The organism is Streptomyces kunmingensis, from assembly GCF_039533535.1.
GTDB lineage: Bacteria > Actinomycetota > Actinomycetes > Streptomycetales > Streptomycetaceae > Streptomyces > Streptomyces kunmingensis.
In genome coordinates this window covers 131320-188990 of sequence record NZ_BAAATS010000017.1, presented here as the reverse complement: position 1 = coordinate 188990, position 57671 = coordinate 131320, and the positions used below count along the sequence as shown (strand labels likewise).

Sequence of the window (57671 nt, the reverse complement as noted above, 5' to 3'; positions counted from 1 at the left end):
TGCTCCGCTGACCTCTGTCGACGGCAGCGGCCAGGACGTCCTCGACCCGGAGGTCCAGGCCAAGCAGGCCGAGGCGGAGGCCAACCCGGAAGACACCCGCTGACCGCTGAGCCCGCCCCGCGCTGCACAGCCCCACGTATGACGAAGCCCCTCCGGCCAGGGAAAACCTGGCTGAAGGGGCTTCGGGCTGTGGAGCCTAGGGGAGTCGAACCCCTGACATCTGCCATGCAAAGACAGCGCTCTACCAACTGAGCTAAGGCCCCGAAAACGGTGCGTCCCACCAGAGGATCAATTCCTCGGGTGAGCACCGCGGACCAGACTACCGGGTCTCCCCCCGGATCTCGCAAAAGGATTGGGGGTCCCGGCGGGCGACCACTCTCCGTAAGATGCCCCACGTGCTTCGCGGCAGCGAAGGACCGTATTGGGGAAGCGATGGGGAGACGCAATGGACGCCGCACAGCAGGAAGCTACCGCAAGAGCCCGGGAGCTCCAGCGCAGCTGGTACGGAGAGCCGCTGGGGGCGCTCTTCCGTCGGCTGATCGAGGATCTCGGACTCAACCAGGCCCGCCTGGCAGGCGTCCTCGGACTGTCCGCGCCCATGCTCTCCCAGTTGATGAGCGGTCAGCGCGCCAAGATCGGAAACCCGGCGGTGGTGCAGCGCGTGCAGCTGCTGCAGGACCTCGCGGGTCAGGTCGCCGACGGCAGTGTCAGCGCCGCCGAGGCCACCGAGCGTATGGACGAGATCCGAAAGTCGCAGGGCGGCTCGGTACTCACCAACACCGGCCAGACGGCATCCGGTTCGGGTGCCCCGACCGTGAAGCGCGTGGTGCGTGAGATCCAGTCGCTGCTGCGCTCCGTCTCGGCGGCCGGCGACATCATCGAGGCCGCGGACTCCCTCGCCCCCACCCACCCGGAACTGGCAGAGTTCCTCCGGGTGTACGGCGCGGGGCGCACCTCCGACGCGGTCGCCCACTACCAGGCGCACCAGAGCTGACCCCGGGCGGGCGCAGCACCGGGTCCGGCTCCGTGACCGCCACCGTCGGCGGTCTCGGGGCGGACCGGACGTCCTTGCGTGGTGTTCGTGGGGGCCTTCCGCATCGCGGGCCGAGGAGGGGAGCGTCGCACAACCATGGGTGAGGTCTTCGCCGGCCGGTACGAACTGGCCGACCCGATCGGCCGCGGGGGAGTGGGCGCGGTGTGGCGGGCCTGGGATCACCGGCGCCGCCGCTATGTCGCGGCCAAGGTCCTGCAGCAGAGCGATGCCCATACGCTGCTGCGCTTCGTGCGCGAGCAGGCGCTGCGCATCGACCATCCGCATGTCCTGGCCCCGGCGAGCTGGGCCGCGGACGACGACAAGGTCCTGTTCACCATGGATCTGGTCGCGGGCGGGTCGCTGGCCCACCTGATCGGTGACTACGGGCCTCTGCCGCCGCCGTTCGTCTGCGTGCTGCTCGATCAGCTCCTCTCCGGGCTGTCGGCGGTGCACGCCGAGGGTGTCGTACACCGCGACATCAAGCCTGCCAACATCCTTCTCGAGGCCACCGGTACCGGTCTGCCGCATCTGCGCGTCTCCGATTTCGGTATCGCGATGCGCAAGGGCGAGCCGCGTCTCACGGAGACCAACTATGTGGTGGGGACACCCGGTTACTTCGCGCCCGAGCAGGCGATGGGCGCCGAGCCGGACTTCCCCGCGGACCTTTTCGCGGCGGGCCTGGTCGCGCTCTATCTCCTCGAAGGCGCCAAGCCGGACGCCAAGGCCCTGATCGAGCACTTCGCGGAACATGGCACACCCAGTGCCCCCGTAGGCGTCCCCGGCCCGCTGTGGGGCGTCCTCGCCGGTCTGCTGCAACCGGATCCCGAGGCCCGCTTCCGTACCGCGACAGGGGCACGCAAGGCGCTTCTCGCCGCCGCGGAGCTGCTGCCGGAGCCGGGCCCCGAAGATGATCTGATCGAAGTCTTCGACCAACTCGGTCCGCTGCCGCCGGGATTCGGCCCGAGCGGCCCCGCCGTCCGGGGCCGCAGGGCCCGCCCGCTGCATGCCACGGGGACCACTCCGGTCATGCCCATGCCTCCCCATGTCCCCGCGTACGAGCGCGAGACTGCGGGCGAATCCCAGTCCCGTGCCGAGCCTTACTCCGGGCCGCAGCCCGGGCCGCACTCCGAGCGCGTACCCGGGCCCGAGCCGGCTGCGCCGTTCGAGCCTCCACCCAAGCCTGCGGCCGCGCCCGGACCCATGCGGGAGCCCGAACCCAACGCGACCCCCAGTCACGCGACCCCCAGTCACGCCGCCCCCAGTAACGCCACTCCCAGTCACCCGACCCCCAGCCATCCCACTGCCGGTTACCCCACCGCCGGTCGCCCCGCCCCCCCACCGACCGCGGAACCCTCGTCGGAGTCGACGCCCGAACCGTCCCTCACCTCGATGTCGGAGACGGGAAGCTTCCACCTCCCGCCCCCGGCCCCGGCCCCCACTGAGGAGCGGCTTCCGCCTCCACCGGCGATGCCCCCGATGCCGTCGGGCCAGCCCAGCACCGCTGTCCCGCTGCCCGAGCCGCCCCGGCATCAGCCCCCGGCCGCCCAGCCACGCCCCGAGCCCGCGCGCGAACCACTGCCTGCGCCTCCCGCCCCCGTTTCCCATGACCCCTCCCCGCCCCCTCGCCCGGCTCAAGCGATGACCACCGTGGTCCCGTACGGGCAGGACCGTCACTCTGTGTACGCATCTCGCAGCCGTGAGGTTCCCCATAGAGCCCGAGAACTTTCCGCGCGACGCGCACGCCGGCCAGGACCGCCCGCGAAAGTGACGATCCCGGTGCTGTTCATCGCCGTGCTCTGCTTCGCCGTGGGCGTCTGGGCGCTGACGCAGGCCTGAGGCATCGGACCGAGCCGGGGCCCCTCGGCCCGGCCTCCTTCAGTCCCTCACCCCCGTACCCTCCGCACCGCCACCACCTTCCACACCCCCAGCCACAGCACCAACGCTGTCCCCGTCCCGATCCCGGCCACCCCCAGCAACACCATCCGCCCGTCCACCGGCGGCGTGGACGAGGCGGCAGAAGCAGGGGAAGGTGACGAGCCCGAAGCACCCTCCTCGGAACCGGAGTTGTCCCCTCCGTCACTCGCGCCCCCGGACGAGTCGGCGCCGGAACCTCCCCCGGCATCGCCGTGGCCCGTGCCCGACCCCTTCCAGACGGCGCCGCCCTCCCCCTGCTCCGCCGCCTCCCGGTCCTTGGCCGTGACCTGGAACTCCCCCGGGTCCCGCACATAGTCGGGCTGCTGCCCCTCCTCGCCGTCGACCGTCACGCGCAGCGTCAGCCCGGACTCCTTGTCCCCGAACTTGCCCGCCATCGCCGGATTCAGGGTGACCTTGAGGTAGTACCAGCCGGCCATCCGCATCGCCGCCTGGTCGTCGCGCATCAGATAGCGGTTCTCGTACGCCACGGGCGGCAGCGGATCGAACGTGGCGGACGCCGGAGAGCCCGCGTACGACGCCTCCTTCGCCACGACCGCCGCCCGCGCCGGGTTGTACAGCTCCATGTCGAGCGCCCCGGTCACGATCCCCCGACGCGACCCGTCCCCCGCGGAACTGCCCAGCTCGGCGTCCAGGAAGAGCTGCTGCCCCCAGTCCACCGGCACTCGGTAGAAGTGGCTGTCGCCGGGCCGGATGCCGTCCTTCCACACCCCGCCCCGCAGGGCGACCGCGTCGTTGAAGCCGGTCCCGCCCGTGCGGCGTACGGCCTTGCCCGTCGGCGGCTGCACAGTGGCTGACGGCCAGGCCTTGGGCCCCTCGGTGCGTGTCGCGGACACCAGCCCCGGTTCAGTGGCCACCTTCAGTTCGAGCCCCCACGCCTCCTGGGTGGACGCGGCGTCCGCCTTCCGCTCCACTACTACGTAGTAGGTCCCCGCCGCCTGACAGCGCAGCCCTCCTGGCCGTACGAGACGCTGGGCGGCGGCCGCGACGGGCCGCGGGTAGGCCCCGGAGCGGAACGTGGCACGTTCGGAGTCGCAGCGGTTCCCGTTGCGATCCTGAAGCCGCACGGTGATCCCGTCCGAGTAGGTCGCCTTCACCTCGGGCCCCAACGGCGGCACGGCGACCACCGACACGTAGGCGCTGGCGGCTCCGTCCAGCTCGACGCGGTAGTACGCGGCACCGTCCGTCCCGGTACCGATCGAACTGCGATACGTCTCGCCCGTCCTGATCCGCGGCGCGTCAGTGCTGTTCTGCGCCCCGGGTACTTTTCGGGCGTCCTCGGCGTAGACGTACGGATCGGTCTCGCCGGCCGCCACCGCCACCGTCGCCCCGGGCAGCGCAAGTACCGCGCACAGCCCCGCGCCGACGGCGGCCGCCGACACCGTTCGACCGCGCCATTCCTCCACCAACCGCCTCATGAGTCTCCCCATGGGGGGTCATCCTGCCGTTCCGGGGCGCGTTACGTCCGCCGTGCGCCGGAATCCCGCCACTCATTCGCTGCTGTATGAAGTGACGTCGCTTACGTGGATAGCGTCGCTCTGTGCCGCTCGCAAGGCGGGGCGTACGGGTCCGGACAGCACAAAGCCCCGGCCGCTGTTGCGACCGGGGCCTGCGAAGAGACTGTTGTCGATACTCACGAACCCGTGGGCACGGAGTCAGTCGCCTCCGTCCACAGATCCTGCTCGGCGCGATCCGCCTGGATCTGGCGGTACACGAGGAGCCCGCCGATGGCGGCCAGTGCGACCAGGAGAAGCTTCTTCACCGCGCGACCTCGTCTTTCCTTGGCGTAGGGGACTTCTGCCGCCCGACTATACACACCGACCGATACCGATCGGTGACCTGGATCCGCACCTCAACTCCGGCCCAGAACAGAGCAGTAGAACCGGATGATCACACTCCACGGACGACCACCCACCACCACGCAGAACGGTACTTACTTCACATCAGCGGCGATTTATCCCCCTTGCGCCCATCCGAGTGGTGTTGATCTGAAGATCGACGCGCCACGAGCGTCGGTCCTTCACTCCTGGCGCTGCATACACATCATGAGGAAAGTACGCAAATCGCCCAACCTGAAAGTGAGGGACCATGACCAAGAACCGGGTCATGACGCTGTGGACAGTCGTCATCTCTGCCTTCATCGCGCTCTTCTCCGCGCTCGGCCTCGTCTCCCCGGCCGCCGCGGCCACTCCCGTACAGCAGACGGAGGAAGCCCGCAGCGCGGCGGTGAGCGCCCCCGCCGCCACGTCGGCCCGGCCCTTCTGGACCTTCAAGCGGTCCCTGCCACCGACGATGAAGCAGCGGATCCGCGCCGAGGCCCACGGTTCCTCCCCGAGCTGCCGCCACCGCCCGCCGGCCGACAGCGAGCAGTCCGAGGGCGACGCGGGACTGCAGGCCGAAGCGCTCACGGCGTAGCCGCAGCCGTAGCAGAACCATCCGTCCGGCTCACGAAGCGGGACACCCAGGAAGAACAGCAAGAACAGTAGGAACGCAGGAACAGTAGGAACGCAGGAACAGTAGGAACGCAGGAACCGCAGGAACGCAGGAACCGCAGGAACGCAGGAACGCAGGAACCGCAGGAACGCAGGAACCGCAGGGACGCAGGACCGTCGGAACGCAAGACCGCAGGACCGTCAGAACGCGAGAACGCAGGACGCAAGACCAGCAGAAGCACCACGAGGCACAACGGGGCCTACGAGCCCCTGGCGCGGCCATAGAGGGCGGCTTCTCATACGCCGCCTACGTACGAAGCCGCGTGCAGGTACAACAGCAGACACACAGAGCCCTATCGAGGCCCCAGCCATCTCCTTCGGCTGAGCGGGCTCTTTCGGCATGTCCGGGACGGACGAACAAGCAAAGACCCCCAGTCGATATCGACTGAGGGTCTTGTCAAATGTGGGGCTAACAGGATTTGAACCTGTGGCCTCATCCTTATCAGGGATGCGCTCTAACCAACTGAGCTATAGCCCCGCCGCGCTCTGCGGTGTGTGTCCCGCGCGCTGACCTCTGAAGATTAGCGCACCAGGGGGCCAGTCCCAAAATCGATAGTCCTGGCCCGCCCACCAGCGGCTCTTCCGAGCCTGTGGGACCGCTTACTCGTCCTCGGCGAGGGTGAGCTCGACACCGCCGACGAAGCCCGCGGAGAGGTTGTAGATGAACGCGCCGAGCGTCGCGAGAGCCGTCGCCAGGACGACGTCGATGACCGCGATGACCGTCGTGAACATCAGCACGCGCGGCAGCGAGAGGAACGACTGCAGGTCGAAGCCGTTGGACTCGTTGGAGCCCGTGGCCTCGGAAAGCGTGCCGCCGACCGTGGAGAAGACGCCCATGGCGTCCATGACCATCCACAGCACCGCGGCCGCGATGATTGTGCAGATGCCGAGCGCGATGGACAGCAGGAAGCTGACCTTCATCACCGACCACGGGTCCGCCTTGGCCACGCGCAGGCGTGCCTTGCGGGTGCGCGGGGTGGTGCGCGCCCCGGTGCGCGGCCTGCGCACCGCTCCGGCCGGCGCATTCTGATACGCCTGCGGCGGGTGGTACGGCTGCGCCGACTGCTGCGGCTGCTGCCTTTCCCCGGGCAGGGCGCCGCCACCGTCCATGTACGGCTGGGCCTGCGAACCTCGGGTGTCCGTCACAGTTCCCCCCTGGGATCCATGAGACTCGTGCGAGTCCTTCGAGTCATGAGAGGAGCCACGGCCGCCCTCGGTTTCCGTACCGGTGGGTACACCGGCAGAACCTGCGCCCGTGGCTCCGCTCACGATGACTCTCTCCTCGCGCTACTCGGCCGAGGACTGCTCGCCCTCGTCCGTTCCGACGACCGTCTCGTCCTGGGCCGCTTCGTCGGTCACAGGGCCGTCCGCGTCCGCGGCGACAGCCTCGACCTCCTCGGCCTCACGACCGGCCTCGGCGTTACGAGCGATACCGACCACGGCATCGCGCTTGCCCAGGTTGATCAGTTGAACGCCCATGGTGTCACGGCCGGTCTCCCTGACCTCGTTGACTCGCGTACGAATCACACCGCCCGACAGCGTGATGGCAAGGATCTCATCGGTCTCCTCGACCACCAGCGCGCCGACCAGCGAACCACGGTCCTCCACGATCTTGGCGGCCTTGATGCCGAGGCCACCGCGACCCTGGACGCGGTACTCGTCGACGTTGGTCCGCTTGGCGTACCCACCGTCGGTGGCGGTGAAGACGAACGTACCTGGCCGGACGACATTCATCGAGAGCAGTTCGTCGCTCTCGCGGAAACTCATGCCCTTGACACCCGAAGTGGCACGGCCCATCGGACGCAGTGCGTCGTCCGTGGCGGTGAACCGGATCGACTGCGCCTTCTTACTGATGAGCAGCAGATCGTCCTCGGCCGAGACCAGTTCGGCGCCGATCAGCTCGTCGTCCGAACCGTCCGCCGTCTCACGGAGGTTGATGGCGATGACACCGCCGGACCGGGGCGAGTCGTAGTCCTTCAGGGACGTCTTCTTGACGAGGCCCGCCTTTGTGGCGAGAACCAGATAAGGCGCCGCATCGTAGTCGCGGATCGCGAGGATCTCCGCGATCGCCTCATCGGGCTGGAAGGCGAGCAGGTTCGCCACGTGCTGCCCACGTGCGTCACGGCCGGCGTCCGGGAGCTCGTACGCCTTGGCGCGGTACACGCGGCCCTTGTTGGTGAAGAACAGCAGCCAGTGGTGCGTCGTCGACACGAAGAAGTGGTCGACGATGTCGTCTTCCTTGAGCTTCGTGCCGCGCACGCCCTTGCCGCCGCGCTTCTGCGAGCGGTAGTCGACCGTCTTCGTGCGCTTGACGTACCCGCCACGCGTGATGGTGACGACGATGTCCTCTTCGGCGATCAGGTCCTCCATGGACATGTCGCCGTCGAAGGGCACCAGCTTGGAGCGCCGGTCCTCGCCGAACTTGTCGACGATCGCCTGCAGTTCCTCGCTGATGATCTGGCGCTGCCGCTCGGGCGAGGCCAGGATCGCGTTGTACTCGTTGATCTTCTGCTGGAGTTCGTCGTGCTCCGCGACGATCTTCTGGCGCTCCAGGGCGGCGAGCCGGCGCAGCTGCATCTCGAGGATGGCGTTGGCCTGGATCTCGTCGATCTCCAGAAGGCCCATGAGGCCCTCTCGCGCGATCTCTACGGTGTCACTGCGCCGGATGAGGGCGATGACCTCGTCGATGGCGTCCAGGGCCTTCAGGAGGCCACGCAGGATGTGCGCGCGCTCCTCGGCCTTGCGCAGCCGGAACTTGGTGCGCCGGACGATGACCTCGACCTGGTGGCTCACCCAGTGGCGGATGAACGCGTCCAGCGACAGCGTGCGCGGTACGCCGTCGACCAGCGCCAGCATGTTGGCGCCGAAGTTCGTCTGCAGGTCGGTGTGCTTGTACAGGTTGTTCAGCACGACCTTGGCGACGGCGTCCCGCTTCAGGACGATGACCAGGCGCTGACCGGTACGCGAGCTCGTCTCGTCGCGGACGTCGGCGATACCGCCGACCTTGCCGTCCTTCACGAGGTCGGCGATCTTCTGCGCGAGGTTGTCCGGATTGACCTGGTAGGGGAGTTCGGTGACCACCAGGCACTGGCGGTTCTGGATCTCCTCGACCTCGACGACCGCGCGCATCGTGATGGAGCCACGGCCGGTGCGGTACGCCTCCTCGATGCCCTTGCGGCCCACTACAAGGGCGCCGGTCGGGAAGTCGGGGCCCTTGATGCGCTCGATGAGGGCGTCCAGGAGCTCCTCGTGCGAGGCCTCCGGGTTCTCCAGGCACCACTGGGCGCCGGCCGCGACCTCGCGCAGGTTGTGCGGCGGGATGTTGGTCGCCATGCCGACCGCGATGCCGGCCGAGCCGTTGATCAGCAGGTTCGGGAAGCGGGCCGGGAGGACGGTCGGCTCCTGGGAGCGGCCGTCGTAGTTGTCCGTGAAGTCGACGGTCTCCTCGTCGATGTCACGGACCATCTCCATGGACAGCGGCGCCATCTTGCACTCGGTGTACCGCATGGCGGCCGCGGGGTCGTTGCCCGGGGAGCCGAAGTTGCCGTTGGAGTCCACCAGCGGCATGCGCATCGACCACGGCTGCGCCAGGCGGACCAGGGCGTCGTAGATCGAGGAGTCGCCGTGCGGGTGGTAGTTGCCCATGACGTCACCGACGACGCGGGCGCACTTGTAGAAGCCCTTCTCGGGCCGGTAGCCGCCGTCGTACATGGCGTACAGGACACGGCGGTGGACGGGCTTGAGTCCGTCACGTACGTCGGGCAGCGCGCGGGACACGATGACGGACATCGCGTAGTCGAGGTAGGAGCGCTGCATCTCCGTCTCGAGCCCGACGGGCTCGATCCGCATCGCGATGTCGGTGCCCTCCTCGGAGGGAACCGGAGTGTTCTCGTCGGCCATTGCTAGTGAAGATCCTTTCTGCGGCGGTCAGCTGAGACCGACTCAGATGTCGAGGAAGCGGACGTCCTTGGCGTTGCGCTGGATGAACGAGCGGCGTGCCTCCACGTCCTCGCCCATGAGGACGGAGAACAGGTCGTCGGCCTGGGCGGCGTCGTCCAGGGTGACCTGGCCGAGCACCCGGTGCTCCTGGTCCATCGTGGTGATGCGCAGCTCCTCGGCGTTCATCTCACCGAGACCCTTGAATCGCTGGACCGAGTCGTCGCGGATGCGCTTGCCGGCCTGCCTGCCCAGCTCGATCAGGGCGTCGCGCTCGCGGTCCGAGTACGCGTACTCGAAGTCCTCACGACCCCACTTGATCTTGTACAGGGGCGGCCGCGAGAGGAACACGTGGCCGGCCTCGACCAGGGGCCGCATGAAGCGGAAGAGGAAGGTCAGCAGCAGGGTGTTGATGTGCTGACCGTCGACGTCGGCGTCCGCCATCAAGATGATCTTGTGGTAGCGGAGCTTCTCGATGTCGAAGTCCTCGTGGACCCCGGTACCGAAGGCGGAGATCAGCGCCTGGATCTCCTGGTTCTGCAGGATCTTGTCGATCCGCGCCTTCTCGACGTTGAGGATCTTGCCTCGGATCGGGAGGATCGCCTGGTACTGCGGGTTACGGCCGGACTTGGCCGAACCACCGGCGGAGTCACCCTCGACGATGAAGATCTCGCACTTGGTGGGGTCGTTCGACTGGCAGTCGGAAAGCTTGCCCGGCAGGGACGCGGACTCGAGCAGGCCCTTGCGCCGGGTCAGGTCGCGCGCCTTGCGGGCCGCCACGCGCGCGGTGGCCGCCTGGATGGACTTGCGGATGATGTCCGAGGCCTCGACCGGGTTCCGGTCCAGCCAGTCCGTGAGGTGCTCGTGCACGACCTTCTGGACGAACGTTTTGGCCTCGGTGTTGCCCAGCTTGGTCTTGGTCTGGCCCTCGAACTGCGGCTCGCCCAGCTTGACCGAGAGGATGGCGGTCAGACCCTCGCGGATGTCGTCACCCGTGAGGTTGTCGTCCTTCTCGCGCAGCAGCTTCTTGTCGCGCGCGTACCGGTTGATGAGACCGGTCAGCGCGGCGCGGAAGCCCTCCTCGTGCGTGCCGCCCTCGTGCGTGTGGATCGTGTTCGCGAAGGAGTAGACGCCCTCGCTGTAGCTGGTGTTCCACTGCATCGCGACCTCGACGGAAAGGAGCTTCTCCTTGTCCTCGGCCTCAATGTCGATCACGGTGGGGTGGACGACCTCGCCCTTACGGGAGTTGAGGTACTTCACGAAGTCGACGATGCCGCCTTCGTAGTGGTACGTCACCGAGCGCGCTTCGCCGTCCTCAGGGGCGTCGGCGGTGTCGGCGCCCACGACGGCCTTGGCCGAGTCGCGCTCGTCCGTGAGCTTGATCGTCAGGCCCTTGTTGAGGAAGGCCATCTCCTGGAAGCGCCGCGACAGCGTTTCGAAGGAGTACTCAGTGGTCTCGAAGATGTCGCCGTCGGCCCAGAAGGTGACCGTGGTGCCGGTCTCCTCGGTGGCCTCGTGCTTGGCGAGCGGCGCGGTCGGCACGCCCGCCTTGTAGTCCTGCGTCCAGCGGTGTCCCTCGGTCCTGATGTCGACGGAGACCTTGGTGGACAGCGCGTTCACCACGGAGACGCCCACGCCGTGCAGACCACCGGAGACGGCGTAGCCGCCGCCGCCGAACTTGCCGCCCGCGTGCAGGACGGTCAGCACGACCTCGACGGCCGGCTTGCCCTCGGAAGGGATGATGCCGACGGGGATGCCGCGGCCGTTGTCGATGACGCGGACGCCGCCGTCGGGAAGGATCGTGACGTCGATCGTGTCCGCGTGGCCCGCCAGGGCCTCGTCGACGGAGTTGTCCACAACCTCCTGCACCATGTGGTGCAGGCCACGCTCACCGGTCGAGCCGATGTACATGCCGGGTCGCTTGCGGACCGCGTCCAGCCCTTCGAGGACGGTGATCGCACTCGCGTCGTAGGAGGCTTCTGTCGCCCCCACGTGCGCGTGCGCGCCTGCGCCAGCGCCTGCGTCTACGTGCGCCTGCGCGTCTGCGTCGGTGGACGGGATGTTCTCGTTGGGGTTGCCGGAATCGGCCACGAAGCGCCCTTTCTGGCACAGCACAAGCCAAGCTCCCGGTTGGTGGCCGGTGCGGCTGCGGCGTGTTGGTTCGGTAAGCCCTAGTCAGCGTTGCTCGGTGCGTCCCACAAGTGGGGCGGGATTAGCTTCCAGTCTACCGGTAGCGCCGACAGTGATGGGGGTTTGGCGGTACCTGAGTCCGCATGTGCCGCCCTCAACCGGTCTCGGCCGACTCCCCATATGCGGAGCGGGGCTCCAGGAGGCTCACAGCGGCACTCAGCGCTTCGGGGTGTCAACCCCCCGCAACCGTGGCCGCGGTCTCACCCGTAGGTGTCGTCGTGACCAGTGCTTCCAGGGGCACGCAAGGGGCCGTAGCGGCGGGGGCCACCACCGGGATTCCTGATGTCGATACGGCGTACCGTGCCGTGCCCGAGGTCCTCGTTGAGGCGCTTGACGAGCTGCACGGCCAGCATCCGTACCTGGGTCGCCCATGCCGTCGAGTCGCACTGCACCACCAGGACACGCTCGTCCTCGTCGTACTTCTGCGGCACGCAGTGCCTGGCCAGTTCCTCACCGACGATCTCCGGCCAGCGGCCCATGACGCCGCCGACCGCGGCCGGCGTCTCCCAGCCGCGCTCGGTGATCAACCGGTTGATTGCCGGGCCGAGCCCCATCGGATCGCGTCCGTCGGCCCGCGCTCCCGATCTCAGGCCGCCGCCGCGCCGGACGTGCTTCTTCTGCTGCGCCGCGGCGCCACGCGCGCGTGCGGCCTCTTTCGCCGCACGGAGAGCGACACGGGCGAGATCGACACCAGAAGGCTCGGGAACCGCCTTCGGTTCCTGCGGATTCCCGGAGGCTCCGGACCCTCCGGCCCCCGCTCCCTCTCCACCGGGTACGCGATCGCTCACTGCCGCTCCACCGTCCCCTCGGAGACGACGTACCGCGTGCCGGTCAGCACACCGGGTACGTCGTCGTCGACCGCCGCCGTCACCAGGACCTGTTCCCCGGACGCCACAAGCTCCGCCAGACGCTCCCTGCGGCGCGCGTCCAGCTCCGCGAAGACGTCGTCGAGGACGAGCACCGGCTCGTTCCCCTCGGCCTTCAGAAGGTCGTACGAGGCCAGGCGCAGCGCCAGCGCGTACGACCAGGACTCGCCGTGGCTCGCGTACCCCTTGGCGGGCAGCTGGCCCAGCTTGAGGAGCATCTCGTCGCGGTGCGGGCCGACCAGGGTGACGCCGCGCTCGATCTCCTGCTTGCGCGCGCCTTCAAGGGCGGCGAGAAGCTGCTCGTAGAGCTCCTCGCGCGCGTGCCCGACAATCTCCGGCGAGGACGGCTTGTAGTCGAGGGCGACCGGCCCGCCGCCGGGCGCGAGCTGTTCGTACGCCTTGTCGGCCAGGGGCTGAAGTGACGCGATCAGGTCGAGCCGCTGGGCGAGCAGCTCCGCGCCCGCGCGCGCGAGGTGCTGGTCCCACACGTCGAGCGTGGAGAGGTCCATGGAACGGCCGCCGTGCCGACGGGCCAGCGCCGCGGACTTCAGGAGCGTATTGCGCTGCTTCAGGACACGGTCGTAGTCGGAGCGCACACCGGCCATGCGGGGGGAGCGGGCGGTGATCAGCTCGTCGAGGAAGCGGCGGCGCTCACCGGGGTCCCCCTTGATCAGCGCGAGATCCTCGGGAGCGAACAGCACGGTACGCACGATGCCCAGCACGTCACGCGGCTTGACCTGCGACGACCTGTTGATCCGGGCACGGTTGGCCTTACCGGGGTTCAGTTCGAGCTCGACGAGCTGCTGGCGCTCTCCCTGGCGCACCTGGGCCCGGATGACGGCGCGCTCGGCGCCCATTCTGACGAGCGGGGCGTCCGAGGAGACGCGGTGGCTGCCCAGCGAGGCGAGGTAGCCGACGGCCTCGACGAGGTTGGTCTTTCCCTGCCCGTTCGGGCCCACGAACGCGGTGACGCCCGGGTCGAGTGCGACCTCCGCCCGGGCGTACGAGCGGAAGTCGGCCAGCGACAGATGCGTGACGTGCATGGTCGTGGGCCGACCTCCCCCAGAATTCGCTGACTGCTGTGGACCAGCTGTTGGATCAGTTTCGGTTCAGCTCGTAAACCGGCTGTGTCTCAGGCCTTCTCGACGGCGTGGCCGCCGAACTGATTGCGCAGCGCGGCGATCATCTTCATCTGCGGCGAGTCGTCCTGCCGCGAGGCGAAGCGCGCGAAGAGCGACGCGGTGATCGCCGGCAGCGGGACGGCGTTGTCGATGGCGGCTTCCACGGTCCAGCGGCCTTCACCGGAGTCCTGTGCGTAACCGCGCAGCTTGTGCAGGTGCTCGTCCTCGTCGAGGGCGTTGACCGCCAGGTCGAGCAGCCAGGAACGGATGACCGTGCCCTCCTGCCAGGAGCGGAAGACCTCGCGCACGTCGGTCACCGAGTCCACGGCTTCCAGGAGCTCCCAGCCCTCGGCGTAGGCCTGCATCATCGCGTACTCGATGCCGTTGTGGACCATCTTGGCGCAGTGGCCGGCGCCGACCTTGCCCGCGTGCACGGACCCGAAGTCGCCCTCGGGCTTGAGGGCGTCGAAGACCGGCTGGACCTTCGCCACGTCCTCGGCCGTGCCGCCGTACATCAGCGCGTAGCCGTTCTCCAGGCCCCAGACGCCGCCGGAGACGCCGCAGTCGACGAAGCCGATGCCCTTGACGCTCAGCTCGGCCGCGTGCTTCTCGTCGTCCGTCCACCGCGAGTTGCCACCGTCGACGACGACGTCGCCCTCGGAGAGCAGTTCCTTCAGCTCGTCGACGGTCGACTGGGTCGCGGCACCGGCGGGCACCATCACCCACACCACACGCGGGCCCTTCAGACTGCCCACAAGCTCTTCGAGGCTATGGACATCCGCGAGGTCCGCGTTGCGGTCATAGCCGATGACGGTGTGGCCTGCGCGGCGGATGCGCTCACGCATGTTGCCGCCCATCTTGCCGAGGCCGACGAGACCGAGCTCCATCAGTGGTTCCTTACGTTGCGACAGGGCGTGAGGCGGTGCGGGACGACACGTAGCCGTGCGCTCGTACCTGTGTCCGAGCCTAAACCGGGCGGTACCCCCCACGCCTTTCGGGCGAGGGGCGGCTCACGCACACCCTGTGGACGAACGGGTCGCTCGGGCGGGCCCGAGCGACCTGGTCCTCCGGCGACTCAGCCCGACAGCCGCACCGGCATGATCAGGTACTTGTACGCGTCGTCCGCCTCGGCGTCCACGGCCGGCTTGCCGCTGAGCAGCGCGGGCTTGGTGGACGTCGTGAACGACAGCTGGGCGACCGGGGAGTCGATCGCGCTCAGGCCGTCCAGCAGGAACGTCGGGTTGAAGGCGATCGAGATGTCGTCGCCCTCCAGGTTCGCGTCGACCCTCTCCACAGCCTGTGCGTCGTCGCTGGAGCCTGCCTCCAGGATGAGCACACCCTGCTCGAAGCTGAGCCGCACCGGAGTGTTGCGCTCGGCGACCAGGGCCACACGCTTGACGGCCTCCACGAAGGGGGCGGTCTCGATGACGGCCACGGAGTTGAACTCCGTCGGGAACAGCGTGCGGTACTTCGGGAGGTCGCCTTCCAGGAGGCGCGTGGTGGTGCGGCGGCCCGCGCCCTCGAAGCCGATGAGGCCCTCGCCCGCACCAGAGCCGGACAGGGCCAGGGTGACCGTGTCGCCGCTCGTGAGCGCCTTGGCGGTGTCCAGGAGCGTCTTGGCGGGCACCAGGGCGACTGCGGACGCCTCGGGGTCCTCCGGCTTCCACAGGAACTCGCGGACCGCGAAGCGGTAGCGGTCGGTGGAGGCCAGCGTCACCGTGTCGCCCTCGATCTCGATGCGCACACCGGTGAGGACGGGCAGCGTGTCGTCCCGGCCGGCGGCGATGGCCACCTGCTGCGCGGCCGAGGCGAAGACCTCACCGGGGACGGTGCCCGTGGCGGTCGGCATCTGCGGCAGCGCCGGGTATTCCTCCACAGGGAGGGTGTGGAGTGTGAACCGCGACGAGCCACAGACCACCGTGGCTCGTACACCGTCAGTGGAGATCTCCACCGGACGGTTGGGCAGGGCGCGGCAGATGTCGGCAAGAAGGCGGCCGGAGACGAGCACCGTGCCTTCTTCGTCGATCTCCGCGTCCACAGAGACGCGTGCCGAGACCTCGTAGTCGAAGCTCGACAGGCTGAGTGCGCCCTCCTCGGCCTTCAGGAGAAGGCCAGCGAGGACAGGCGCAGGCGGTCGTGCCGGGAGGCTGCGAGCCGCCCAGGCCACTGCCTCCGCGAGTACGTCGCGTTCCACCCGGATCTTCACCGTAAGCCGCCTCCTGCTTATTGCTGGCTGCTCTCGCCCTGCGTTGGTCATCGGTCTCGTCGTCAGACGTGGTGTCGCTCGGCCCACCGATGGGGAGAACACCGGGGACCAGTCTGACGCACCGCACTGACAGTCGGTGCCTGTCGGGGTCAAGTCGCACCGAGCGGTAGCCGAGCCGCCGGGAGCAAGTTGTGCACAGCCCCCACTTCGAAACGGATTCCCAGCTCTCTCTAGTTGTCAGTAGTAGTAGGGGCTGTGGAAACCGTGGATAACCGTGAGTTCGCAGGTCAGAGGCGGTTTTTTGTCCACCGGGCCTGTGGGCCGAGGCGGTGGACAACTGCCCTCTTCTGTGGACGGCGAAAAGTTCTGCACATTCGATGCACAGGCCGGGCCTACTTCTCCCCAGCGCCGTCCCCAGCTTTACCCGCGTTCCCCACAGGCCAACCGACCCCCTCGGTGTGACGCCTTTCACTCGCGGAGGTGACGAGGCGCGTCGCGTTGCCGAACAGTGGACAGCGGTGTGGAGAAGCGCCTGATCGCTGTGCACAACAGCTGACATCCTGTGGGTCGGCGGTGGACAACGAACCCCACAGCCTGTGGAAGAAAAATCTGTCCACAGCCTGTGGAGATCTTTTTTCCACCGATCCACAACCACTTGACCTGGGCTGATGGCATGTCACCAGCCGTCGCTGTGGACGCAGTCTGGACAACTTCCCAGTCCCCAGGCTGTGGAGCGAAAAAATCCGGCACATCTGTGGAGAACACCCGTAACGCGGCCAGTAATCGAACAGCGGCGCAGTGCGGACTCGTACGGATCAGCGGGCGCGAGCGTGCGCGCATACGAAGAAGGGCGCTCCGGGAGTCGATCCCGAAGCGCCCTGCGAGGACGTGACCGGTCTGCTGTCAGCCGTTCTTGATGCGGTTGGTGAGCTCGGTGACCTGGTTGTAGATCGAGCGCCGCTCGGCCATCAGAGCCCGGATCTTGCGGTCGGCGTGCATCACCGTCGTGTGGTCGCGGCCGCCGAACTGAGCGCCGATCTTCGGCAGCGAGAGGTCGGTCAGCTCACGGCACAGGTACATGGCGATCTGGCGGGCCGTGACCAGGACACGGCTGCGGGAGGAGCCGCAGAGGTCCTCCACCGTCAGCCCGAAGTAGTCGGCCGTCGCCGCCATGATGGCCGGCGCCGTGATCTCCGGAGAGGCGTCCTCGCCGCCGGGGATCAGGTCCTTGAGGACGATCTCCGTCAGTCCCAGGTCCACAGGCTGTCGATTGAGCGACGCGAAGGCCGTGACCCGGATCAACGCCCCTTCGAGCTCACGGATGTTGCGCGAGATACGGGACGCGATGAACTCGAGCACCTCCGGCGGCGCGTTCAGCTGCTCCTGTACCGCCTTCTTACGAAGGATCGCGATACGGGTCTCCAGCTCGGGCGGCTGGACGTCCGTGATCAGGCCCCACTCGAACCGGTTGCGCAGCCGGTCCTCCAGCGTCACCAGCTGCTTGGGCGGCCGGTCGCTGGACAGCACGATCTGCTTGTTGGCGTTGTGGAGCGTGTTGAAGGTGTGGAAGAACTCCTCCTGCGTCGACTCCTTGTCCGCGAGGAACTGGATGTCGTCGACAAGAAGGATGTCCATCTCGCGGTAGCGCTTGCGGAAGCTGTCGCCCTTGCCGTCGCGGATGGAGTTGATGAACTCGTTGGTGAACTCCTCCGAGCTCACGTACCGCACCCTGGTGCCCGGATAGAGACTACGGGCGTAGTGCCCGATGGCGTGCAAGAGGTGCGTCTTGCCGAGCCCCGACTCCCCGTAGATGAACAAGGGGTTGTACGCCTTGGCCGGCGCTTCGGCGACAGCGACCGCGGCCGCGTGCGCGAACCGGTTCGAGGCGCCGATGACGAAGGTGTCGAAGAGGTACTTGGGGTTCAGGCGAGCGGTGGGCTCGCCGGGGCCCGTCGCGGGCGCGGGCTGCGCGGCCAGCGGGCCGGGAGCGCCACTGGGCACTCCACGTCCGCCGGGGCCGGGACCCGAGGGACCGCCGTCCTGGGCATGCCGGCCACCCCTCGACAACTCGCCCGGATCACGCCGCTGTTGGCGCTCGCGCGGGGATTCGTACGAACCGCGCTCTTCGTAAGAAGGCCGCTCGTCATAGGAGGGACGCTCTTCATAAGAGGAGCGCTCCCCCTGCTTCTGCTCGTAAGGGGAGCGTTCCGGCTGCTGGTTGTAGCGGCCGCGTTCGGACTCGTACGGCTGCTGCTCGTAGGGCGAACGTTCTTGCTGCCGGTAGTCGTGCTGCTGCGGAGGGGACGCATAGGGGTCCCGCTCCGGGAAACCGAGGCGCGGCTGCTGCCAGCTGTACTCGTCCTGCTGCGGCCGCGGCCAGGCACCGGGCTCAGGGCGCTGATAGTCCGGGTAGGCGGGCCGGGCGGTCGGAAGCTGGTCGGCGCGCGGAGTCTGCTGCTGCTCGCCGCGCGGGCCCTGGCCGTGCTCGTCCGGACCGCGTCGCTCGTAACCGTCGTAGCTGTCGCGGCTCTCGTACGAGTCCCGGGCCTGGCCGGGAGCGGCAGGCGGTTCGGTGTCCTCGTAGCGCTGCTGCTGGACCGGGGGGGCGGGCGGTGCGGGCGCCTCGCCCATGGAGTCGTCGACCGTGATCGCGATCCGGATGGGGCGCCCGCACTCGCGGCTCAGCGTGGCGCTGACGACCGGGGCGAGGCGGCCTTCGAGTACGCCCTTCGCGAATTCGTTGGGCACAGCGAGGAGCGCAGTGTCGGCGACCAGGGCCAGGGGCTGGCAGCGCCGGATCCAGTGTTCGTCCTTCGTCTCGACGCCCTGCCCGCGACCTTCCCCGAGGAGTTTCTCCAGAACTTGTGGCCACACTGCGGCAAGATCGGCAGGTACGTCAGCCACAGGGCACGCTCTCTCGCTGGTCCCACGAACGTTTGATTCCTGGGACGGGTTGGGTGGGAGGCTCGAAGCCGGATCGAGAAGTAAATCGGGTGGGGCGGTGAGAAGGGAACGAATCGGAGTTCAGCCACGGTAGTCAGCGCGACCGCTGCGGTTCAAGTTGTTGTCCCCAGCCTGTGGACAGTGTCTCGCGCGTGAGGCCGGTTTGACCGGATGGCGTAGCCGCGCGTAACGTGACCGAGTCGAGTTGTCGATGGCTGCTGCCGCCTGCCTCCGATGGGCAAGATGGCGGCCCCTAGTTATCCAGGGCCGTATAGCGGTGCACTCGGGCGTATTGCGAGCTACTCGTGGGCGCACGGTGACAGCCAGGCGATGTCCCGCCACCACACGATTTTCTGGAGCCCCCGAGTGAGCAAGCGCACCTTCCAGCCGAACAACCGTCGTCGCGCCAAGACCCACGGTTTCCGCCTTCGCATGCGGACCCGCGCCGGTCGTGCGATTCTCGCCAACCGTCGTGGCAAGGGTCGCGCCAGCCTGTCCGCCTGATCTCGTAATCAGGTCATGACGTGCTGCCTACCGAGCATCGGCTGAGGCGGCGCGAGGACTTCGCGACCGCGGTACGCCGAGGACGCCGGGCCGGCCGCCCGCTACTCGTCGTCCATCTACGCAGCGGTTCAACGGACCCGCACGCGCTTGGGGAGAGCGTTTCCCCATCGCGTGCGGGTTTCGTCGTGAGCAAAGCCGTGGGCGTAGCCGTAGTACGGAACACGGTCAAGCGCAGACTTCGCCACCTCATGCGCGACCGAATGGCCTTGTTGCCCCCAGGTAGCCTGGTAGTCGTACGCGCGTTGCCCTCAGCGGGTGACGCCACCCACGCACAGCTGGCCCGAGACCTGGACGCCGCCCTTCAGCGGCTGCTGGGAGGGGGCGCGCGATGAAGTACCCACTGCTCGCTTTGATCAAGATCTACCAGTGGACCATCAGTCCGCTGCTCGGTCCGGTGTGCAAGTACTACCCGTCGTGTTCCCACTACGGCTTCACCGCCATCGACCGGCACGGTGCGATCAAGGGAACAGCCCTCACCGCCTGGCGCATCCTTCGGTGCAACCCATGGTCGCCCGGCGGTGTCGACCACGTTCCACCACGCAAGCGTCCGCGCTGGCACGAGATGCTCCGCGACGCCTTGCGCGGGGACAAGAAAGCGGCCCCCGTCGTTGAGGGCGACAGCCCCTCTGCCCAGGACAGCCCGTCCGCAGCGACTTCGCCCAATGCCCAAGGAGCCTGATCAGGGACATGATTTCCGATATCGTCAACGCGATTTCCGGTGTCTTCGCGTTTCTCACGACCCCGGTGTCCTGGGTCATCGTCCAGTTCCACAAGGTCTTCGGGGCCATCTTCGGCCCTGACACTGGATGGGCCTGGGGTCTGTCGATCGTGTCCCTGGTGGTGCTGATCCGGATCTGCCTGATCCCGCTCTTCGTGAAGCAGATCAAGGCGACCCGGAACATGCAGCTGCTCCAGCCGCAGATGAAGGCGATCCAGGAGCGCTACAAGAACGACAAGCAGCGTCAGTCCGAAGAGATGATGAAGCTGTACAAGGAGACGGGTACCAACCCGCTCTCCTCGTGCCTTCCCATCCTGGTGCAGTCCCCGTTCTTCTTCGCGCTGTACCACACGCTCTCTGGCATCGCCGACAACAAGAAGATCGGCGTCATCGACCAGTCGCTGCTCGACAGCGCGCAGAAGGCGCACATCTTCGGTGCTCCGCTGGCCGCCAAGTTCACGGACAGCGCCAGCGAGCTCGCCAAGATGGGCGCCTCGCTGACTGACGTCCGCGTGGTCACCGCCATCATGATCGTTCTGATGTCGGCGTCGCAGTTCTACACGCAGCGCCAGCTGATGACCCGCAACGTCGACCTCACGGTGAAGACGCCGTTTATGCAGCAGCAGAAGATGCTGATGTACGTCTTCCCCCTGATCTTCCTGTTCATGGGCATCAACTTCCCCGTCGGTGTTCTCGTCTACTGGCTGACCACCAACGTGTGGACCATGGGCCAGCAGATGTACGTGATCAGCAGGAACCCCACGCCGGGCAGCAAGGCGCAGGGCAAGATGCTCGAGGGTCTTCAGAAGCACGTCGTCACGCACGGCTCTACGCGCACCAAGCGTGAGCGCAACATCGTCAAGGGCATCGTCGCCAAGGGCCGCGACCGCAACGAGCAGGAACGCAAGTTCATCAACGGCCTGAGCAAGGCCGGTCTCGCGGCGCAGGCCGACGGCACCGTGGTGAAGAGCTCCGCCGCGACCGAGGTCCTGGACGAGGACGGCACGTCCGCCGGCGCTTCGAAGCGGCAGCAGCCCAAGCGGCAGTCGAAGTCGCAGCGCCAGACGGGTGTCGGCACCGCAGGCGGTGCCAAGTCCGAGCCCTCCTCACCTGCGAAGCCCTCGCTGGTGAAGAAGGACGAGCCAGAGGACGCTTCTCCTCAGGCCAAGCAGACCGGCGCCAAGCCCGCCGGTGGTTCGACGCCCGCGGGTGGTTCGAACGGCCGCAGCAAGGCCAAGTCCGGCCAGCGCAAGGGCCAGCAGCGCTCCAAGTCCTCGTCCAAGAAGTAACCCTCGACCCAAGAAGGAGTCCATCCCGTGACGGAAGGCACCACCTCCGCCGCTCCTGAGGGTGGCGACACCCTGACCCGCCTCGAGCAGGAGGGCGAGATCGCTGCGGACTACCTCGAGGGTCTGCTGGACATCGCCGACCTCGACGGTGACATCGACATGGATGTCGAGGCCGACCGTGCCGCCGTGTCCATCGTCAGTGACGCGGGCGGTCGCGATCTGCAGAAGCTGGTCGGCCGCGACGGAGAGGTCCTCGAAGCCCTCCAGGAGCTGACCCGTCTCGCGGTGCACCGTGAGACGGGCGACCGTAGCCGCCTGATGCTGGACATCGGCGGGTACCGCGCCAAGAAGCGTGCCGAGCTCACCGAGCAGGGCGCCAAGGCCGCGGCCGAGGTGAAGAACACCGGTGAGCCGCTCAAGATGACGCCGATGACGCCGTTCGAGCGCAAGGTCGTGCACGACGCCGTCAAGGCCGCCGGTCTGCGCAGCGAGTCCGAGGGCGAGGAGCCGCAGCGCTTCGTCGTCGTGCTTCCTGCCTGATCGGTACGTTGCTTCCCGGCCCCGTCTGTTCGCAGGCGGGGCCGGTCTTTGTCAGCCTGTTAGTCAGCCACCAGTGCGGTAATGCGGTACGGAAGGACGGTCCCCGTGACGGAGTCAGCAGAACTCCCCCCGGCTCCGGAGCAGGCCCGGGCGGTATTCGGCGAGCGCTTTACGGATGCCGTCCGGTACGCGGAGCTTCTCGCCGACGCGGGGGTGCAGCGTGGCCTCATCGGCCCTCGTGAGGTGCCGCGGCTGTGGGAGCGGCACATCCTCAACTGCGCGGTGCTCTCCGAGGTGGTCCCGGAAGGCGTCACCGTGTGCGACGTCGGCTCGGGTGCCGGGCTGCCGGGCATCCCGCTGGCCCTGGTCCGTCCTGACCTGAAGATCACGCTCCTTGAACCGCTGCTGCGCCGTACGACGTTCCTGACCGAAGTGGTGGAGCTGCTCGGGCTCGACCATGTGACGGTGGTCCGCGGCCGTGCCGAGGAGGTTCTCGGCAAGCTGACGCCCGTCCATGTCGTGACGGCTCGGGCCGTGGCCCCGCTGGACCGGCTCGCCGCGTGGGGCGTGCCCCTGCTCCGGCCGTACGGGGAGATGCTGGCGCTCAAGGGCGACACCGCCGAGGAAGAGCTCAAGGGCGCGGGCGCGGCACTGAGCAAGCTCGGCGCGGTCGAGACCTCGGTGCTGCACGTCGGCGAGGGTGTCGTCGATCCGCTGTCCACCGTGGTGCGGGTGGAGGTGGGCGAGAGCCCGGGCGGTGTGCGTTTCGCCGCCAAGCGCGCCAAGGCGGCCAGGACGGGACGCACCCGACGCCGGCGTTGATCACTGGGACGGTGTGGTGGTGAGTGCCGCTGATCCGTCCTGAGGACCAGCAGTACTCCACACAAGCTGCCAAACGTACGCACATCGGGGTGTCGCGCGGGAGTGTGTCGGGCTGCCGTGCATCGTGTTTCACGTGAAACGTCGCTCACTGCTGCATGGCATCATCAGTCGCGGCCGCTCAGCGGCCGCTCCCCGCGACCGTAGACCTCTTGGATCCCTCGATTCGGGCACTGAGTTGTCCACAGAAGGGGATTCGTCCACAGAAGACCGGGCCTCGCTGGTTCTCGACCCCGACAGCATGGGAGGCTCTGTTCATTGCGAGCCTGAAGTCGAGGAGAGTGAATCCTTGCGGTCCGACGCCAACATCGCGGGACCGATGACCGATCCGGTCCCCGGTCCCCGCACCGAGTCGGTGGGGGAGGATGTTTCACGTGAAACACCGCCCCCGATGGACGACACACCCATCGGTCGCGCTGCCCAACTGGCAGTAGAAGCTCTTGGTCGCGCGGGCGAAGGCCTGCCACGTCCGGAGCAGACCCGCGTCATGGTGGTGGCCAACCAGAAGGGCGGGGTCGGTAAGACGACGACGACGGTCAACCTCGCGGCCTCGCTCGCGCTGCACGGCGCACGCGTCCTGGTGGTCGACCTGGATCCACAGGGGAACGCCTCCACGGCTCTGGGTATCGACCATCACGCTGACGTGCCTTCCATCTACGACGTGCTGGTCGAGAGCAGGCCGCTCTCGGAAGTGGTTCAGCCCGTCGCCGACGTCGAGGGCCTCTTCTGCGCTCCGGCCACCATCGATCTCGCCGGTGCGGAGATTGAGCTGGTCTCTCTGGTCGCACGGGAGAGCCGGCTACAGCGAGCCATCCAGGCGTACGAGCAGCCGCTGGACTACATCCTCATCGACTGCCCGCCGTCGCTCGGTCTCCTCACGGTCAACGCCCTTGTTGCCGGAGCCGAGGTGCTCATCCCGATCCAGTGCGAGTACTACGCGCTGGAAGGGCTCGGCCAGCTCCTGCGGAACGTCGATCTTGTGCGGGGTCACCTCAACCCCACCCTGCACGTCTCGACGATCCTCCTGACGATGTACGACGGACGCACGCGGCTGGCTTCCCAGGTCGCCGACGAGGTCCGTAACCACTTCGGCGACGAGGTGCTGCGGACGAGCATTCCCCGCTCGGTCCGTATCTCGGAGGCACCGAGCTATGGCCAGACGGTGCTGACCTACGATCCAGGGTCGAGCGGTGCGCTCTCCTACCTCGAAGCGGCGCGGGAGATGGCGCTGCGCGGGGTCGGGATCCACTACGACGCCCAGCATGCCCATGCGGGCACATCACTTGACCAGCACAGTACGCCGGAGGGTATTCAGTGAGCGATCGACGGAGGGGACTGGGCCGTGGGCTCGGCGCGCTGATCCCGGCTGCCCCCACGCCCGAGAAGACGGCGCCGGCAGGGCCGACGGGTGGAGCCTCCGCTTCCCCGGCCGCGTTGCCGATGCTGACAGCGGAGCGGGGAGTGGCGGCGGCCAAGGTGGCGTCGCTGCCGCCGGCCCAGGTTTCACGGGAAACCGAGGAGCCGACCAGCGCGGTGGACAACTTCGAGAGCCCGGCAGGGGCGTACTTCGCCGAGCTGCCGATCGATGCCATCACGCCCAACCCGCGGCAGCCGCGTGATGTGTTCGACGAGGATGCTCTCGCCGAACTCATCACGTCCATCAAGGAAGTCGGCCTGCTGCAGCCGGTCGTCGTACGGCAGGTAGGGCCGGGGCGCTACGAGCTCATCATGGGTGAGCGCCGCTGGAGGGCTTGCCGTGAGGCGGGACTCGAGCGCATCCCGGCCATCGTGCGGGCCACGGAGGACGAGAAACTCCTCCTCGACGCGCTCCTGGAGAACCTGCACCGTGCGCAGCTGAACCCGCTGGAAGAGGCTGCCGCCTACGACCAGCTGCTCAAGGACTTCAACTGCACTCACGATCAGCTGGCCGACCGCATCGGCCGCTCTCGTCCGCAGGTGTCCAACACCCTGCGTCTGCTGAAGCTGTCGCCGGCCGTGCAGCGGCGGGTCGCGGCAGGCGTTCTGTCCGCGGGCCACGCCCGTGCCCTGCTCTCCGTCGATGACTCGGAGGAGCAGGACCGGCTGGCCCACCGCATCGTGGCGGAGGGGCTCTCGGTGCGGGCCGTCGAGGAGATCGTGACCCTTATGGGTTCACGGCCGACGAGCACGGCACGGGCCAAGGGGCCGAGGGCCGGCGGGCGGGTGTCTCCGGCGCTGAACGTCCTCGCCACGAGGCTCTCGGACCGGTTCGAGACTCGGGTGAAGGTCGACCTGGGCCAGAAGAAGGGCAAGATCGTCGTCGAGTTCGCGTCGATGGACGATCTGGAGCGCATCCTCGGCACGCTCGCCCCGGGTGAAGGACCGGTTCTTCAGAACGGTCTTTCCGAGGCCGACGAGGGTGACGAGCAGGACTGACCGTCCCTACGCGAGCGAAGAGCGGGTTGTGTCCGGTGTGTACCGGAACACGGCCCGCTCTTTGCTTTCTTACGGTATCGGTCGAATCGCATCGTGGTTACGATGCGATCGGGAAGAGCGCATTCACCTGACAGCACCTCAAGGGGAGGCGGAGGTCATGCGATCGGTGAGTCGCACCGGACTGATGACCGCAGGTCTCGGAGTGGGCGCGGTCGGCGGATTCATCGGCAGCCTGCTCCACGAGCGGGGCGCTCTGACAGCCGCTCGCGTCGCCGCGGGCGAAGGAAGCGAGGATCTGCCTTCATGGGGCGTCGGCTCGTACCGCTCACGCTGGACAACCTTCCGGACCTTCCCAAGCGTTGCCGGTCGTGTGTCTTCTGGGAGCTGGACCCAGTCAGCGGTCAGGCCGCGGTAAGAGCGGGAACTCCCGAGCTGGAGAAGGAGGCGTGGATCTCCGGCGTCCTGCTGGAGTGGGGCTCCTGCGGCCGGGTCGTCTACGTCGACGAGGTACCGGTCGGCTACGTGCTTTACGCGCCGCCCGCGTACGTACCGCGGGCCACGGCGTTTCCCACCAGCCCGGTCTCCCCCGACGCGGTCCAGCTGATGACCGCCTGGATCATGCCGTCCTATCAGGGCCAGGGGCTCGGACGGGTCATCGTGCAGACCGTCGCCAAGGATCTGCTGCGTCGTGGCTTCAAGGCGATCGAGGCCTTCGGCGATGCTCAGTGGAAAGAGCCCGCTTGCCTGCTTCCGGCCGATCATCTGTTGGCTGTCGGCTTCAAGACCGTCCGGCCTCATCCCTCGTATCCCCGGCTCCGTCTGGATCTGCGGACGACGCTTTCCTGGAAAGAGGATGTCGAGATGGCGCTGGACCGACTGCTGGGCGCGGTACAGAAGGAGCCCGCACTGCGGCCGTTGTAGAAGCCCCCGTCACGCCGAAGGGCCAACCCTGTGGGGTTGGCCCTTCGTGTTTCACGTGAAACAACGTCGCCGTCCGTGGGTCGGCTCCGTGGAACTACTCGGCGATGAAGTCCTCGAGGTCACGCACGATGGCGGCCTTGGGCTTGGCGCCGACGATGGTCTTGGCGACCTCGCCACCCTGGTAGACGTTCAGGGTCGGGATCGACATGACGCCGTACTTGGCGGCGATGCCCGGGTTCTCGTCGATGTTCAGCTTGACGACCTCGATCTTGTCGCCGTACTCGGCGGCGATGGCCTCGAGCGACGGCGCGATCTGGCGGCACGGACCGCACCAAGCGGCCCAGAAGTCGACCAGGACGGGCTTGTCGCTCTTCAGGACATCCTCGTCGAAGGAGTCGTCCGTCACGTTCTTCAGGTTGCCGGCCACTGCAGGCTCCTCATTTTTTGGGGGGTTGCGGGAGGGGAAGTTCGGGATCAGACGCTGGCGGTCGGCGTCTTCTCGGGCTCGGCGGACTCACCGTCGGACAGCGCGGCGAGGAAACGCTCGGCGTCGAGAGCGGCGGAGCAGCCGGTGCCGGCCGCCGTGATCGCCTGTCGGTAGGTGTGGTCCACGACGTCACCGGCGCCGAAGACGCCGGTCAGGTTGGTGCGCGTCGACGGGGCCTGCACCTTCAGGTACCCCTCGTCGTCCAGGTCGAGCTGGCCCTTGAAGAGCTCCGTCCGCGGGTCGTGACCGATCGCGATGAACAGGCCCGTCACCGGCAGCTCGGACGTCTCGCCCGTCTTCAGGTTGCGCAGCGTCAGACCGGCGAGCTTCGGGTCGCCCTTGATCTCGGCGACCTCGCTGTCCCAGACGAACTTGATCTTCGGGTCGGCGAAGGCGCGCTCCTGCATCGCCTTCGAGGCGCGCAGGGTGTCGCGGCGGTGCACGATCGTCACGGACTTGGCGAAGCGCGAGAGGAAGGTGGCCTCCTCCATCGCGGTATCGCCACCGCCGATCACGGCGATGTCCTGGTCCTTGAAGAAGAACCCGTCGCAGGTCGCGCACCAGGAGACGCCACGGCCGGACAGCGCGTCCTCGTTGGGCAGACCCAGCTTGCGGTGCTGGGAGCCGGTGGTCACGATGACGGCCTTCGCGCGGTGCACGGTGCCCGCGGTGTCCGTCACGGTCTTGATCTCACCGGACAGGTCGACGGCCACGACATCGTCGGGCACGAGCTCGGCGCCGAAGCGCTCGGCCTGGCCGCGCATGTTGTCCATGAGCTCGGGGCCCATGATGCCGTCCTGGAAGCCGGGGAAGTTCTCCACCTCGGTTGTGTTCATCAGGGCGCCACCTGCGGTGACTGCGCCCTCGAACACAAGCGGCTTCAGCGACGCGCGCGCGGTGTAGAGCGCCGCCGTGTAGCCGGCGGGCCCGGAGCCGATGATGATCACGTTACGGACGTCGCTCACGGCTTGATTCCTCGTCTCTACGGGACTGCTGCGTACTGCCGGGGGAGTCTCTTCTCAGGACTCTCACCCCACCCAACGGATCCTACGGGGCGTGCATTCCCGACGTGTCCGGGCGCACGTCGGGGATGCGTTCGGGTGCCCCTCAGCCGCGGACGTAGTCGTGGGTGTACAGCAGCTCGCCGGTGGCAGAAGCCCGCTTCACGCAGGCCGAGTCCACGATAAAGGCCGTGACGCGGTGCGCCGGGTCGGTCTTGTGCGGCAGCACGACGAGGTAGACGTTCTTCCCTTCGTACCTGCCCTTCTCCGCCGCAAGGGGGTCCTCGTTGCGATGGGTCCCGAGTTGGACGCACGCCGGGACCGTGGCAGCCCGCTTCGGCATCGGCATCGTCTGCGGCGTCTTGGGGCCGCTCTCCTGTGTACCGAAGGACGGCTTGTCCGTGGAGGGGGGCGGTGAGGTGTTGCCGCCCGTGCCGAGCAGTTCGGAGACCTTCGCGTCCAGAGAACCTTCGGCGAAGGTGTCCGCTGAGCCGCTCTCTCCCGCAGTAGGAGTCTCTCCGCCGCCACCCTGGAGGAGCAGGACGCCGACACCGAGCGCTGCCGCGGTCAGGACCGCCCCGAGAGCGGCGCCCGTACGCCGCCGCGCGGTGCGGGGTTTGCGCCCAGGGCCGACGGCGGCACGAGAGTGTCCCGACGGCCGGTCCACGGAACGCGCGGCCGGTCCCAGAGCGGCGGCTGATGTTTCACGTGAAACGGGATCGCTCGTTTCGAGGGTGACCTCTTCGGGGACTTCTTCCGGGACTTCTTCTGCGGCGGCGGGCGTGACATTCGCCACCGCGTCGGGCTTGAGGTTGTCCAGGAGTGCCTCGGCGGCCAGCGCCGCGTCGATACGGCCTGCGATCTCCTCGGGCATGCGCGGCGGTCCGGGCAGGGTGCCGAGCAGGCCGCGGATCTCCTCCAGTGAGGCGTAGACGTCGGCGCAGAGGACACAGCCGTCGAGGTGCCGCAGGAGATCGGACGTACGGGAAGCGGGAAGCAGCCCTTCGGCCAGGTCGGAGATCTCGGCGACCTCCGGGTGCTCTGCCGTGTCGGTCGTCGATGTCATGCTCGCCCACCTCCGCCCTTCACAGCAGCCGAATCATTTGGTCCTGCCTCGTCCCGAGGCCCCGCTGCGGGTGGGACGGATGTCCCCCGCTTCCGGTTCCTTGCGGGGGGTCGGTTCTCGCCACTTGCCTGGCCGTCGTCCCCTGTACGGAGGTGTGTCAGAAGCGGAAGGAGTCTGGCTCTGCCGCGCGCACATCGGCTTTTCACGGTGCCGGCGGGGACGTCGAGGATCTGGGCGGCCTCCGCCACCGGGTAGCCCTGCATGTCGACGAGGACGAGGGCTGCCTGCTGATCCGTCGGCAATGACCCCAGGGCCTCCAGAAGCTCGCGGTGAAGGTCGTTGCGCTCCGCCGGAGCGGCAGCGGACTCGTGCGGCTCCAGGAGCTGGTCCAGGCGCTCCGTGTCGTCCACGGGTGAGGTCTTCCGTGAAGCCGTCTTCCGGGCCCGGTCCAGACACGCGTTGACGGTGATGCGGTGCAGCCACGTCGTCACGGCGGACTGTCCGCGGAAGGTGTGTGCCGCACGGTAGGCGGAGACCAGAGCGTCCTGCACCGCGTCGGCGGCTTCCTCCCGGTCGCCCAGCGTCCTCAGGGCCACGGCCCAGAGCCGGTCCCGGTGCCGCCGCACTATTTCCCCGAAGGCGTCCTTGTCTCCCGCGACATGGCGGGTGAGGAGGTCCTGATCGCTGGCGTCGCCGTAGGCGTCGTCCACTGTGGAACCTCCTCCCCCTGCGTGTCCCGTGTGCGTCAGCCGGTGAACTTCACGTCCGTGATGCCCTGCTTGTAGCCGGCGTTGCTGTACCCATCCTTGTCCGCGTGGGGCAGTGCGGTCAGCCAGACGAGCACATAGCGGGTATTGACCGGTTTCTCGGCCTTGATGCCCGCCGACTGGGACGTGGTGCGGGTCTGGGACCCGATGCGCTTCAGTCCGTCCACCGAGGCAGGTGAGAGCGAGTCCGCCGCGTACAGCGAGACCGTGGTGTGGTCACCGGCGTAACGCAGCCCTATCGAGGCAGCGGACACGTCCTTGGCCGAACCGAGGTCGTAGACGATGCCGACACCGGGCTTGATGACCATCTCGGGGCCGTCGAGGAACGACTTGGTGCGCCAGAAGGAGGAGCTGTCGCTGTCGTAGGTCTGCGCCACATCCCCCGGCGCCTGAGCACCGCCCTCGGCGACGTACTCCCTGGCGTCCTGGATGGTGATCGGCTTGACGGGCTTCTTGTCCTTCTTGTCGCCGTCGCCGTCCGTGGTGTGCGTGGTCTCGGAGCCACCGGAGCTGCTGTGGTCCATGAGCGCGTCCGCGAGCTGCCAGCTGCCGAGGCCCAGGGCGGCGATCAGCAGCGCCGAGACGGCCCATTTGAGGGCCTTCCCGGTGCGGCTCTGCAAGGGGGGCGGCGGGGTGGGCAGGACCTGCGTGGTGCCGGGAGCGGTGGTACGCCCGTACGACCCCTGCTGGTAGGTGGTCCGCTGGTACTCCGGCGGTGCGGTGAACGCGGGCTCCGGCGGGCGGATCTTGGGCATCTCGCCGATGGCCTTGACCAGGTCCTCCGGCGTGGTGCACGGGGGCTCCTGGCGGGACGCCGTCGCCCCGTCGTTCGCGAGGGCGCGCATGGCGAGCTCCGCGAGTCCGCGGTGGACGCCGGCCCGCACCTGGTCGGGCGCGATGAGACCGACGCCCTTGGGCAGCCCGGCCAGACCGTACGCGTCGTTCTCGTAAGGCCAGCGCTGGGTCAGGGCGGCGTACAGGAGGGCGCCGATCGCCTCGGTGTCGGTGCGCTGCGGGGTCTCGGAGGTGATGCCGCGCAGGGCGGCGTTCACGGCGAGGCCGCGGATGCGCCACTGACCGGTGGAGGTCCGCAGTACCGCGCTGGGTGTGAGCCGCAGATGGGCGAGGCCCTCCCGGTGAGCGGCGGCCATCGCGTACGAGATCTGGCTGACCATCTGGTAGGCGTCGTGCGCCTCGAGAGAGCTGACCGCGAGCAGCGCCGTCAGCTCGGTGGCGTCCGGCAGCCACTCGTGCACGACGTAGACGAGATCGTTCTCCTCGACGGCGTCCAGGACCTGGACGAAGCGAGGGTCGCCGAGCAACGCCGATGAGCGTGCCGCGGCGAGCACCGAGCGCGCTCGCGGATGGTCGGCCGGCAGAAGATGTACGCCCACGGCGCGACGAAGCTTCTCGTCGACCGCACGCCAACTGCTGAAACCGTCCAGACGAGTGACGCACTCCTCGAGTCGGTAGCGTCTGGCGAGCTTGTGACCGCTGTGCAGTTCGGGCGGTGAGGACGTGCGGGGGCTCACGTGCGTCCCCGTCTCCGCGGTGTCCGCGGGCTCCTCGCGTGCCGTGGTCTCTCGCTCCCCGATGTCGGCCACCCCGTCGGCCGTGGCCTGCTCCGCCTGCTCCGCCTTGGCGGTCAGCGGTTCTTCACCGCCGTTGTCGGCCACGTCGACGGCAGCCGTGCTCCGTTCCGCCACCGTCGTTCCTGCCTCCCCATCCGTTGCAATCACTCCGACGCCAAAGCCAATTGTGCCCACAGTCCGACGCTATGCACGACACGCGGTGGTCGCCGAAGGTTGTGCGCGACGACGACCCAGTCAGCGACCGAGTCGACCGCGGACCATACCAACCATCGAATTGAGCTCTTCGATCCGCATTTTTCGGGCTGCCACATAGAAGGAGCCCAACAATCCGGCACCACCGACGACCAGCGCCGCGATCGATCCGACCACGCCGTGGCCGAGAAACATCATGAGCGCGTACCCGATTCCGCCGCCGATGATCGCCGCGGGCACAGATGCGAGGCAGAGGCGGGCGTACGTACGTACGACGTTCGCACCGTCCAGGTCGCCGCCGAGCCGCTTGCGCAGTCGCTGCCACGCGACACCGACACCGATCGCGTAGGCGACACCGTACGAGAAGGCCATGCCGACGACCGCCCAGCGGGCGGGCAGGATCACGTAGCACAGGGCCGAGGCGGCGGCGTTGATGGCGGCGACGATGACCGTGTTGTAGAAGGGGGTCCGGGTGTCCTCGTACGCGTAGAAACCGCGCAGCACCACGTACTGCACGGAGAACGGGATGAGGCCGAGTCCGAACGCCATGAGGATGTAGCCCATGGACTGGGCGGCCTCGATGCCGCTGGAGCCGAACAGCAGGGTGCACATCGGGACACCGAGCGCCACGAACATGAAGGCCACCGGGACGATCGCCACGGCCGAGGTGCGCAGGCCCGAGGAGATGTCGTCGCGGACCGCGCCCGGGTCGCCGTCGTGGGCGGAGCGCGAGATGCGCGGCAGCATGGCGGCCATGACCGAGACGGTGATGATGGCCTGCGGCATGCCCCAGATCAGCTGGGCGTTGGAGTAGCCCAGGATGCCGGTGCCCTTGACCGGTGAGGCCTCGCCCGCCGCGGTGGCGAGCTGGGTGACGACGATGACACCGGCCTGGTTGGCGAGCACGAACAGGACGGTCCACTTGGCGAGCTTCACGGCCTTGCCGAGGCCGTGGCCCTTCCAGTCGAAGCGCAGGCGGAAGCGGAAGCCGGTCTCGCGCAGGTAGGGGATCATCGCGAGCGCCTGGACGGTCAGGCCGAGCAGGGTGCCGATGCCGAGGAGACGGACGCCGTCCGCGGGGATCGTCGTCACGCCCATGTTGGACTCGGCCGCCGTGCCGTACACCCAGATGAACAGGCCGAACGTGAAGATCATCACGATGTTGTTCAGGACCGGGGTCCACATCATCGCGCCGAACTTGCCGCGGGCGTTGAGGATCTGGCCCATGACCACGTGCACACCCATGAAGAAGATCGTGGGCAGGCAGTAACGGGCGAAGGTGATGCCGACACTGTTGGCGGCCGCGTTGCCCGAGACCGTGTTCGACATCAGGTTGATCAGCAGGGGGGCGGCGAACACGACGACCGCGACGATCACCGCCAGCGCGACCATGACGAGGGTGAGCAGCCGGTTGGCGTACGCCTCGCCGCCGTCGTCGTCCTCCTTCATGGAGCGGACGAGCTGCGGCACGAACACGGAGTTCAGACCACCGCCGACGGTCAGGATGTAGATCATCGTCGGCAGCGTGTACGCGACGGTCCAGGTGTCGCCGAGGAGCCCGGCACCCAGCGCCGCGGTGATCACCATCGTGCGGACGAAGCCGGTGAGGCGGGAGACGAGCGTGCCCGCCGCCATCACCGCGCTCGACTTCAGGAGGCTCGAGGCGCGGCCGCCCTTGCTCGGGGTGGGAGCGGGAGCGGGTGCCGCTGCCGGCGGGGGCGCCGGGAGCGGTGCCTGGCCGAGGAACTGCGTCGGGTCGTCGACCTGCGGCTCGGCCGCAGCCCTGCCTCCGCCGTAGCCGGGCTGCTGGTCGCGGAAAAGGTGCGCGAATGCGTCCGGCTCGTGGCGCTGCTCGCCCGCCTGCGTCACCAGGTCGTCGACGCCGACGAACTGCGTCGTCCGGGCGTCGTCGCCGTACGGCAGGTACTGGGAGGGTCCCTCGGGCTCGGGCGCGGGCGTCTGCGCCCACACGCGCGGGTCTGGCTGGTACTGGTTCGTGGGCGGCGGCGCATACAGGGGCTGCGGCGCCTGATACGTGCCCGGGGGCGGCGGTGGGTGCGCGGCGCGGTCGTACAGCGCCTCGGTCACCGGGTCCTGGGCGGATAGGTCACGCGCCCGGTACGGATCCTGGACGTAGGCGTCCTGGAGGTACGCGTCCTGCGGATAACCGTCCTGCGGATAGGCGTCAGGGGCGGGCTGAGGCGGCGGGACCTGCCCGCCGGCCCCATGGGAGCCGGCGTGCGGGTGGCCATCGCCCGAGGCGGAGCCACCCGAGCCCTGACCACCGTCACCGTCGTACGGCGCGTTCATGGATACCCCACCTCATCGTCCCCGGCCCACCGGCCACGACATCGCTCAACGGTCCACTCTCTCACCCGTGCCCGACGGGGCCGCGCTTTCCGGAGAGGTGTCAGCCGTCGGGTCACTCGGCTGCTGCGGAACATCCGCCGGCGCAGTGGGAGCCGCCGGGTCCTGCGGCTCGCTCTCCGCCGCCGCCTCGTCCTGCGGTCCGTCCTCCGGCCGCTGGGCGGCCGCCGCGCGCTTGCGCTGCGTGTACATCCGGAATCCGGCCAGGACCAGCAGCAGGACGCCGCCGCCGATGACGAGCATCACGGTCGGCGTGATCTCCGTCGCGTCCACCTTGAAGGCGATCTTCTCGCCGTACGGCTGGTTGTCCTCGGTGAACAGCTGCGCGTAGACGGTGATCGGTCCGGTGGCCTTGGCCGTGGTGGTGAACTTCACGGACTGGCTGTGCCCGCTGGCGATCTTCACCGCCTTGTCCTCGGAGATGCCGTCGCCGATCTTGAGGCGGGTGCCGTTGGCCGACGTGAGGCGCAGGACCAGGTGGTCGACGTCCTGCCACAGGTTGTTCTGCACGGACACCGGGATGGTCGCGCTGCGTCCCGACAGCCGGACCCCGGACTTCTCGATCAGCGCGACCTGGCTGGTGATGTCGGAGAGATAGGTCGAGACGCCGTCACGGAACGACTCGGAGGTGCCGGTCCTGCTCCGCCAAGACGTGGACATCTCCCGGTCCATCGCGCGACCGAACGGTGTCACCACCCGCGACCGGTCGGTGAGGACGACCTTGAAGTTCTCGAGGTCGCTCTGAGTGCTCTGGATCTGCTCGAACGCCGCATTCGGGAGCTCTTGCTTGCGCAGCGACGAGGGATAGGCCCGGGTCGACGGGACACGCGTGGTCGCACCCGGATCGGGCTTCGCCGTGGTGGCGGCCGACAGGCTCTGGGGCTGCGACCAGGTGCCGTCCTGCAGCGCGTGCAGTGCCTGGGCCATCGAGTGGGCCTGGCTGGTGGTGGGCATCCGCTGGGGAGCCACGACGACGCTGCGCTGCTTGTCCGTCTGCTTGGCGAGCATCAGGCTCTGGGCGAGGAACTCCTGGACGGCGAGCGTGGAGTTCTCGGCGCGCGCCATGTCGCCCCGGAAAGCGGTCGACAGCCGGGCGTCGGCGACCACGGCCGTGGCGCCGCCGCCGATGGGGCGCGCGGCGGACGGCGTGTACGCGAGGCTGCCGGTCTCCTTGAACGTGTCGCTGCGCGCGATGATCTTGTCGGCACCGGTGGACGTGGCGACCTTGACGATGTCCGGGTCGACGGCGCCCTCGGCCGGCCACGCGTAGGACGTGTCGGCCTTCACGTGAAGAATCGTGTCCACGGTGTACACGGCGGCGTCCGTGGCGTCCTTGAGGCGGCCGAGCGACCCGGTGACCTTCGTGCCGGTGTGCGCGAGGGACGCCAGGTCCGGATCGGCGAACGGCAGCGTGACCACCTTCCGGCCCTCGACGGCCGTCTGCAGATCGCTCAGCCACTCCTTGGCGATCGCCTGGTCCTTGCCGGACGTGAACTTCCCGTTCGCGCCCTTGATCTTGTACGCCTCTGTCATCGCGTCGACCGATGCCAGCAGATCGGGGTCGACCACCCAGGTGACGTCCAGGTCGTCACCGAGCGCCAGCATCTGCTGGAGGCGGCCGCCGGGGCGGATCTGCCGGGCCAGGCTGTCGTCGTTGAAGACGGGCGTCTGCTGCTCGTTCGTGCCTGTCTCTGCGGTGAGATGGGTGTCGGAGATCAGCGGCCACAGAGCGGTCGTCCTGGTCCTGGTGCCGGCCCCGGAGGGCTGCCAGGGCAGGAAGGTCCGCTGGATCCCGAGCGTCTGCTGGTACGGCTGGGCAGCGGTCTGACCCATGAGGGCGACGCTGATCTGGTAGACGCCGTCGGCGCCGAGGTGCAGCTCCTTGACCGGCACCGACAGTGCGAAGTCCTGCGTGGCGCCGGGCGCCAGCTTCGCGAGCTTCCCGGCGTACTTGCTCGAGACCTCCGTGCCGTCGGGGGAGCCGCCTGTGCCGCTCTTCGCGGCGTCGTCGATCGCCGAGCGGCCTCCGTAGGAGGCGCCGACCCGCAGGCCGACGTGCGCGTCCGTGACGGCTTGTCGGCCCTTGTTGGTGATCGTGCCGCGGACCGTCAGGGTGTCCTGGGCCGTCGGCGCGACGGGCGAGAGCTGATTCACGGCCACGTCGACCGTGCTGGTGCCCGTCGCGTCCGCGGAAGCGGTCGTCGCAGCGGAGGCCGACGCGGGGGCGGCACCGGGCAGCAAGGGAAGCGCGGCCAGCAGCGGCGCCGCGGCGAGCAGAACGCCGGTGCGCCGCAGCAGACGGCGGGCAGGTGAGGGACTCATCCCTGGGAAGTCTGCCGCCTCGGCCACGCGCTCGTCCGTCCCTCGTCGTCGTCAGTGGTCGCAGATGTGTCCACGCATGGTAACGATGAGCGCTGTGGCTGAGTGCCACGGGCCGCTCCTCAAGATCGTGGAGCCAGGGTAGGGGGCCGCGCCGGCGGTCTCGCCGCGGCCCCGGGAAACGGTTCGGTCCGGGCGCCGCGGGCCACGTACCCTGTCCTGTTGTGCCGAACGCCAATGAAGACAACCCCAGTGCCCTGAGTCAGGTGCAGCGCCTCGCGGTCAGCGAACTGCTGCGGGTCTCGCCTGTCGCAGACGATCTCGCCCGCAGATTCCAGGAGGCCGGGTTCTCTCTCGCCCTGGTCGGCGGTTCGGTCCGGGACGCACTGCTCGGCCGGCTCGGCAACGACCTGGACTTCACCACGGACGCCCGTCCCGAGGACGTACTGAAGATCGTGCGGCCGTGGGCCGACGCGGTGTGGGAGGTCGGAATCGCCTTCGGCACAGTCGGCTGCCAGAAGATCGCCCGCGTTGGTGACGTCGAGCAGAGCTTCCAGGTCGAAGTCACCACGTACCGTTCCGAGGCGTACGACCGCACCTCGCGCAAGCCCGAGGTGTCGTACGGCGAATCCATCGAGGAAGACCTCGTACGCCGCGACTTCACCGTGAACGCGATGGCCGTCGCGCTCCCGGAGAAGGAGTTCATCGACCCGCACGGTGGTCTCGAGGACCTGGCGGCGCGCGTCCTGCGTACGCCGGGCGCGCCCGAGGACTCCTTCTCCGACGACCCGCTGCGCATGATGCGCGCCGCGCGCTTCGCCGCCCAGCTCGACTTCGAGGTGGACCCCGATGTCGTCGCCGCGATGAAGGCGATGGCCGGCCGGATCGAGATCGTCTCCGCGGAGCGGGTCCGGGACGAGCTGAACAAGCTGGTCCTCTCGGCGCACCCGCGTAAGGGACTCACCCTCCTCGTCGACACGGGCCTGGCCGACCACGTCCTGCCCGAGCTGCCCGCACTGCGCCTGGAGCGTGACGAGCACCACCGTCACAAGGACGTCTACGACCACTCGCTGATCGTGCTCGAGCAGGCCATGGCGCTGGAGACGGACGGCCCCGACCTGACGCTGCGCCTCGCGGCCCTGCTGCACGACATCGGCAAGCCGCGTACACGCCGCTTCGAGGAGGACGGCCGCGTCTCCTTCCACCACCACGAGGTGGTCGGTGCCAAGATGACGAAGAAGCGCATGACCGCGCTCAAGTACTCCAACGAGCTCGTGAAGGACGTCTCGCGCCTCGTCGAGCTGCACTTGCGCTTCCACGGCTACGGCACCGGCGAGTGGACTGATTCCGCGGTACGTCGCTACGTGCGGGACGCGGGTCCGCTCCTGGAGCGGCTGCACAAGCTGACCCGGTCCGACTGCACGACGCGCAACAAGCGCAAGGCGAACGCCCTGTCCCGGGCCTACGACGGCCTTGAGGAGCGGGTTGCCCGACTGCAGGAGCAGGAGGAGCTGGACTCGATCCGTCCGGACCTCGACGGAAACCAGATCATGGAGGTCCTGGGCGTGGGCCCGGGCCCGGCGATCGGTCAGGCGTACAAGTTCCTGCTGGAGCTGCGTCTGGAGAACGGACCGATGGAGCAGGACGCGGCAGTGGCGGCGCTCAAGGAATGGTGGGCCGAGCGTCCGCAGGACTGAGATGTGAGGAACGACTCGGGGGCTCTGTTTCACGTGAAACAGAGCCCCCGAGTCGTTACGTGGCCGGCCCGCGCAGATGTCCTGGGCGGATGTTTCACGTGAAACAGGTCGCCACGCGGCGGCAGAGGTCGTCACGCGGCGGCGGCTGTGTCAGGTCGCGTTCTTGACCCGTGTAGGGAAGCGGGCCATGACGAGTGCGACCGCGCCGTAGAGGAACGCAACGAGGACCACCAGAGCGACGGAGCGGCCGTCGGGCGGCAGCATCAGCGCCGCCACGCCGGCCGCGCCGACGAACGAGATGTTGAAGAGCACGTCGTAGACGGAGAAGATCCGTCCGCGATAGCCATCGTCCACCGAGGACTGCACGACCGTGTCGGTGGCGATCTTGGCCCCCTGGGTCGTGAGTCCGAGGACGAAGGCAGCCACCAAGGTCGGGGCGGGCTCGAAGGAAAGCCCCAGGGCCGGCTCCAGGACAGCGGCCACGGCGGCGCAGATCACGATCCAGCCGCCCGCTCCGAAACGACCCGCGGCCGCGGGTGTCACGACCGCCGCGACGAAGAACCCCGCTCCTGAGAAGCCCAGCGCGAGACCCAGCAGGGCCAGGCCTTCGGACTCCGTGGACGACCACGCGTACCGGCACAGCATGAGCACCATGACAAGCAGGGCGCCGTAGCAGAACCGCATCACCGTGATCGCGGCCAGGGCGCGCGCTGCGGGCCTGCGGGAGGCCAGGTGGCGTACTCCGTCGAGCAGGTCCCGTGCGGTGCCCGTCAGGGCCGTTCCGAGCCGGGGCTGCCGCAACTCCGGATCCGGTCCGAGAAGTTGTATGCCCATGCGCAGGGAAGCGAGCGCGGCGCAGAGGTAGAGAGCCGCGCCGAGCAGGACGACTGCCGCGTCCGAGTCCGACCCCACGAGCCGGACGACGAAGGCGAGGCCGCCGCCCAGGGTCGCGGCGAGCGTGCCCGCTGTCGGTGACAGGGAGTTGGCCAGGACGAGGCGGTCGGCGTCGACGACGCGGGGCAGCGAGGCCGAGAGCCCGGCGAGGACGAAGCGGTTGACCGCGGTGACGCAGAGGGCCGATACGTAGAAGAGCCAGTCCGGTGCGTGGCTCAGCATCAGGGCGGCCGTCGCGGAGGCCAGCAGCACGCGCAGGAGGTTGCCGTAGAGGAAGACCTGACGGCGGCGCCAGCGGTCGAGCAGGACGCCCGCGAACGGGCCCACGAGGGAGTACGGCAGCAGGAGAACAGCCATCGCCGAGGCGATCGCGGCGGGCGAGGTCTGCTTCTCCGGGGAGAAGACGACGTACGTGGCGAGCGCGACCTGGTACACGCCGTCCGCGCCCTGGGAGAGCAGGCGCAGCGCGAGCAGACGCCGGAAGTCGCGAAGGCGCAGCAGGACGCGCAGGTCACGGACGACAGCCATGGGCACAGCCTCACATACGGGGAAGGCCCCCGGGCGCACGATGTGTGCGATCCGGGGGCCTTGGAAGCCCTCAGGCGAGGCGTTGTTTCACGTGAAACAACGCTTCAAGAGGAAGGTCAGCGCTCGACCTCGCCCTTGATGAACTTCTCGACGTTCTCGTAGGCCTCGTCGTCGAAGTACTGCACCGGCGGGGACTTCATGAAGTACGAGGACGCGGAGAGGATCGGGCCGCCGATGCCGCGGTCCTTGGCGATCTTCGCGGCGCGCACGGCGTCGATGATGACACCCGCGGAGTTCGGGGAGTCCCAGACCTCGAGCTTGTACTCCAGGTTCAGCGGGACCTCGCCGAAGGCACGGCCCTCGAGGCGGACGTACGCCCACTTGCGGTCGTCGAGCCACGCGACGTAGTCGGACGGGCCGATGTGGACGTTCTTCTCGCCCAGCTCACGGTCGCGGATCTGCGAGGTGACGGCCTGCGTCTTCGAGATCTTCTTCGACTCGAGGCGGTCACGCTCGAGCATGTTCTTGAAGTCCATGTTGCCGCCGACGTTGAGCTGCATGGTGCGCTCAAGACGGACACCGCGGTCCTCGAACAGCTTCGCCATCACACGGTGCGTGATGGTCGCGCCGACCTGCGACTTGATGTCGTCGCCGACGATCGGGACGCCCGCCTCGGTGAACTTGTCAGCCCACTCCTTGGTGCCGGCGATGAAGACCGGAAGGGCATTGACGAAGGCGACCTTGGCGTCGATGGCGCACTGGGCGTAGAACTTCGCCGCGTCCTCGGAACCCACGGGCAGGTAGCAGACGAGAACGTCGACCTGCTTGTCCTTGAGGATCTGGACGACGTCGACCGGGGCCTCGTCGGACTCCTCGATCGTCTCGCGGTAGTACTTGCCCAGACCATCGTGCGTGTGGCCACGCTGGACCTGGACGCCCGAGTTCGGAACGTCGCAGATCTTGATGGTGTTGTTCTCGGAGGCGCCGATGGCGTCCGCGAGGTCCAGGCCGACCTTCTTCGCGTCGACGTCGAACGCGGCGACGAACTCGACGTCGCCCACGTGGTACTCGCCGAACTGGACGTGCATGAGGCCGGGGACCTTGGTCTCCGGGTCAGCGTCCTTGTAGAACTCGACGCCCTGCACCAGCGAGGCGGCGCAGTTGCCCACGCCGACGATGGCTACGCGAACCGAACCCATTCCGGTTGCTCCCTGTGTGTACTGGTGAAGTCCTGAGCGGACTTCACGTGGCGGTGTCGTCGGACGGATCCGGCCGGGTGCTGTCCCGGTGCCGGGGCAGGCCGCCCGTCTCTCCAGATGTGTCCTGCTGAGCTGCGTCCCCCGGGCCGGGCTTTCGCTGGTCGCGGCCCGCGCGCTCGCTCTCGATGAGCTCGTTCAGCCAGCGCACTTCGCGCTCCACGGACTCCATGCCGTGTCGCTGCAGCTCGAGTGTGTAGTCGTCAAGGCGCTCCCGGGTGCGGGCGAAGGAGAGGCGCATCTTTTCGAGCCGCTCCTCCAGCCGGCTGCGACGGCCCTCGAGGACGCGCATGCGCACATCGCGTGATGTCTGCCCGAAAAAGGCGAATCGCGCGGCGAAGTGCTCGTCCTCGTAGGCGTCGGGACCGGTCTGCGAGAGGAGGTCCTCGAAGTGCTCCTTACCTTCTGCCGTCAACCGATAGACGATCTTGGCGCGACGTCCCGTGAGTGGAGCAGGAGCGTCGCTGGGGCCGGCAGCCGGCTCCTCGATCAACCAGCCGCTCGCGACCAGCGTCTTGAGGCAGGGGTACAGCGTCCCGTAACTGAAGGCGCGGAAGACCCCCAGTGACGTATTGAGTCGTTTGCGCAGCTCATAGCCGTGCATCGGGGACTCGCGGAGCAGCCCGAGTACAGCGAACTCGAGGATGCCGGAGCGCCGGCTCATCGTCGCCTCCTCACTGTCGCGGTCCCATGTATCGACTCTTTATGTCGTGCTGATGTATCGGCTCGATACATCTCGACGATAGAACGCCCCCACGACTGCGACAAGAGGGATCACGGTGAACGGCGTCACATCATCGATTCTTAAGAAGCAACTTGCCTGTTTTGGGGTGAACTTCGACCCTCGGTAGGTTTTGACGGTGCGTAGTCTGTCCGCCATGCAGACCACCGGGAACCATGTGACGCCTGAGGGCGTCGTTGTCCTGGGTGCAGTGCGGGTGAGTGCCGAAACCGGCGCATCCGTACTTCGGGGGGACCGGAAACCAGACGCCTTTTCCAGGTGCGCGTGGCCGCGCCTGCCCGAGGAGTAGTCGTTCGATGAGCGAGCACCGTCGCAAACCGCCGCAGCCGCAGGGCGGCGGGCGCGCCGCGGCCCGTCGCGGAGCGTCAGCAGAACCGTCGGGCCGCCGTGCGGCGCCGCGCGGCAGCACCGCGTCACCTTCTGAGTCGTACGAGCCCCCGAGTTCCTCGGGCTCGTACGGCGGTCAGGAGGAGGACCGCCCCCGGGGAGGCCGGGCGGAAGCCCGTCGTGCTGCCCAGCGCAGCAGCGGAGGGAGGCGCAGGGCTGCCCCCGGCGGGGGTGATGCCGGGCGTGGCGGCGCCGGCGGAGGCGGCCGCCGTGGTGGCGGCGGTCCGAGCGGCCCGGGGCGCGGCAGGGGCCGCGGATCGGGACGCCCGCAGAAGAAGAGGTTCATCGACTACCCGCGCGCGGGCAAGTCCGGGGCGGCGCGTTTCCTGCCGTCGTGGAAGCAGGTCGTCGGTACGTGCTTCGGCTTCCTGCTGCTGGGGGTCGGCGCGTTCGGCATCGGCCTGCTGGTCGTGTCCGTGCCGATCGAGGCCCAGGCGGCCCAGGCCCAGTCGAACGTTTTTTACTGGGACGACAACACGCAGATGGCCGCGACAGGCGGCAAGCAGAACCGCCAGATCGTGCCGCTGGACGAGATTCCCAAGTCCATGCGCCTTGCCGTGATCTCGGCGGAGAACGCCTCGTTCTACGACGACTCCGGCGTCGACCCGATGGGTATCGCACGCGCGATGTTCAACATGGCGCGGGGCGGTCAGACGCAGGGCGGTTCGACCATCACCCAGCAGTACGTGAAGAACGCGATGCTGGACGACCAGTCCCAGTCGATCTCCCGTAAGGCCAAGGAGCTCTTCATCTCGGTGAAGGTGGGCGCCACGGTCGACAAGGACGACATCCTCAAGGGGTACCTCAACACCGCGTACTTCGGTCGCAACGCCTACGGCATCCAGGCTGCCGCGCGGGCCTATTTCGACACCGAGGCCCGTGACCTCTCGCCCGAGCAGAGCATCTTCCTCGCCTCGGTGCTCAAGGGTCCGAACCTCTACAACCCCGATGGCGGCATCGGCGAGGCCGCGACGCCGGCGGCCAACAAGGCGCGTGCCGAGTTGCGCTGGAAGTGGATCGCCGACCGTGAGGTCGAGGTCGGGAACATGACCGCGGCCGAGCGCAGCAGCCTCAAGGGTTTCCCGGAGATCAAGAAGCAGAAGTCCGCTCTCTCGGGCCAGACCGGTTACCTGGTGGACATCGCCAAGGACTACGTCACCAAGAAGAGCAACATCTCTCCCGAGGCCCTGGAAATGGGCGGCTACAAGATCTACACGACCTTCAACAAGAAGAAGGTCGAAGAGATGGAGAAGGCCGTCAAGGCCACCGAGGACAGCTTCCTCGACCCCAAGAATCGCGCCAAGGACAAGTACGTGCAGTTCGGCGCCGGCTCGGTGGATCCGAACACCGGCGCGATCGTGGCGCTGTACGGCGGTGCGGGGTACGACAAGGACCACTACACGAACAACGCCAACACCGCGGGTGTGCCCGTCGGCTCCACCTGGAAGCCCTTCGTCCTGGCCTCGGCGATGGAGTACGGCACGTACAAGTCGGACGAGAAGCCGATCTCTCCGATGAGCCTGTACAACGGCAACGACCTCGTCGTGATCAAGGACCGCAACGGTGAACCCATCCGAGCGGCCGACGGCACGCCGTTCCGGCAGAAGAACGAGAGCACCAGGGCGTGGGGCGACATCACCCTGCGCAAGGCCATGGAGCAGTCGGTCAACTCTCCGTTCGTCCAGCTCGGCATCGACGTGGGCTTGAGCAAGACGCGAGAGCTGGCCGAGAAGACGGGCATCCTCGAGTCCAGCTTCGACCAGGGAAACCTGAACAACGCGTCCTTCTCCCTGGGTACGTCCACGCCGAGCGCCATCCGCATGGCGGACTCCTACGGGTCGTTCGCCACGTCCGGCACGCACTACGAGCCGTACTCCGTGACCAAGGCCGTCGACAAGAATGGCACCGAGCTGTCGGGATTCACGAAGCCGAAGCCTGAGCAGGCCATGGAGGCATCGGTGGCGAACAACGTCACCGATGTCCTGCAGAACGTGGTGAAGAACGGTACGGGCAAGAAGGTCGCGGACATCGGCTTCCCCGTCGCCGGCAAGACCGGTACGACGGACGAGAACAAGTCGGCCTGGTTCGTGGGATACACCCCGGAACTCTCGACGGCCGTCACGCTGTTCCGCACCGACCCCCGGTCCAACGGCAGGAAGCTCCTGTCCATGAACGGCACGGGTGGAGTGACCTCCATTCACGGTGGTGACATTCCGGCGCAGATCTGGAAGGACTACATGGCGGGCGCCCTGAAGGGCGTGGACCACAAGGACTTCCCCGATCCCGAGAAGATCGGTGAGATCGTCGGCACCCCGACTCCGACCCCGACGCCGTCCCCGTCGGTGACGCCCACCCCGACCGAGACGAAACCGACCGAGCCCACCACGAGCCCGACCACGAGCCCGACGCCCTCCACCAGCGAGACGTGCAACGGATGGTGGAACTGCGAGGACAACGGTGGCGCGGGCAATGGCGGCACCGATACGGGAGGTGCGGGCGACGGCGGAGTGTCATCGTCGCCGACGGACACTGCCACCGAAGGAAATCCCAGAGGCAATGAAAACGGGGGCGGCCTGTTCGGCGGAACAGGATAAGCCGATCGAAATAACGGGCTGAGGGCTGTGCGCGGATTCCCCATTCGGAATTCGCGCACAGCCCTCAGTCGTTGAGCGTGCAGCTGGTGAGAATCAGGAAGAACCGTCGACAGCCGCCCGCACCCACGGGGAGCACTGCTTGACGTTGTCGCTGTCCCCCACCCATCCCGAGCCGGCGGAGCCTATACAGACCTGGAAGCTGATGCCGCCGGATTCCGGAATGGGAAGGTCGGTGTGGACCCCGCCGTTGTGCGACCCCGTGCTGTCCCAGAGGAACCAGGTGTCGCTGCTCCCCGTGTAGTTGAAGCGCGCGACCGCGGAGTACCCGTCGGCGTGGTAGTCGTAGACGTGGAGACGGTCACCGGTGGACACGAACTTGGCCTGCGCCTGCTGGTCGTTGCAGTCGGCCCAGAGGATGGTCTTGGTGTCCAGCGCATATGCGCTGTTCGGTACCGCTATGACCAGGGCCGAGGCCGCCAGGGCGCCGAGAGTAATTCGTCCGGTTTTCGACCTGAGATCGACACTGATCCCTTGGTGGGGGCCGCGTCGGTGGGAATCGGCCTGACGACCGTTCCGCAGGCGGTGGCGTCGGAGACCTGCACCAGCACCACGGGTGCGCGCGTCTGTTTCGAGACGTACGGAGACCACTTCTTCGTCTACGACACCTCGGAGGACGGCCACCGCGCGGCGGTGAAGTACTACTGGGACGGCAGTGGCGGCAACTACTACTGCGAGAAGACCGACGGTGCGGGCGGTACGCCGAAGGACTGCAACCGTGACCTTCCTGAGAACGTGCGCGTCTACTTCCGGGCCGACGTCTGCGAAGGCCCGTGCAACAGGGAAGGTGCCGTGGTGCGGACGTCCGCCTGGGACGACGCGCTCAATGTGAACTGACGTCGTGAACACGGGGCCGTCGCACCGAACCAGGTGCGGCGGCCCTCGCCGTCTTCTCAGCCTCGTACGGCAGGATGTGCGGCATGCCCAGTGCAGAGACGACGGATGTGAGCCGGCAGGAGCCGGAGCCGGTACAGCCGACCAGGGAGGACGCGGTCGCGGCGGCCGGCAGCGAGTTCATCGGCGGGCCCCTCGGCCGGCGGGCGCTGCTCGGCCGTTCGTGGTGGACTCCAGTACGTGTCATCGCGCTCGTGATGCTTGGCATGTTCGCGCTCGGGATGATCCAGAAGTTCCCCTGCTACGACGGCTCGTGGTTCTACGGAGCGAGCTCCCAGTACACGCACGCGTGCTATTCGGACATTCCGCACCTCTACCAGGGACGCGGTTTCGCCGACGGCCTGGTGCCGTACTTCGACAAGCTGCCCGGCGACATGGAGTACCTCGAATACCCGGTCCTCACCGGTGTGTTCATGGAGGTCGCCTCCTGGCTGACGCCCGGCAGCGGCACCATCCAGCACCAGGAACAGGTGTACTGGATGGTCAACGCCGGGATGCTGATGATCTGCGCCGTGGTCATCGCCGTCTGCGTCACCCGCACCCACCGCCGGCGCCCCTGGGACGGCCTGCTGGTCGCTCTGGCGCCCGCTTTCGCGCTGACCGCCACCATCAACTGGGATCTCTTCGCAGTGGCGCTCACAGCGGCCGCGATGCTGATGTGGTCGCGCGGCCGCACCCTTGCCTTCGGTGTGCTGCTCGGGCTCGCGACCGCTGCCAAGCTCTATCCCGTTCTGCTGCTCGGCCCGCTGTTCGTGCTGTGCTGGCGGGCCGGGAAGTGGCGGGCGTTCGCCGTCGCAACGGTCGGGGCGGCCGTTGCGTGGCTGGTCGTGAACCTGCCGGTGATGTTCCTCGCCCCCGACGGCTGGTCGAAGTTCTACACGTTCAGCCAGGAACGCGGTGTCGACTTCGGCTCCTTCTGGCTGATCATCCAGCAGCACATGGACACACCGCTCAACACCGACGTCGTCAACACCCTGGCCACGGCGCTGATGGTGCTGGCCTGCCTCGGCGTCGCGGCCCTCACGCTGACCGCCCCACGCCGTCCGCGGTTCGCGCAGTTGGCCTTCCTGGTCGTCGCCGCGTTCATCCTCACCAACAAGGTCTATTCGCCGCAGTACGTACTGTGGCTGATCCCGCTCGCCGCCCTGGCTCGGCCGAAGTGGCGGGACTTCCTGATCTGGCAGGCCTGCGAGGTCGCGTACTTCCTGGGGATCTGGCTGTACCTCGCCTACACGACCAGCGGCGACAAGCACCAGGGCCTGCCGACCGACGGGTACCAGGTGGCCATCGCCGCCCACCTCGTGGGAACCCTGTACCTGTGCGCCGTCATCATCCGCGACATCTGGATGCCCGACCGGGACGTGGTGCGCCGCTCCGGTGAGGACGACCCGTCGGGCGGCGTGCTCGACGGCGCGGAGGACGTCTTCGTGTTCGGGTACGCGGCCCATCCCCCGCATTACGGGTTCCACGACGCAGAGCAGCCGCCGCCGGTGAACTGGGGCAAGGACCCACGCGGTTCGCTCTGAGCGAACAGGGCGCGTGAGGGGAACGAAATCGGGGCCGGGCACCTTCTAGGTGCCCGGCCCCGATCTCGTTCGTCTTCAGTTCTTCAGTAGAAGCTGAGCAGAAGCCGAGTAGATACTCGGACAGAAGTCGGCTCAGCGGTCCACGAGTCGGTCGAACTGCGTGGTGGTGTGCCGCAGATGGGCCACCAGCTCCTCGCCGACCTTCGGCTCGGCCGCGTCCGACGGCACGAAGAGGATCGACACCTGCATGTGCGGCGGCTCCGCGAACCAGCGCTGCTTGCCGGACCAGACGTACGGTGCGAGGTTGCGGTTCACCGTCGCGAGGCCGGCGCGGGCGACGCCCTTGGCACGCGGCATGACGCCGTGCAGCGCCTTCGGTGCCTCCAGGCCCACACCGTGCGAGGTACCGCCCGCGACGACCACGAGCCAGCCGTCGGAGGCGGCCTTCTGCTGCCGGTAGCCGAACCGGTCGCCCTTGGCGACGCGGGTGACGTCCAGGACCGCGCCGCGGTACTCGGTCGCTTCGTGATCGCCCAGCCACAGCCGCGTACCGATCCGCGCGCGGAAGCGGGTCTGCGGGAACTGCTGCTGCAGGCGCGCCAGTTCCTCGGCCTTCAGGTGGCTGACGAACATGGTGTGCAGCGGCAGCCGGGCCGCGCGCAGCCGGTCCATCCAGCCGATGACCTCCTCGACGGCGTCCGAGCCGTCGGTGCGGTCGAGCGGCAGGTGGATCGCGAAGCCCTCGAGGCGTACGTCCTGGATGGCGTGTGCGAGCTGAGGCAGGTCCTGCTCGGTCACGCCGTGCCGCTTCATCGAGGACATGACCTCGATGACGACGCGGGCGCCGACGAGGCCGTGCACGCCGTCGACGGAGGAGACGGAGCGGATGACACGGTCGGGCAGCGGAACCGGTTCTTCACCGCGCCGGAACGGGGTCAGGACCAGCAGATCGCCGCTGAACCAGTCCTTGATCCGGGCGGCTTCGTACGTGGTGCCGACGGCGAGGATGTCGGAGCCGAGGCGGGTTGCCTCCTCCGCCAGCCGTTCGTGGCCGAAGCCGTATCCGTTGCCCTTGCAAACGGGCACGAGCCCCGGAAACTGCTCGAGCACGTGCTTGTGGTGTGCCCGCCAGCGCGCGGTGTCGACGTAGAGCGTGAGCGCCATGGCCGGTCCCGGAACCTTTCTCGTGGCTGCGGTGTATCAGAGGTATGGAGAGTCTTTGGAGCTACGTGAATTGTGCCGGGTCCGCGGGGAAAGCGGAGCAGGGTGTGCCGGGACGGGTTGCTGAGGCCGCCGTGCCCGGCCTCACGGTCAGCGTCGCGACATGTACATGTCGAGCGCCTTGTGCAGCAGCTTGTTGAGGGGGAAGTCCCATTCGCCCAGGTACTCGGCGGCCTCGCCACCCGTGCCGACCTTGAACTGGATCAGGCCGAAGAGATGGTCGGTCTCGTCGAGCGAGTCGCTGATGCCGCGCAGGTCGTAGACCGTGGCGCCGAGCGCGTAGGAGTCGCGCAGCATCCGCCACTGCATCGCGTTCGAGGGCCGGACCTCACGGCCGATGTTGTCGGAGGCGCCGTAGGAGTACCAGACGTGCCCGCCGACGACGAGCATCGTGGCCGCCGAGAGGTTCACACCGTTGTGGCGCGCGAAGTACAGCCGCATGCGGTTGGGGTCCTCGGAGTTGAGGGCCGTCCACATGCGCTGGAAGTACGAGAGCGGGCGGGGCCGGAAGTGGTCGCGCACGGCCGTGATCTCGTACAGACGCTGCCATTCGGCAAGGTCCTGGTAACCGCCCTGGACGACCTCGACACCGGCCTTCTCGGCCTTCTTGATGTTGCGGCGCCACAGCTGGTTGAAGTTCTTGTGGACCTCTTCCAGGGAGCGGTTGGCGAGCGGTACCTGGAAGACATAGCGCGGCTGGACGTCACCGAAGCCGGCGCCGCCGTCCTCGCCCTGCTGCCAGCCCATGCGGCGCAGCTTGTCGGCCACCTCGAAGGCGCGCGGCTCGATGAAGTCGGCCTCGATGTCGCGCAGCCGCTTCACGTCCGGGTCCTGGATGCCCTTCTTGATCGAAGCGGCTTCCCAGCGCCGGATGATGACGGGCGGGCCCATCTTCACCGAGAAGGCGCCCTGCTGCTTCAGGTGCGCGAGCATCGGGCGTAGCCAGTCGTCGAGGTTGGGCGCGTACCAGTTGATCACCGGGCCCTCGGGGAGGTACGCGAGATACCGCTTGATCTTGGGGAGCTGGCGGTACAGCACGAGGCCCGCGCCGACCATCTCGCCGGTGCGGTCGTCGAACCACCCCATGTTCTCGGAGCGCCATTCAGCCTTCACGTCAGCCCATGCCGGGACCTGCATGTGGCTGGCCGCGGGCAGGCTCTGGAGGTATGCCAGATGCTGCTCTCGGCTGATGGTCCTCAGGGTCAGGCTCATTCGGGGCGCTCCTCGGGCTGGTGTGTCCCCATGGGTACAGGGGCTCCGGCTCTCGCGCGAAGCCTACTGCGCCCTGTGAGCGCCCCGACTGGCCGTATGGGAGGTCACCCCCGGTGGGGGTGCTGACCTCAGCCGATGATCCCGCCGAAGAGGCCGCCATGGGCCATGCCGATGAAGAAGCCGACAGCGGAGGCTCCGAGACCCAGGACCAGGGCGAAGCGCTCCCGGGTGGTCTCCGAGACGAACTGTCCGTAGGCCCCGGTCAGAATCCCGATGAGGCCGGCCCAGGAGCTCAGGAGATGGAGCCCGTGCCAGAGCGAGGTGACGAGGGCGATCACTCCGAGCACCGCGGTCAGCGCGACCAGCGTGTCCGGGAGCGGATGGGACTTCCCGTCCGAGGCGAAGAGAGAGCCGGCGCTGGTGCTGTTCGGTCGCATTGCTTGTGCCATGAGGGCACCTCCTGCGGAAGGCGGCGCATCGTAGCGCCATACACACCCGACGTGTACAGATTGCGGTCCTTCGCTGTCGGATTTCAACCGGAAGCCGAGGTGCGGGTAGTCTGTACCGTCTGCATTGGTGTCTGCTCGTGTTCCGACGAGGGACTAGTACCCACTGATCCACGCGGCTCTCCTCCGGAAGGCCGATTGTCAGTGGCGGCCGATACCGTTGCGCACGCATAACAACCCTCCTGCCACGGAACGACCGTGGCCGCTGAGTCCAAAGGAGGTGGGTTCCACATGCGTCACTACGAAGTGATGGTCATCCTCGACCCCGATCTCGAAGAGCGCGCTGTTTCCCCGCTGATCGAGAACTTCCTCTCCGTCGTCCGTGAGGGCAACGGAAAGGTCGAGAAGGTCGACACCTGGGGCCGTCGTCGTCTGTCCTACGAGATCAAGAAGAAGCCTGAGGGCATCTACTCGGTCATCGACCTGCAGGCCGAGCCTGCGGTCGTCAAGGAGCTCGACCGACAGATGAACCTGAACGAGTCGGTCCTCCGGACCAAGGTCCTCCGTCCCGAGACCCACTGAACTTCCTAGTTCAGCGGTACTTGGGATCCGAGTAGCAGCAAGCAGTCCGCAGCAATCCCGCCGAGAGGTACCCCATGGCAGGCGAGACCGTCATCACGGTCGTCGGCAATCTTGTCGACGACCCCGAGCTGCGCTTCACCCCCTCCGGTGCGGCGGTCGCGAAGTTCCGTGTCGCGTCCACTCCCCGCACCTTCGACCGGCAGACCAATGAGTGGAAGGACGGCGAGAGCCTGTTCCTGACGTGCTCGGTCTGGCGTCAGGCGGCGGAGAACGTCGCGGAGTCGCTCCAGCGAGGCATGCGCGTCATCGTGCAGGGCCGGCTGAAGCAGCGGTCCTACGAGGACCGTGAGGGCGTCAAGCGCACGGTCTACGAACTGGACGTCGAGGAAGTCGGCGCCAGCCTGCGCAGCGCCACGGCCAAGGTCACCAAGACCAGTGGTCGCGGTGGCCAGGGTGGTTACGGCGGCGGCGGTGGCGGCCAGCAGGGCGGCGGCTGGAGCGGTGGCTCCGGTGGCGGTCAGCAGCAGGGTGGCGGTGGCGGTGCTCCCGCCGACGACCCCTGGGCGACCGGTGCGCCGGCCGGCGGCGGCGGCCAGCAGCAGGGCGGCGGCGGTGGCGGTTGGGGCGGAAGCTCCGGCGGTTCCGGCGGCGGCTACTCGGACGAGCCCCCCTTCTAAGCCTTCGGGCCGAGGGTGGGCCGTACCCCCACTTCTTGATCACACAGGAGATACACCATGGCGAAGCCGCCTGTGCGCAAGCCGAAGAAGAAGGTCTGCGCTTTCTGCAAGGACAAGGTCACGTACGTGGACTACAAGGACACGAACATGCTGCGGAAGTTCATTTCCGACCGTGGCAAGATCCGTGCCCGCCGCGTGACCGGCAACTGCACGCAGCACCAGCGTGACGTCGCCACGGCCGTGAAGAACAGCCGTGAGATGGCGCTGCTGCCCTACACGTCCACCGCGCGATAAGGAAGGGTGACCGAATCATGAAGATCATCCTTACCCACGAGGTCTCCGGCCTCGGTGCCGCCGGCGAGGTCGTCGACGTCAAGGACGGGTACGCCCGTAACTACCTGATCCCGCGGAACTTCGCGATCCGCTGGACCAAGGGTGGCGAGAAGGACGTCGCGCAGATCCGTCGTGCGCGCAAGATCCACGAGATCGCCACGATCGAGCAGGCCAACGAGATCAAGGCCAAGCTCGAGGGTGTGAACGTCCGTCTGGCCGTCCGCTCCGGCGACGCCGGTCGTCTCTTCGGCTCCGTCACCCCGGCTGACGTCGCTTCGGCGATCGAGGCTGCTGGTGGCCCGAAGATCGACAAGCGTCGTGTCGAGCTGGGCTCGCCGATCAAGACGCTGGGCGCCCACGAGACGTCCGTGCGTCTGCACCCCGAGGTTGCCGCCAAGGTCAACGTCGAGGTCGTCGCTGCCTGAGCCCTGCGCTGAGCAGAGCTGAAGCACATGTGGGGCCGCACCCTTCGGGGTACGGCCCCACACGCGTACGGTCGTGGTGCGTCATGGCAATCGCTGGACGGGCGTCGCCGTTTCACGCGAAACGGCGCCCCTGCGTCACCGGGTCGCGCCCGTGACAACCCAGCGCCCGGAGCGGTAGCGCATCCACAGCGTGGCCATGCGCACGGCCATCATCAGCGTCATCGCACCCCACAGAGCCGTGAGCCCGCCGCCGAGAACCGGGACGAGCAGGGCCACCGGAGTGAAGATCGCCAGAGTGATCAGCATGGCCCAGGCCAGGTAGGGTCCGTCGCCCGCGCCCATGAGGACGCCGTCGAGTACGTACACGATGCCGCAGATGGGCTGGGACAGCGCCACCACGATCAACGCGGGCAGGGCTGCGTCCTGGACGGCCTGGTCGCTCGTGAACAGCGGGACGTAGAGCGGGCGAGCCGCGATGACCAGCACCGCGAACACCACGCCCGCGGCGATGCCCCACTGCACCATGCGGCGGCAGACGTCGCGGGCACCTGGGGCGTCGTCGGCGCCGAGGTATCGGCCGATGATGGCCTGCCCGGCGATGGCGATGGCGTCGAGCGCGAAGGACAGCAGGCTCCACAGGGACAGGATGATCTGGTGCGCGGCCACATCCGCGTTGCCGAGTCTGGCCGCCACCGCCGTGGCGATCATCAGGATCGCGCGCAGGGAGAGCGTACGGACGAGCAGGGGCGCACCGGCCTGGGCGCAGGCCCGGATGCCTGCGGCGTCCGGGCGCAAGGACGCGCCGTGGCGCCGGGCTCCCCGGACGACCACGATCAAATAGACGGCAGCCATCCCCACTTGGGCGATGACGGTCCCCCAGGCGGAGCCGGCGATGCCGAGGTCGGCGCCGTAGACCAGCCCGACGTTGAGTACGGCGTTGGCGACGAAGCCGGCGATGGCCACGTACAGCGGGGTCTTCGTGTTCTGGAGGCCGCGCAGGACGCCGGTGGCGGCCAGAACCACGAGCATGGCGGGGATGCCGAGGGCTGAGATGCGGAGATACGTGACCGCGAACGGCGCGGCCGTGTCCGACGCGCCGAAGAGCTCGATCAGCGACGGAGCTGTGGGCAGAACGACCGCGATGACGGCAGCGCCCAGGAGGAGAGCGAGCCAGATTCCGTCCATGCCCTGCTGGATCGCCGCCCGCAGATCGCCCGAACCGACCCGGCGTGCGACAGCGGCCGTGGTCGCGTAAGCAAGGAAGACGAAGACGCTGACCGCGGTCGTCAGGAGGGCCGAGGCGATGGCGAGGCCGGCCAGCTGAGCCGTGCCGAGGTGGCCGACGATGGCGCTGTCCGCCATGAGGAAGAGAGGCTCCGCGACGAGTGCGCCGAAGGCGGGGACGGCGAGAGTGAGGATCTCTCGGTCGTGCCGTCGGCGGACGGCCTTGGGCGGAGCGGGAGCCTGTGTCATGGGCACCAATCTAATCTTCCACAGGTAAGAGATGCAATGCGACTTAGACCCTTACTTGTGAAGGCCTCGCACGCGTTGTGGAACCGCGTTTCCAGAGATCTTGGGCCGACTGGGGAAGTTTTTCTTCTGCACAGCCAGTGGATGGGATATGCGCAGGTCAGGGCCTGTGTGTGGAAACGCTTGAGGGCTTGTTCACAGGGCTGTCCACCGGGCCGTGCACAGGTTTTCCCGAGTTCTCCACAGCGAGAGGCCCGTCGTCCACAGCGCCTGTGGATAACCAGATTGGCTGACGGTGCCGACGGGCCTACCGTGGGGCGGCGCCCACCGTGTCATCCGGCCCCGGAAACCTCGTGAAACCGACGCGTCAGAACCGGAATCGGGCCCCTTGTTTTGTCAGTGTCGTGCCGTAGGAATGAGACGCACGGCGAGGTCCGCTCGGCGGACGGGAGGAGGTGGCCCGGTGAGTATTTCCGAGCCCTTGGACGACCCCTGGGCCGACAGCGGTCCCAGCGACCGCCTTCCCCCTTCCCGGCAGAGCCGTAGCGGTGGCCGTGGCCAGGGTGATGAGCACGAGCGCGGCCGGGAAGGCGGGGCCTGGGACGACGGTCCGGCCACCTTCGAGCGCGTGCCGCCCCAGGATCTGGACGCGGAGCAGTCGGTGCTCGGTGGCATGCTCCTGTCGAAAGACGCGATCGCGGACGTCGTCGAGGTCCTCAAGGGCGCTGACTTCTACAAGCCGGCGCACGAGACGATCTTCCAGGCGATCCTCGACATCTACGCCAAGGGCGAGCCGGCCGACCCGATCACCATCGCCGCGGAGCTGACCAAGCGCGGGGAGATCAACAAGGTCGGCGGCGCGTCGTATCTGCACACGCTCGTCCAGACGGTCCCGACCGCGGCGAACGCCGAGTACTACGCGGAGATCGTCCACGAGCGGGCCGTGCTGCGACGCCTCGTCGAGGCAGGCACGCGGATCACGCAGATGGGATACGCGGCCGACGACGACGTCGACGAGATCGTCAACAAGGCGCAGGCCGAGATCTACGCGGTCACCGAGCAGCGCACCAGCGAGGACTACCTCCCGCTCGGCGACATCATGGAGGGCGCACTCGACGAGATCGAGGCGATCGGCTCGCGAAGCGGCGAGATGACCGGTGTGCCGACGGGGTTCACGGACTTCGACTCGCTGACCAACGGCCTCCACCCGGGGCAGATGATCGTCATCGCCGCCCGCCCGGCCATGGGCAAGTCGACGCTCGCGCTGGACTTCGCACGCGCGGCGTCGATCAAGCACAACCTGCCCAGCGTCATCTTCTCCCTCGAAATGGGGCGCAACGAGATCGCGATGCGTCTGCTGTCGGCCGAGGCGCGCGTGGCCCTGCACCACATGCGGTCCGGCACGATGACGGACGAGGACTGGACGCGGCTCGCGCGCCGGATGCCCGAGGTCTCGGCCGCGCCGCTCTACATCGACGACTCCCCGAACCTGTCGATGATGGAGATCCGCGCGAAGTGCCGCCGTCTCAAGCAGCGCAATGACATCAAGCTCGTCATCATCGACTACCTGCAGCTGATGCAGGCCGGTGGGTCGAAGCGTTCCGAGAGCCGCCAGCAGGAGGTCTCGGACATGTCCCGAAACCTGAAGCTGCTGGCCAAGGAGCTGGAAGTCCCCGTCATCGCGCTCTCCCAGCTGAACCGTGGTCCCGAGCAGCGCACGGACAAGAAGCCGATGGTGTCCGACCTGCGTGAGTCCGGCTCCATCGAGCAGGACGCCGACATGGTCATCCTGCTGCACCGTGAGGACGCGTACGAGAAGGAGTCACCGCGCGCGGGCGAGGCCGACATCATCGTCGGCAAGCACCGAAACGGCCCGACGGCCACGATCACGGTCGCCTTCCAGGGCCACTACTCGCGCTTCGTGGACATGGCACAGACCTGACCGGGCCGGTCCCTCGGGCCGGGAGCCTGATCAGCCTCGGGTGAAATCGGCTCGACGCGGCCCGGTACGCACGGTGGACTGTGCGCATGACGACATCCGCGGAGCTGTTGCCCGCCACCAGCCGCGCTCTTCTGCATCGCATCGCCGTCGCGCAGCGCGACGGGCGCGCGCCGTCCCTTGTCGCCGCGGTCGCGCGCGACGGAGAGCTCGTGTGGACCGGTTCACGCACCTCGGTGGACGGGCACGGACCTGACGAGAACGTGCAGTACCGGATCGGTTCGATCACCAAGACCTTTACCGCCGTGCTCGTGCTGCGGTTGCGCGACGAGGGGCTGCTCGATCTGGGTGACCCGTTGGAGAAGCACCTTCCCGGGACCGGGGCGGGAGAGGTCACGATCGCCGAACTCCTCGCACACACCGGCGGCTTGGCCGCCGAGACGCCGGGCGAGTGGTGGGAGCGCTCATCCGCCACGCAGCGTCCGACCCTCGCCGATGTCCTCGGTGAGCAGCCTTTCCGGCATCCGGTCGGCCGTCGCCATCACTACTCGAACCCCGGCTATACGTTGCTGGGTGCGTTGGTGGCGGCGACGCGCGGGGTGACCTGGGAGGAGGCACTGCGTAAGGAGATTCTCGAACCGCTCGGGCTGAGCCGCACCAGCTACGAGGCGCAGGCCCCGCACGCCGGGGGCTGGGCCGTGCATCCATACGCCGATGTGCTGCTGCCGGAGCCCGATCAGGACCTCGGGCTGATGGCACCCGCAGGCCAACTCTGGTCCACGGCCCGGGACCTGGCCGTCTTTGCGGCCTTCCTCGTCACGGGCGACGACCGCGTGCTGAGTACGGAGTCCGTACGGGAGATGCGGACGCCGGCGGCACCGGTCCTGCCGGGTGAGTGGGAGGCGTCGTACGGGCTCGGGATGCAGGTGCTGCGACGGGACGAGCGGACACTGGTGGGGCATACCGGTTCGCTGCCGGGGTTCGTGGCGGGACTGTGGCTGAGCGAGGAGGACGGTCTCGCGGCGGTCACGCTCGTCAACTGCACCTCGGGTGTACCGGCCGCCACCGTGGCCGCGGACCTTCTGAAGATCGTCGCCGAGGCCGAGCCGCGGATGCCCGAGCCCTGGCGGCCGCTACCCGAAGTCGACGCCTCAGTCCTTGAGTTGGCCGGGCCCTGGTACTGGGGGACGCAAGTAGTGGCCCTGCGTCTGTCAGCCGACGGCGGGGTGGATCTGGGGCCGGCGGCCGGCGGTGGGCGGCGCTCCCGGTTCCGGCCGAACGGTGACGGCACCTGGACCGGCCTGGACGGCTACTACGCAGGGGAGGTGCTTCGGGCCGAACGGCGCCATGACGGTTCGGTGAGCCATCTGGATCTCGGGTCGTTCGTCTTCACGCGGGAGCCGTACGGCGCGGACTCTCCGGTGCCCGGCGGGGTGGACCCGGAGGGGTGGCGGGGCCTGCCGCGATAGCCGGGCATCCGGAGTCAGCCTGTTTCACGTGAAACGGCCACGTCGGGTGTTTCACGTGAAACGGGTCGACCTGCCTCGGCTTCATGGTCCGTCACAGCTGAAGCTTGAATCCCACATGCGAGGCCGAGAAGCCGAGCCGTTCGTAGAAGCGGTGAGCGTCGGTGCGGGTCGCGTCGGAGGTCAGTTGCACCAACTGGCAGTCCTGGCGCCGTGATTCCGCGACGGCCCATTCGATGAGCTGCGTGCCCAGTCCGCTGCCGCGCTCGTCGGAGTGGATACGTACGCCTTCGATGATCGAGCGGGTGGCTCCCATCCGGGACAGGCCCGGGACAACGGTGAGCTGAAGGGTGCCGACCACACGGTCCTCGCGTACGGCGACGACGAGGTGCTGGTTCGGGTCGGCGGACAGTCGCGCGAGGGCGGCGAGATACGGCGTGAGGTCTCCCGGCGACTCGCGCCGGGCGCCCAGCGGATCGTCGGCCAGCATGGCGACGATCGCCGGGACGTCCTCGAGCACGGCCGCTCTTATCTCAAGATCTTTCATGGCGGCAGCCTAGGTCCGGCATGGGAGATCGTCCGGGGCAGCCGACGCGGTGGCCGTCCTGGGCGGTCGACGCTGGTCAGGCGGGAATGCGCAATGCTTCGACGGCTCGGACGAGCGGGGCGAGCTCGGGGTTCTCGGCCGCTGTGTCCAGGGACTCACGCAGGGCCGCCTCGTTCGTAGGACGGGCTGCCCGTAGAAGCTCGAGGCCTGCGTCGGAGACGTTCGTGTAGATGCCGCGCCGGTCGGTGGGGCACAGGTAGCGCAGCAGCAGTCCGCGGTCCTCCAGGCGCGTCACCAGGCGGGTGGTGGCGCTCTGGCTGAGGACGACGGCGTCGGCGACCTGCTTCATCTGCAGATGGCCGCCCTCTCCGTCGTGCTGCCTGCTGAGAACGTCGAGCAGGGAGTATTCGCGCACGCTGAGGTCGTGCTTGGCCTGCAGGGCGCGCTCGATGTGGGCCTCGATCTTCCCGTGGAGCAGGGAAAGCGCGCACCAGCCCTGTGAAAGGGCGGTGAGTGCGGGATCTGTCGCAGTCATGGCTCGTGGTTCCTCCGTCCCGGGACCGGCTGAACACCAGGGTAGTCGATGTTCGCGATTGCCCGCGTTTGCAATTAGTCGGCGTCTGCAAGTATTGTGAGGTCTCGTAAAGCGCACCCGCAACAGTCTGGAGATGACCCCCCATGCCTCTCGCGCTTCTCGCCCTCGCGATCGGGGCCTTCGGGATCGGAACCACCGAATTCGTGATCATGGGACTGCTCCCAGAGGTTGCGGGTGACTTCGGTGTCTCCATCCCCACGGCCGGTTTCCTGGTGACCGGCTACGCCCTCGGTGTCATGATCGGCGCCCCGCTCATGACCGTCCTGGGCACCCGGATCTCCCGCAAGCGCATGCTGATGCTGCTGATGGGGCTCTTCATCGTCGGCAACCTTCTCTCCGCCGTCGCA

General features: G+C 68.0%; 51 protein-coding genes and 2 tRNA genes (2 of these 53 only partly in view). 24 read left to right on the top strand and 29 right to left on the bottom strand.

From position 1 onward, the window contains the following. Positions 1-103, top strand: the final stretch of a protein-coding gene (locus tag ABD366_RS20280) for a DUF5324 family protein (RefSeq protein WP_324774606.1). It extends 596 nt beyond the left edge of the window; 103 of the gene's 699 nt are visible here — the last part of the coding sequence; its start codon lies off the left edge, out of view; the stop codon is at positions 101-103. Between the two features lie 87 nt (positions 104-190). Here ABD366_RS20280 and ABD366_RS20275 read toward each other — a convergent pair. Further along, positions 191-263 (bottom strand) — tRNA-Ala (locus tag ABD366_RS20275). A 182-nt stretch (positions 264-445) separates the two neighbouring features. On the opposite strand from ABD366_RS20275, the gene ABD366_RS20270 reads away from it, so the two are divergent. Then, positions 446-994, top strand: a complete 549-nt coding sequence (locus ABD366_RS20270) for a helix-turn-helix domain-containing protein (RefSeq protein ID WP_324774608.1) — start codon at positions 446-448, stop codon at positions 992-994. A gap of 135 nt (positions 995-1129) precedes the next feature. Beyond that, on the top strand, positions 1130-2869 hold the full coding sequence (locus tag ABD366_RS20265; protein ID WP_324774610.1) for a protein kinase domain-containing protein: 1740 nt from the start codon (positions 1130-1132) through the stop codon (positions 2867-2869). Between the two features lie 47 nt (positions 2870-2916). Here ABD366_RS20265 and ABD366_RS20260 read toward each other — a convergent pair whose 3' ends face one another. After that, complete coding sequence (locus ABD366_RS20260) at positions 2917-4383, bottom strand: hypothetical protein (protein WP_324774612.1); 1467 nt, start codon at positions 4381-4383, stop codon at positions 2917-2919. Positions 4384-4598: 215 nt separating this feature from the next. Beyond that, positions 4599-4727 (bottom strand): DLW-39 family protein, encoded by a 129-nt coding sequence (locus ABD366_RS20255; RefSeq protein WP_003999697.1) that lies wholly within the window; start codon positions 4725-4727, stop codon positions 4599-4601. A gap of 326 nt (positions 4728-5053) precedes the next feature. On the opposite strand from ABD366_RS20255, the gene ABD366_RS20250 reads away from it, so the two are divergent. Beyond that, positions 5054-5380 carry a DUF6344 domain-containing protein gene (locus tag ABD366_RS20250; RefSeq protein WP_324774631.1) on the top strand — a complete coding sequence of 109 codons (327 nt, stop codon included), beginning with the start codon at positions 5054-5056 and terminating at the stop codon, positions 5378-5380. A 481-nt stretch (positions 5381-5861) separates the two neighbouring features. Here the strand turns inward: ABD366_RS20250 and ABD366_RS20245 are convergent. From ABD366_RS20245 to dnaA, 9 genes are all read right to left on the bottom strand, one after another. Then, positions 5862-5935 (bottom strand) — tRNA-Ile (locus ABD366_RS20245). A gap of 122 nt (positions 5936-6057) precedes the next feature. Continuing rightward, a complete protein-coding gene (locus ABD366_RS20240) occupies positions 6058-6726 on the bottom strand; it encodes a DUF3566 domain-containing protein (protein ID WP_324774633.1) in 669 nt (222 codons plus the stop codon). 18 nt (positions 6727-6744) lie between these two features. Beyond that, positions 6745-9357: a DNA gyrase subunit A gene (gene gyrA / locus ABD366_RS20235; protein ID WP_324774634.1), complete on the bottom strand. Its 2613-nt coding sequence runs from the start codon at positions 9355-9357 to the stop codon at positions 6745-6747. Between the two features lie 42 nt (positions 9358-9399). After that, positions 9400-11508 (bottom strand): DNA topoisomerase (ATP-hydrolyzing) subunit B, encoded by a 2109-nt coding sequence (gene gyrB, locus ABD366_RS20230; RefSeq protein WP_324774636.1) that lies wholly within the window; start codon positions 11506-11508, stop codon positions 9400-9402. Between the two features lie 275 nt (positions 11509-11783). After that, positions 11784-12371, bottom strand: a complete 588-nt coding sequence (locus tag ABD366_RS20225; RefSeq protein WP_324774639.1) for a DciA family protein — start codon at positions 12369-12371, stop codon at positions 11784-11786. Then, the gene (recF, locus tag ABD366_RS20220; RefSeq protein WP_324774641.1) at positions 12368-13492 is read right to left on the bottom strand and encodes a DNA replication/repair protein RecF; all 1125 of its coding nucleotides are present in this window, start codon (positions 13490-13492) and stop codon (positions 12368-12370) included. The genes ABD366_RS20225 and recF overlap by 4 nt, the downstream gene beginning before the upstream one ends. A gap of 89 nt (positions 13493-13581) precedes the next feature. Then, positions 13582-14457 (bottom strand): phosphogluconate dehydrogenase (NAD(+)-dependent, decarboxylating), encoded by an 876-nt coding sequence (gene gnd / locus ABD366_RS20215; protein WP_324774643.1) that lies wholly within the window; start codon positions 14455-14457, stop codon positions 13582-13584. Positions 14458-14645: 188 nt separating this feature from the next. Continuing rightward, on the bottom strand, positions 14646-15776 hold the full coding sequence (gene dnaN, locus ABD366_RS20210) for a DNA polymerase III subunit beta (protein WP_018529725.1): 1131 nt from the start codon (positions 15774-15776) through the stop codon (positions 14646-14648). Between the two features lie 903 nt (positions 15777-16679). After that, positions 16680-18680 carry a chromosomal replication initiator protein DnaA gene (dnaA, locus tag ABD366_RS20205; protein WP_324774646.1) on the bottom strand — a complete coding sequence of 667 codons (2001 nt, stop codon included), beginning with the start codon at positions 18678-18680 and terminating at the stop codon, positions 16680-16682. 405 nt (positions 18681-19085) lie between these two features. Here dnaA and rpmH point away from each other — a divergent pair, with 405 nt between their 5' ends. From rpmH to ABD366_RS20160, 9 genes are all read left to right on the top strand, one after another. Further along, positions 19086-19223, top strand: coding sequence for a 50S ribosomal protein L34 (rpmH, locus tag ABD366_RS20200; RefSeq protein WP_006381191.1), 138 nt, complete (start codon positions 19086-19088; stop codon positions 19221-19223). A gap of 20 nt (positions 19224-19243) precedes the next feature. Then, the gene (gene rnpA, locus ABD366_RS20195) at positions 19244-19615 is read left to right on the top strand and encodes a ribonuclease P protein component (protein ID WP_324774650.1); all 372 of its coding nucleotides are present in this window, start codon (positions 19244-19246) and stop codon (positions 19613-19615) included. After that, positions 19612-19962 (top strand): membrane protein insertion efficiency factor YidD, encoded by a 351-nt coding sequence (gene yidD, locus ABD366_RS20190; protein WP_324774652.1) that lies wholly within the window; start codon positions 19612-19614, stop codon positions 19960-19962. Before rnpA ends, yidD begins: the two co-directional genes overlap by 4 nt. A gap of 8 nt (positions 19963-19970) precedes the next feature. After that, the gene (gene yidC, locus ABD366_RS20185; protein ID WP_324774654.1) at positions 19971-21290 is read left to right on the top strand and encodes a membrane protein insertase YidC; all 1320 of its coding nucleotides are present in this window, start codon (positions 19971-19973) and stop codon (positions 21288-21290) included. A 27-nt stretch (positions 21291-21317) separates the two neighbouring features. Continuing rightward, a complete protein-coding gene (locus ABD366_RS20180) occupies positions 21318-21830 on the top strand; it encodes a Jag family protein (protein WP_324774656.1) in 513 nt (170 codons plus the stop codon). Positions 21831-21935: 105 nt separating this feature from the next. Then, complete coding sequence (rsmG, locus tag ABD366_RS20175) at positions 21936-22652, top strand: 16S rRNA (guanine(527)-N(7))-methyltransferase RsmG (protein WP_324774658.1); 717 nt, start codon at positions 21936-21938, stop codon at positions 22650-22652. Between the two features lie 298 nt (positions 22653-22950). Then, positions 22951-24027, top strand: coding sequence for an AAA family ATPase (locus tag ABD366_RS20170; protein WP_324774847.1), 1077 nt, complete (start codon positions 22951-22953; stop codon positions 24025-24027). After that, positions 24024-25124, top strand: a complete 1101-nt coding sequence (locus tag ABD366_RS20165) for a ParB/RepB/Spo0J family partition protein (RefSeq protein ID WP_324774660.1) — start codon at positions 24024-24026, stop codon at positions 25122-25124. The genes ABD366_RS20170 and ABD366_RS20165 overlap by 4 nt, the downstream gene beginning before the upstream one ends. A 303-nt stretch (positions 25125-25427) precedes the next feature. Continuing rightward, positions 25428-26045: a GNAT family N-acetyltransferase gene (locus ABD366_RS20160; RefSeq protein ID WP_324774662.1), complete on the top strand. Its 618-nt coding sequence runs from the start codon at positions 25428-25430 to the stop codon at positions 26043-26045. Positions 26046-26139: 94 nt separating this feature from the next. Here the strand turns inward: ABD366_RS20160 and trxA are convergent, their stop codons facing one another. From trxA to ABD366_RS20125, 7 genes are all read right to left on the bottom strand, one after another. Beyond that, positions 26140-26472 (bottom strand): thioredoxin, encoded by a 333-nt coding sequence (gene trxA / locus ABD366_RS20155; protein WP_324774664.1) that lies wholly within the window; start codon positions 26470-26472, stop codon positions 26140-26142. Positions 26473-26519: 47 nt separating this feature from the next. After that, positions 26520-27497, bottom strand: a complete 978-nt coding sequence (trxB, locus tag ABD366_RS20150; RefSeq protein ID WP_324774666.1) for a thioredoxin-disulfide reductase — start codon at positions 27495-27497, stop codon at positions 26520-26522. 142 nt (positions 27498-27639) lie between these two features. Next, a complete protein-coding gene (locus tag ABD366_RS20145) occupies positions 27640-28599 on the bottom strand; it encodes an anti-sigma factor (RefSeq protein WP_324774668.1) in 960 nt (319 codons plus the stop codon). Further along, entirely contained in the window at positions 28596-29309 is a 714-nt protein-coding gene (sigM, locus tag ABD366_RS20140) for an RNA polymerase sigma factor SigM (protein ID WP_324774670.1), read from the bottom strand. Before sigM ends, ABD366_RS20145 begins: the two co-directional genes overlap by 4 nt. A 35-nt stretch (positions 29310-29344) precedes the next feature. Next, positions 29345-31072 (bottom strand): protein kinase family protein, encoded by a 1728-nt coding sequence (locus ABD366_RS20135; RefSeq protein WP_324774672.1) that lies wholly within the window; start codon positions 31070-31072, stop codon positions 29345-29347. A gap of 120 nt (positions 31073-31192) precedes the next feature. Beyond that, complete coding sequence (gene murJ, locus ABD366_RS20130; protein WP_324774674.1) at positions 31193-33460, bottom strand: murein biosynthesis integral membrane protein MurJ; 2268 nt, start codon at positions 33458-33460, stop codon at positions 31193-31195. Between the two features lie 45 nt (positions 33461-33505). Further along, positions 33506-35839 (bottom strand): DUF6049 family protein, encoded by a 2334-nt coding sequence (locus tag ABD366_RS20125; protein WP_324774676.1) that lies wholly within the window; start codon positions 35837-35839, stop codon positions 33506-33508. A gap of 221 nt (positions 35840-36060) precedes the next feature. On the opposite strand from ABD366_RS20125, the gene ABD366_RS20120 reads away from it, so the two are divergent. Continuing rightward, positions 36061-37533, top strand: a complete 1473-nt coding sequence (locus ABD366_RS20120) for a CCA tRNA nucleotidyltransferase (RefSeq protein ID WP_324774678.1) — start codon at positions 36061-36063, stop codon at positions 37531-37533. 150 nt (positions 37534-37683) lie between these two features. Here ABD366_RS20120 and ABD366_RS20115 read toward each other — a convergent pair whose 3' ends face one another. The 3 genes from ABD366_RS20115 to ABD366_RS20105 all read right to left on the bottom strand — a co-directional run bounded on the left by ABD366_RS20115 (position 37684) and on the right by ABD366_RS20105 (position 40875). Further along, positions 37684-38955 (bottom strand): MFS transporter, encoded by a 1272-nt coding sequence (locus ABD366_RS20115; RefSeq protein ID WP_324774680.1) that lies wholly within the window; start codon positions 38953-38955, stop codon positions 37684-37686. 116 nt (positions 38956-39071) lie between these two features. After that, positions 39072-40154 carry an inositol-3-phosphate synthase gene (locus ABD366_RS20110; RefSeq protein WP_324774682.1) on the bottom strand — a complete coding sequence of 361 codons (1083 nt, stop codon included), beginning with the start codon at positions 40152-40154 and terminating at the stop codon, positions 39072-39074. A 43-nt stretch (positions 40155-40197) separates the two neighbouring features. Further along, a complete protein-coding gene (locus ABD366_RS20105; protein ID WP_324774684.1) occupies positions 40198-40875 on the bottom strand; it encodes a PadR family transcriptional regulator in 678 nt (225 codons plus the stop codon). 374 nt (positions 40876-41249) lie between these two features. On the opposite strand from ABD366_RS20105, the gene ABD366_RS20100 reads away from it, so the two are divergent. Continuing rightward, positions 41250-43934, top strand: coding sequence for a transglycosylase domain-containing protein (locus ABD366_RS20100; protein ID WP_324774686.1), 2685 nt, complete (start codon positions 41250-41252; stop codon positions 43932-43934). A gap of 93 nt (positions 43935-44027) precedes the next feature. Here the strand turns inward: ABD366_RS20100 and ABD366_RS20095 are convergent, their stop codons facing one another. Further along, positions 44028-44306, bottom strand: a complete 279-nt coding sequence (locus tag ABD366_RS20095; RefSeq protein ID WP_324774688.1) for a hypothetical protein — start codon at positions 44304-44306, stop codon at positions 44028-44030. A gap of 159 nt (positions 44307-44465) precedes the next feature. Here ABD366_RS20095 and ABD366_RS20090 point away from each other — a divergent pair, with 159 nt between their 5' ends. Further along, positions 44466-44828 carry a hypothetical protein gene (locus ABD366_RS20090; RefSeq protein ID WP_324774690.1) on the top strand — a complete coding sequence of 121 codons (363 nt, stop codon included), beginning with the start codon at positions 44466-44468 and terminating at the stop codon, positions 44826-44828. Between the two features lie 74 nt (positions 44829-44902). Beyond that, on the top strand, positions 44903-46411 hold the full coding sequence (locus tag ABD366_RS20085) for a glycosyltransferase family 87 protein (protein ID WP_324774692.1): 1509 nt from the start codon (positions 44903-44905) through the stop codon (positions 46409-46411). Positions 46412-46543: 132 nt separating this feature from the next. Here ABD366_RS20085 and ABD366_RS20080 read toward each other — a convergent pair whose 3' ends face one another. From ABD366_RS20080 to ABD366_RS20070, 3 genes are all read right to left on the bottom strand, one after another. After that, positions 46544-47575 carry an alanine racemase gene (locus ABD366_RS20080; RefSeq protein ID WP_324774694.1) on the bottom strand — a complete coding sequence of 344 codons (1032 nt, stop codon included), beginning with the start codon at positions 47573-47575 and terminating at the stop codon, positions 46544-46546. A 147-nt stretch (positions 47576-47722) separates the two neighbouring features. Further along, the gene (gene femX, locus ABD366_RS20075) at positions 47723-48844 is read right to left on the bottom strand and encodes a peptidoglycan bridge formation glycyltransferase FemX (RefSeq protein ID WP_324774696.1); all 1122 of its coding nucleotides are present in this window, start codon (positions 48842-48844) and stop codon (positions 47723-47725) included. Between the two features lie 128 nt (positions 48845-48972). Then, positions 48973-49293: a hypothetical protein gene (locus ABD366_RS20070; protein ID WP_324774699.1), complete on the bottom strand. Its 321-nt coding sequence runs from the start codon at positions 49291-49293 to the stop codon at positions 48973-48975. Between the two features lie 288 nt (positions 49294-49581). On the opposite strand from ABD366_RS20070, the gene rpsF reads away from it, so the two are divergent. From rpsF to rplI, 4 genes are all read left to right on the top strand, one after another. Further along, positions 49582-49872, top strand: coding sequence for a 30S ribosomal protein S6 (gene rpsF / locus ABD366_RS20065; RefSeq protein WP_006604399.1), 291 nt, complete (start codon positions 49582-49584; stop codon positions 49870-49872). 74 nt (positions 49873-49946) lie between these two features. Next, positions 49947-50549: a single-stranded DNA-binding protein gene (locus ABD366_RS20060; protein WP_324774704.1), complete on the top strand. Its 603-nt coding sequence runs from the start codon at positions 49947-49949 to the stop codon at positions 50547-50549. A 57-nt stretch (positions 50550-50606) separates the two neighbouring features. Further along, positions 50607-50843 (top strand): 30S ribosomal protein S18, encoded by a 237-nt coding sequence (gene rpsR, locus ABD366_RS20055; RefSeq protein ID WP_003949403.1) that lies wholly within the window; start codon positions 50607-50609, stop codon positions 50841-50843. Positions 50844-50860: 17 nt separating this feature from the next. Further along, on the top strand, positions 50861-51307 hold the full coding sequence (gene rplI / locus ABD366_RS20050; protein ID WP_324774709.1) for a 50S ribosomal protein L9: 447 nt from the start codon (positions 50861-50863) through the stop codon (positions 51305-51307). A gap of 135 nt (positions 51308-51442) precedes the next feature. Here the strand turns inward: rplI and ABD366_RS20045 are convergent, their stop codons facing one another. Continuing rightward, the gene (locus ABD366_RS20045; protein ID WP_324774711.1) at positions 51443-52780 is read right to left on the bottom strand and encodes an MATE family efflux transporter; all 1338 of its coding nucleotides are present in this window, start codon (positions 52778-52780) and stop codon (positions 51443-51445) included. A gap of 460 nt (positions 52781-53240) precedes the next feature. Between ABD366_RS20045 and dnaB the strand changes: the two genes are divergently transcribed. Further along, positions 53241-54719 carry a replicative DNA helicase gene (gene dnaB, locus ABD366_RS20040; protein ID WP_324774713.1) on the top strand — a complete coding sequence of 493 codons (1479 nt, stop codon included), beginning with the start codon at positions 53241-53243 and terminating at the stop codon, positions 54717-54719. An 86-nt stretch (positions 54720-54805) separates the two neighbouring features. Then, the gene (locus ABD366_RS20035) at positions 54806-56185 is read left to right on the top strand and encodes a serine hydrolase domain-containing protein (RefSeq protein ID WP_324774715.1); all 1380 of its coding nucleotides are present in this window, start codon (positions 54806-54808) and stop codon (positions 56183-56185) included. A gap of 91 nt (positions 56186-56276) precedes the next feature. Here ABD366_RS20035 and ABD366_RS20030 read toward each other — a convergent pair whose 3' ends face one another. After that, on the bottom strand, positions 56277-56729 hold the full coding sequence (locus ABD366_RS20030; protein WP_324774717.1) for a GNAT family N-acetyltransferase: 453 nt from the start codon (positions 56727-56729) through the stop codon (positions 56277-56279). 76 nt (positions 56730-56805) lie between these two features. Next, positions 56806-57264, bottom strand: coding sequence for a MarR family winged helix-turn-helix transcriptional regulator (locus tag ABD366_RS20025; protein ID WP_324774719.1), 459 nt, complete (start codon positions 57262-57264; stop codon positions 56806-56808). Positions 57265-57407: 143 nt separating this feature from the next. Between ABD366_RS20025 and ABD366_RS20020 the strand changes: the two genes are divergently transcribed. Further along, on the top strand, positions 57408-57671 hold the 5' end (the start) of the coding sequence (locus tag ABD366_RS20020; protein WP_324774721.1) for an MFS transporter. Its footprint extends 942 nt past the window's final position; 264 of the gene's 1206 nt are visible here — the first part of the coding sequence; it begins with the start codon at positions 57408-57410; its stop codon lies beyond the right edge, outside the window.

Coding starts and splice junctions, on each gene's coding strand:
- ABD366_RS20070 (WP_324774699.1), bottom strand. CDS start 49,293: ATGGCACAAGCAATGCGACCGAACAGCACCAGCGCCGGCTCTCTCTTC.
- ABD366_RS20110 (WP_324774682.1), bottom strand. CDS start 40,154: ATGGGTTCGGTTCGCGTAGCCATCGTCGGCGTGGGCAACTGCGCCGCC.
- yidC (WP_324774654.1), top strand. CDS start 19,971: ATGATTTCCGATATCGTCAACGCGATTTCCGGTGTCTTCGCGTTTCTC.
- yidD (WP_324774652.1), top strand. CDS start 19,612: ATGAAGTACCCACTGCTCGCTTTGATCAAGATCTACCAGTGGACCATC.
- ABD366_RS20260 (WP_324774612.1), bottom strand. CDS start 4,383: ATGAGGCGGTTGGTGGAGGAATGGCGCGGTCGAACGGTGTCGGCGGCC.
- rplI (WP_324774709.1), top strand. CDS start 50,861: ATGAAGATCATCCTTACCCACGAGGTCTCCGGCCTCGGTGCCGCCGGC.
- gnd (WP_324774643.1), bottom strand. CDS start 14,457: ATGGAGCTCGGTCTCGTCGGCCTCGGCAAGATGGGCGGCAACATGCGT.
- ABD366_RS20025 (WP_324774719.1), bottom strand. CDS start 57,264: ATGACTGCGACAGATCCCGCACTCACCGCCCTTTCACAGGGCTGGTGC.
- gyrA (WP_324774634.1), bottom strand. CDS start 9,357: ATGGCCGACGAGAACACTCCGGTTCCCTCCGAGGAGGGCACCGACATC.
- ABD366_RS20125 (WP_324774676.1), bottom strand. CDS start 35,839: ATGAGTCCCTCACCTGCCCGCCGTCTGCTGCGGCGCACCGGCGTTCTG.
- ABD366_RS20085 (WP_324774692.1), top strand. CDS start 44,903: ATGTGCGGCATGCCCAGTGCAGAGACGACGGATGTGAGCCGGCAGGAG.
- rpsF (WP_006604399.1), top strand. CDS start 49,582: ATGCGTCACTACGAAGTGATGGTCATCCTCGACCCCGATCTCGAAGAG.
- ABD366_RS20080 (WP_324774694.1), bottom strand. CDS start 47,575: ATGGCGCTCACGCTCTACGTCGACACCGCGCGCTGGCGGGCACACCAC.
- recF (WP_324774641.1), bottom strand. CDS start 13,492: ATGCACGTCACGCATCTGTCGCTGGCCGACTTCCGCTCGTACGCCCGG.
- ABD366_RS20145 (WP_324774668.1), bottom strand. CDS start 28,599: ATGACATCGACGACCGACACGGCAGAGCACCCGGAGGTCGCCGAGATC.
- femX (WP_324774696.1), bottom strand. CDS start 48,844: ATGAGCCTGACCCTGAGGACCATCAGCCGAGAGCAGCATCTGGCATAC.
- ABD366_RS20250 (WP_324774631.1), top strand. CDS start 5,054: ATGACCAAGAACCGGGTCATGACGCTGTGGACAGTCGTCATCTCTGCC.
- ABD366_RS20160 (WP_324774662.1), top strand. CDS start 25,428: ATGGGGCGTCGGCTCGTACCGCTCACGCTGGACAACCTTCCGGACCTT.
- ABD366_RS20270 (WP_324774608.1), top strand. CDS start 446: ATGGACGCCGCACAGCAGGAAGCTACCGCAAGAGCCCGGGAGCTCCAG.
- ABD366_RS20035 (WP_324774715.1), top strand. CDS start 54,806: ATGACGACATCCGCGGAGCTGTTGCCCGCCACCAGCCGCGCTCTTCTG.
- ABD366_RS20115 (WP_324774680.1), bottom strand. CDS start 38,955: ATGGCTGTCGTCCGTGACCTGCGCGTCCTGCTGCGCCTTCGCGACTTC.
- murJ (WP_324774674.1), bottom strand. CDS start 33,460: ATGAACGCGCCGTACGACGGTGACGGTGGTCAGGGCTCGGGTGGCTCC.
- ABD366_RS20105 (WP_324774684.1), bottom strand. CDS start 40,875: ATGAGCCGGCGCTCCGGCATCCTCGAGTTCGCTGTACTCGGGCTGCTC.
- ABD366_RS20170 (WP_324774847.1), top strand. CDS start 22,951: ATGGGAGGCTCTGTTCATTGCGAGCCTGAAGTCGAGGAGAGTGAATCC.
- ABD366_RS20045 (WP_324774711.1), bottom strand. CDS start 52,780: ATGACACAGGCTCCCGCTCCGCCCAAGGCCGTCCGCCGACGGCACGAC.
- ABD366_RS20030 (WP_324774717.1), bottom strand. CDS start 56,729: ATGAAAGATCTTGAGATAAGAGCGGCCGTGCTCGAGGACGTCCCGGCG.
- rpsR (WP_003949403.1), top strand. CDS start 50,607: ATGGCGAAGCCGCCTGTGCGCAAGCCGAAGAAGAAGGTCTGCGCTTTC.
- ABD366_RS20100 (WP_324774686.1), top strand. CDS start 41,250: ATGAGCGAGCACCGTCGCAAACCGCCGCAGCCGCAGGGCGGCGGGCGC.
- ABD366_RS20060 (WP_324774704.1), top strand. CDS start 49,947: ATGGCAGGCGAGACCGTCATCACGGTCGTCGGCAATCTTGTCGACGAC.
- ABD366_RS20265 (WP_324774610.1), top strand. CDS start 1,130: ATGGGTGAGGTCTTCGCCGGCCGGTACGAACTGGCCGACCCGATCGGC.